Source organism: Clostridium pasteurianum BC1, assembly GCF_000389635.1.
Lineage (GTDB): Bacteria > Bacillota > Clostridia > Clostridiales > Clostridiaceae > Clostridium_I > Clostridium_I pasteurianum_A.
This window is the reverse complement of sequence record NC_021182.1, coordinates 3,689,280-3,746,950: the sequence shown is the minus strand read 5'-3', so window position 1 is coordinate 3,746,950 and position 57,671 is coordinate 3,689,280. Positions and strand designations below refer to the sequence as shown.

Annotated in this window: 52 protein-coding genes, 1 pseudogene and 1 riboswitch (1 of these 54 only partly in view); of the genes and pseudogenes, 43 read left to right on the top strand and 10 right to left on the bottom strand. The window is 31.7% G+C overall.

Going from position 1 to position 57,671, the window contains the following annotated elements; all coding sequences use genetic code 11:
- The 19 genes and pseudogenes from CLOPA_RS17625 to CLOPA_RS23905 form a co-directional block, all read left to right on the top strand.
- Positions 1–395, top strand: the 3' end of a protein-coding gene (locus tag CLOPA_RS17625; RefSeq protein WP_015616790.1) for a toxic anion resistance protein. The gene continues 694 nt to the left of window position 1, outside the view; only the last 395 of its 1,089 coding nucleotides appear in the window; the start codon falls outside the window, past its left edge; its stop codon occupies positions 393–395.
- A 48-nt stretch (positions 396–443) separates the two neighbouring features.
- Positions 444–575, top strand: coding sequence for a hypothetical protein (locus tag CLOPA_RS26530; protein WP_278246000.1), 132 nt, complete (start codon positions 444–446; stop codon positions 573–575).
- A gap of 129 nt (positions 576–704) precedes the next feature.
- Entirely contained in the window at positions 705–1,319 is a 615-nt protein-coding gene (locus CLOPA_RS17620; protein ID WP_242834220.1) for a TetR/AcrR family transcriptional regulator, read from the top strand.
- Positions 1,320–1,571: 252 nt separating this feature from the next.
- On the top strand, positions 1,572–2,453 hold the full coding sequence (locus tag CLOPA_RS17615; RefSeq protein WP_015616788.1) for an ABC transporter ATP-binding protein: 882 nt from the start codon (positions 1,572–1,574) through the stop codon (positions 2,451–2,453).
- Positions 2,454–2,458: 5 nt separating this feature from the next.
- Positions 2,459–3,259 (top strand): ABC transporter permease subunit, encoded by an 801-nt coding sequence (locus tag CLOPA_RS17610; RefSeq protein WP_015616787.1) that lies wholly within the window; start codon positions 2,459–2,461, stop codon positions 3,257–3,259.
- A gap of 38 nt (positions 3,260–3,297) precedes the next feature.
- Positions 3,298–4,088, top strand: a pseudogene (locus tag CLOPA_RS17605) (ABC transporter permease subunit).
- Between the two features lie 755 nt (positions 4,089–4,843).
- The gene (locus CLOPA_RS17600; RefSeq protein WP_015616786.1) at positions 4,844–6,205 is read left to right on the top strand and encodes a B12-binding domain-containing radical SAM protein; all 1,362 of its coding nucleotides are present in this window, start codon (positions 4,844–4,846) and stop codon (positions 6,203–6,205) included.
- Positions 6,206–6,292: 87 nt separating this feature from the next.
- On the top strand, positions 6,293–7,501 hold the full coding sequence (gene metK / locus CLOPA_RS17595; protein WP_015616785.1) for a methionine adenosyltransferase: 1,209 nt from the start codon (positions 6,293–6,295) through the stop codon (positions 7,499–7,501).
- A gap of 23 nt (positions 7,502–7,524) precedes the next feature.
- Positions 7,525–8,778, top strand: a complete 1,254-nt coding sequence (locus CLOPA_RS17590; protein ID WP_015616784.1) for a radical SAM protein — start codon at positions 7,525–7,527, stop codon at positions 8,776–8,778.
- A 14-nt stretch (positions 8,779–8,792) separates the two neighbouring features.
- Positions 8,793–9,260 (top strand): pyridoxamine 5'-phosphate oxidase family protein, encoded by a 468-nt coding sequence (locus CLOPA_RS17585; protein ID WP_015616783.1) that lies wholly within the window; start codon positions 8,793–8,795, stop codon positions 9,258–9,260.
- Positions 9,261–9,563: 303 nt separating this feature from the next.
- Positions 9,564–10,769, top strand: coding sequence for an ROK family transcriptional regulator (locus tag CLOPA_RS17580; protein WP_242834219.1), 1,206 nt, complete (start codon positions 9,564–9,566; stop codon positions 10,767–10,769).
- A 383-nt stretch (positions 10,770–11,152) separates the two neighbouring features.
- The gene (locus tag CLOPA_RS17575) at positions 11,153–12,175 is read left to right on the top strand and encodes an aliphatic sulfonate ABC transporter substrate-binding protein (RefSeq protein WP_015616781.1); all 1,023 of its coding nucleotides are present in this window, start codon (positions 11,153–11,155) and stop codon (positions 12,173–12,175) included.
- 21 nt (positions 12,176–12,196) lie between these two features.
- Positions 12,197–13,018 carry an ABC transporter permease gene (locus tag CLOPA_RS17570; protein ID WP_015616780.1) on the top strand — a complete coding sequence of 274 codons (822 nt, stop codon included), beginning with the start codon at positions 12,197–12,199 and terminating at the stop codon, positions 13,016–13,018.
- A gap of 72 nt (positions 13,019–13,090) precedes the next feature.
- Positions 13,091–13,858, top strand: coding sequence for an ABC transporter ATP-binding protein (locus CLOPA_RS17565; protein WP_015616779.1), 768 nt, complete (start codon positions 13,091–13,093; stop codon positions 13,856–13,858).
- Positions 13,859–13,981: 123 nt separating this feature from the next.
- A riboswitch (cobalamin riboswitch) is annotated at positions 13,982–14,158 on the top strand.
- 107 nt (positions 14,159–14,265) lie between these two features.
- Positions 14,266–15,135 (top strand): energy-coupling factor transporter transmembrane component T, encoded by an 870-nt coding sequence (locus CLOPA_RS17560; RefSeq protein WP_015616778.1) that lies wholly within the window; start codon positions 14,266–14,268, stop codon positions 15,133–15,135.
- A 50-nt stretch (positions 15,136–15,185) separates the two neighbouring features.
- Positions 15,186–16,811 (top strand): ABC transporter ATP-binding protein, encoded by a 1,626-nt coding sequence (locus CLOPA_RS17555; RefSeq protein WP_015616777.1) that lies wholly within the window; start codon positions 15,186–15,188, stop codon positions 16,809–16,811.
- On the top strand, positions 16,808–17,497 hold the full coding sequence (locus tag CLOPA_RS17550) for an ECF transporter S component (protein WP_015616776.1): 690 nt from the start codon (positions 16,808–16,810) through the stop codon (positions 17,495–17,497). Before CLOPA_RS17555 ends, CLOPA_RS17550 begins: the two co-directional genes overlap by 4 nt.
- 11 nt (positions 17,498–17,508) lie before the next feature.
- Complete coding sequence (locus CLOPA_RS17545) at positions 17,509–19,530, top strand: hypothetical protein (RefSeq protein WP_015616775.1); 2,022 nt, start codon at positions 17,509–17,511, stop codon at positions 19,528–19,530.
- Positions 19,514–20,242 carry a DUF4430 domain-containing protein gene (locus CLOPA_RS23905; RefSeq protein WP_015616774.1) on the top strand — a complete coding sequence of 243 codons (729 nt, stop codon included), beginning with the start codon at positions 19,514–19,516 and terminating at the stop codon, positions 20,240–20,242. Before CLOPA_RS17545 ends, CLOPA_RS23905 begins: the two co-directional genes overlap by 17 nt.
- A gap of 33 nt (positions 20,243–20,275) precedes the next feature.
- Here the strand turns inward: CLOPA_RS23905 and CLOPA_RS17535 are convergent, their stop codons facing one another.
- The 4 genes from CLOPA_RS17535 to CLOPA_RS17520 all read right to left on the bottom strand — a co-directional run bounded on the left by CLOPA_RS17535 (position 20,276) and on the right by CLOPA_RS17520 (position 22,024).
- A complete protein-coding gene (locus tag CLOPA_RS17535; protein WP_015616773.1) occupies positions 20,276–20,734 on the bottom strand; it encodes an L-2-amino-thiazoline-4-carboxylic acid hydrolase in 459 nt (152 codons plus the stop codon).
- Positions 20,735–20,753: 19 nt separating this feature from the next.
- On the bottom strand, positions 20,754–21,053 hold the full coding sequence (locus CLOPA_RS17530; protein ID WP_015616772.1) for a DUF362 domain-containing protein: 300 nt from the start codon (positions 21,051–21,053) through the stop codon (positions 20,754–20,756).
- 62 nt (positions 21,054–21,115) lie between these two features.
- Positions 21,116–21,529 carry a hypothetical protein gene (locus CLOPA_RS17525; protein WP_015616771.1) on the bottom strand — a complete coding sequence of 138 codons (414 nt, stop codon included), beginning with the start codon at positions 21,527–21,529 and terminating at the stop codon, positions 21,116–21,118.
- A gap of 12 nt (positions 21,530–21,541) precedes the next feature.
- Entirely contained in the window at positions 21,542–22,024 is a 483-nt protein-coding gene (locus tag CLOPA_RS17520; protein WP_015616770.1) for a pyridoxamine 5'-phosphate oxidase family protein, read from the bottom strand.
- Positions 22,025–22,469: 445 nt separating this feature from the next.
- Here CLOPA_RS17520 and CLOPA_RS17515 point away from each other — a divergent pair, with 445 nt between their 5' ends.
- From CLOPA_RS17515 to CLOPA_RS17485, 7 genes are all read left to right on the top strand, one after another.
- Positions 22,470–23,462 carry a LacI family DNA-binding transcriptional regulator gene (locus tag CLOPA_RS17515; RefSeq protein ID WP_015616769.1) on the top strand — a complete coding sequence of 331 codons (993 nt, stop codon included), beginning with the start codon at positions 22,470–22,472 and terminating at the stop codon, positions 23,460–23,462.
- A gap of 113 nt (positions 23,463–23,575) precedes the next feature.
- Positions 23,576–24,859 carry an ABC transporter substrate-binding protein gene (locus tag CLOPA_RS17510; RefSeq protein WP_015616768.1) on the top strand — a complete coding sequence of 428 codons (1,284 nt, stop codon included), beginning with the start codon at positions 23,576–23,578 and terminating at the stop codon, positions 24,857–24,859.
- A 53-nt stretch (positions 24,860–24,912) separates the two neighbouring features.
- Positions 24,913–25,764 (top strand): amidohydrolase family protein, encoded by an 852-nt coding sequence (locus CLOPA_RS17505; RefSeq protein ID WP_015616767.1) that lies wholly within the window; start codon positions 24,913–24,915, stop codon positions 25,762–25,764.
- Positions 25,765–25,831: 67 nt separating this feature from the next.
- The gene (locus CLOPA_RS17500) at positions 25,832–26,776 is read left to right on the top strand and encodes a carbohydrate ABC transporter permease (RefSeq protein WP_015616766.1); all 945 of its coding nucleotides are present in this window, start codon (positions 25,832–25,834) and stop codon (positions 26,774–26,776) included.
- Between the two features lie 30 nt (positions 26,777–26,806).
- On the top strand, positions 26,807–27,646 hold the full coding sequence (locus CLOPA_RS17495; protein ID WP_015616765.1) for a carbohydrate ABC transporter permease: 840 nt from the start codon (positions 26,807–26,809) through the stop codon (positions 27,644–27,646).
- An 11-nt stretch (positions 27,647–27,657) separates the two neighbouring features.
- Positions 27,658–29,025 carry a family 4 glycosyl hydrolase alpha-galactosidase/6-phospho-beta-glucosidase gene (locus CLOPA_RS17490; RefSeq protein WP_015616764.1) on the top strand — a complete coding sequence of 456 codons (1,368 nt, stop codon included), beginning with the start codon at positions 27,658–27,660 and terminating at the stop codon, positions 29,023–29,025.
- Positions 29,026–29,050: 25 nt separating this feature from the next.
- On the top strand, positions 29,051–30,001 hold the full coding sequence (locus CLOPA_RS17485; protein ID WP_015616763.1) for a carbohydrate kinase family protein: 951 nt from the start codon (positions 29,051–29,053) through the stop codon (positions 29,999–30,001).
- A 1,017-nt stretch (positions 30,002–31,018) separates the two neighbouring features.
- Here the strand turns inward: CLOPA_RS17485 and CLOPA_RS17480 are convergent.
- Together CLOPA_RS17480 and CLOPA_RS17475 are read right to left on the bottom strand one after the other, a co-directional pair.
- A complete protein-coding gene (locus tag CLOPA_RS17480) occupies positions 31,019–31,462 on the bottom strand; it encodes a DUF3021 domain-containing protein (RefSeq protein ID WP_015616760.1) in 444 nt (147 codons plus the stop codon).
- 9 nt (positions 31,463–31,471) lie between these two features.
- Positions 31,472–31,912, bottom strand: coding sequence for a LytTR family DNA-binding domain-containing protein (locus CLOPA_RS17475; RefSeq protein WP_015616759.1), 441 nt, complete (start codon positions 31,910–31,912; stop codon positions 31,472–31,474).
- 323 nt (positions 31,913–32,235) lie between these two features.
- Here CLOPA_RS17475 and CLOPA_RS17470 point away from each other — a divergent pair, with 323 nt between their 5' ends.
- From CLOPA_RS17470 to CLOPA_RS17430, 9 genes are all read left to right on the top strand, one after another.
- The gene (locus CLOPA_RS17470; protein WP_015616758.1) at positions 32,236–33,195 is read left to right on the top strand and encodes a serine hydrolase; all 960 of its coding nucleotides are present in this window, start codon (positions 32,236–32,238) and stop codon (positions 33,193–33,195) included.
- Between the two features lie 420 nt (positions 33,196–33,615).
- Positions 33,616–34,392 carry an ABC transporter ATP-binding protein gene (locus CLOPA_RS17465; RefSeq protein WP_015616757.1) on the top strand — a complete coding sequence of 259 codons (777 nt, stop codon included), beginning with the start codon at positions 33,616–33,618 and terminating at the stop codon, positions 34,390–34,392.
- Positions 34,393–34,410: 18 nt separating this feature from the next.
- Positions 34,411–35,970, top strand: coding sequence for an acyl--CoA ligase (locus CLOPA_RS17460; protein ID WP_015616756.1), 1,560 nt, complete (start codon positions 34,411–34,413; stop codon positions 35,968–35,970).
- A complete protein-coding gene (locus CLOPA_RS17455; RefSeq protein ID WP_015616755.1) occupies positions 35,967–36,980 on the top strand; it encodes an ABC transporter substrate-binding protein in 1,014 nt (337 codons plus the stop codon). Before CLOPA_RS17460 ends, CLOPA_RS17455 begins: the two co-directional genes overlap by 4 nt.
- Before the next feature lie 26 nt (positions 36,981–37,006).
- Entirely contained in the window at positions 37,007–37,795 is a 789-nt protein-coding gene (locus tag CLOPA_RS17450; RefSeq protein ID WP_015616754.1) for an ABC transporter permease, read from the top strand.
- 217 nt (positions 37,796–38,012) lie between these two features.
- Complete coding sequence (locus CLOPA_RS17445; protein ID WP_015616753.1) at positions 38,013–38,270, top strand: 4Fe-4S dicluster domain-containing protein; 258 nt, start codon at positions 38,013–38,015, stop codon at positions 38,268–38,270.
- Entirely contained in the window at positions 38,267–39,439 is a 1,173-nt protein-coding gene (locus CLOPA_RS17440) for a 2-oxoacid:ferredoxin oxidoreductase subunit alpha (RefSeq protein WP_015616752.1), read from the top strand. The genes CLOPA_RS17445 and CLOPA_RS17440 overlap by 4 nt, the downstream gene beginning before the upstream one ends.
- A 1-nt stretch (position 39,440) precedes the next feature.
- Positions 39,441–40,286 (top strand): thiamine pyrophosphate-dependent enzyme, encoded by an 846-nt coding sequence (locus CLOPA_RS17435; protein WP_015616751.1) that lies wholly within the window; start codon positions 39,441–39,443, stop codon positions 40,284–40,286.
- Positions 40,279–40,806, top strand: a complete 528-nt coding sequence (locus tag CLOPA_RS17430) for a 2-oxoacid:acceptor oxidoreductase family protein (protein WP_015616750.1) — start codon at positions 40,279–40,281, stop codon at positions 40,804–40,806. Before CLOPA_RS17435 ends, CLOPA_RS17430 begins: the two co-directional genes overlap by 8 nt.
- A 92-nt stretch (positions 40,807–40,898) precedes the next feature.
- Here the strand turns inward: CLOPA_RS17430 and CLOPA_RS17425 are convergent, their stop codons facing one another.
- A complete protein-coding gene (locus tag CLOPA_RS17425; RefSeq protein ID WP_015616749.1) occupies positions 40,899–41,795 on the bottom strand; it encodes a hypothetical protein in 897 nt (298 codons plus the stop codon).
- A 460-nt stretch (positions 41,796–42,255) separates the two neighbouring features.
- On the opposite strand from CLOPA_RS17425, the gene CLOPA_RS17420 reads away from it, so the two are divergent.
- From CLOPA_RS17420 to CLOPA_RS17410, 3 genes are all read left to right on the top strand, one after another.
- Positions 42,256–43,011, top strand: coding sequence for a MurR/RpiR family transcriptional regulator (locus CLOPA_RS17420; protein WP_015616748.1), 756 nt, complete (start codon positions 42,256–42,258; stop codon positions 43,009–43,011).
- A gap of 260 nt (positions 43,012–43,271) precedes the next feature.
- Complete coding sequence (locus tag CLOPA_RS17415; RefSeq protein WP_015616747.1) at positions 43,272–44,597, top strand: 6-phospho-alpha-glucosidase; 1,326 nt, start codon at positions 43,272–43,274, stop codon at positions 44,595–44,597.
- A gap of 384 nt (positions 44,598–44,981) precedes the next feature.
- A complete protein-coding gene (locus tag CLOPA_RS17410; protein ID WP_015616746.1) occupies positions 44,982–46,850 on the top strand; it encodes a beta-glucoside-specific PTS transporter subunit IIABC in 1,869 nt (622 codons plus the stop codon).
- A gap of 151 nt (positions 46,851–47,001) precedes the next feature.
- On the opposite strand, the gene CLOPA_RS17405 is transcribed toward CLOPA_RS17410, so the two are convergent.
- Positions 47,002–47,712, bottom strand: a complete 711-nt coding sequence (locus CLOPA_RS17405) for a YjgB family protein (RefSeq protein ID WP_015616745.1) — start codon at positions 47,710–47,712, stop codon at positions 47,002–47,004.
- A gap of 179 nt (positions 47,713–47,891) precedes the next feature.
- On the opposite strand from CLOPA_RS17405, the gene CLOPA_RS17400 reads away from it, so the two are divergent.
- From CLOPA_RS17400 to CLOPA_RS17380, 5 genes are all read left to right on the top strand, one after another.
- On the top strand, positions 47,892–49,400 hold the full coding sequence (locus tag CLOPA_RS17400; RefSeq protein ID WP_015616744.1) for an FGGY-family carbohydrate kinase: 1,509 nt from the start codon (positions 47,892–47,894) through the stop codon (positions 49,398–49,400).
- Positions 49,401–49,689: 289 nt separating this feature from the next.
- Positions 49,690–50,286 (top strand): 50S ribosomal protein L25, encoded by a 597-nt coding sequence (locus CLOPA_RS17395; RefSeq protein ID WP_015616743.1) that lies wholly within the window; start codon positions 49,690–49,692, stop codon positions 50,284–50,286.
- Positions 50,287–50,669: 383 nt separating this feature from the next.
- Entirely contained in the window at positions 50,670–51,893 is a 1,224-nt protein-coding gene (locus CLOPA_RS17390) for an exonuclease SbcCD subunit D (RefSeq protein WP_015616742.1), read from the top strand.
- Positions 51,880–55,374 (top strand): SbcC/MukB-like Walker B domain-containing protein, encoded by a 3,495-nt coding sequence (locus CLOPA_RS17385; protein ID WP_015616741.1) that lies wholly within the window; start codon positions 51,880–51,882, stop codon positions 55,372–55,374. Before CLOPA_RS17390 ends, CLOPA_RS17385 begins: the two co-directional genes overlap by 14 nt.
- A 194-nt stretch (positions 55,375–55,568) precedes the next feature.
- Entirely contained in the window at positions 55,569–55,805 is a 237-nt protein-coding gene (locus CLOPA_RS17380; protein ID WP_242834218.1) for a Uma2 family endonuclease, read from the top strand.
- Between the two features lie 134 nt (positions 55,806–55,939).
- Here the strand turns inward: CLOPA_RS17380 and CLOPA_RS17375 are convergent, their stop codons facing one another.
- Together CLOPA_RS17375 and CLOPA_RS17370 are read right to left on the bottom strand one after the other, a co-directional pair.
- Positions 55,940–56,710 (bottom strand): alpha/beta hydrolase, encoded by a 771-nt coding sequence (locus CLOPA_RS17375; protein ID WP_015616740.1) that lies wholly within the window; start codon positions 56,708–56,710, stop codon positions 55,940–55,942.
- Between the two features lie 379 nt (positions 56,711–57,089).
- The gene (locus tag CLOPA_RS17370) at positions 57,090–57,668 is read right to left on the bottom strand and encodes a TIGR00730 family Rossman fold protein (RefSeq protein WP_015616739.1); all 579 of its coding nucleotides are present in this window, start codon (positions 57,666–57,668) and stop codon (positions 57,090–57,092) included.
- Positions 57,669–57,671: the final 3 nt, after the last annotated feature.

The window sequence follows — 57,671 nt, the reverse complement described above, 5'->3', positions numbered from 1 at the left end:
GACTTATTCAGGGATCAGATGAAGCATTAACTGAAAAAATTCAAAGCTCAATTGTAAATACAATTCCACTATGGAAGAATCAGATAGTAATTGCCATGGGGCTATTACGTCAAAAGAAAGCACTTGAAATTCAAAAAAATGTTACTGATACAACGAATAAAATATTAACTAAAAATTCTGAAATGCTGAAACAAGGTACCATTGAAATTCAGAAGGAAAATGAACGTGGTATTGTTGAAATAGAAACTTTAAAGAAGGTTAATGCTGATTTGATTTCTACTATTGAAGAGACGATTAAGATACAGGAGGATGGTAGAAATAAGAGAGTGCAGGCTGAAAAGGATATGGCAGCTATGGAACAGGAGTTAAAAGCAAAATTACTTTCAGTTAAATAGGAAAATAATATTAAATAGATTGAGGGTTTTTACATTACAAATGTAAACATGGGTACAAAGTACTGTAGTGAAAATAATGGTAAGTTAGGGCAAGCCCACACTACAGTGACAGTGCTTATAGGAGATGGCTTTAAGCCATCTCCTTGCTTATTTAGTGACATTTATCTGGCTTCTTTATAGCCTTTAATTCTAATGCTAAAATTATTTACATTGAATATTGACTCATGTGGTCAATGGAGGTATAATTACATTGACCAATATGGTCAAAAAGTCTAGCATAAGGAGGGAGATAGCTTGATTTCCAAGTTTATGAACCTTGAGTCAGAGAAACGGGAAATCATTATTAATGCTGCATTAGAGGAGTTCGCACAAAAGGGATATAAAAATGCTTCTACAAATGAGATTGTGAAAAAGGCTAATATTTCTAAAGGGCTGCTTTTCCACTATTTTAGTAACAAAAAAAAATTATTCCTATTTCTCTACGATTATTCTAAAGATGTATTTTTAAATGAATTCTATAACAAGATGAATTATGATGAGACTGATATCATAAAAAGGTGGAGGCAGATCGTCACTCTAAAGATCCAACTTGTTCAAAAGCACCCCGTTCTATATGACTTTCTTATAGCCTCAGCTTTAGATGACAGCATGGAAATAAAGCAGGAGGTTGAGAATCAAGCGAAGGGGGTTTTAGAAGATAGCTATAAAAGGTTGTTTAATAATATCGACACATCTAGATTTAAAGCCGGCATGGATATAAAACGCGTTTTGGAAATAATATTCTGGGTTGCACAGGGCTTCAGTAACCGGGAGTTGGATCATATAAAAAGTGATCCAACTTATAGATCACATATTGATGTCAATGCGTTGGTAGAAGAATTTGAGCTATATTTAGATCTTCTGAAAGATACTTTTTATCAATGAATCTTACTTAGTGGGAGTTTGTATTCCCACTAAGTTTAGATGAATTATCCAGGAACGTGTGGCTGTTATCTCCACCTTTAGAAGGTGGAGTGTTACAGCTACTAGTTATCGGATAAATAAATCTTATTTAATGGCAGTCTTATTCACTGAGTTTAGAGCAATTATCCAGAACTGTTTCTGTGTTTTCTTAAACTTTAGTGGAGTACTTCAATAGCTAGTACTAGAAAAATAAAATTTAAGGGGGTAATGACAATGAGCGTTATCGAGATCAAAAATCTGACCAAGAATTACGGCAAGTCCAGAGGTATTGTGGATGTGAATCTAAATGTTGAGCAGGGAGAAATTTTTGGCTTCATCGGACCCAATGGAGCGGGAAAATCAACCACTATCCGAACACTACTGGGTCTCATCTATCCTGGAGAGGGCAGTGCAACTATTTTTGGAAAGAGCTGCATTGAGCATCCAGAGGTAAGAAAAGAGGTTGGTTACCTTCCATCGGAGGTATTTTACTACGACGGCATGAAGGTAATTGATTTGCTCAAATATTCTGCCAGCTTCTACAAAAAGGACTGCACGAAACGAATCAAGGAGCTTGCGGAAATTATGAATCTCGACCTTAAAAAGAAGATAGATGACCTTTCCTTCGGAAATAAGAAGAAGGTTGGTATAGTGCAGGGGCTGCTTCATGAACCAAAACTGATTATATTAGACGAGCCAACAGGCGGTCTTGATCCACTAATGCAGCAGAAGTTTTTCGATTTAATAAAGCAGGAAAGCAAAAAGAGAGCCACGGTTTTCTTTTCCTCACACATACTCAGTGAGGTTCAGCGCATGTGCGACCGCGTAGCGTTCATCAAGGAGGGCAGGATCATCAAGATTGAAAAGATGAGTACACTGCAGGAGAACAACTACAAGAAGATTAGTATAGAGGCAAAATCTAGTATACCTGAAGGATATTTTAATATCGGTGGGGTGAGTAGTCTTGAGATTAAGGACAATAGGGCTAAATTTATATTTAATGGCAATGTTAACCCAGTTATGAAAAAGATTTCTGAAATTGAACTTAACAATATATTAATTGAAGAACCTGATCTTGAAGAGATCTTCATGCATTACTATGAAAAGGAGGACTGAAGGGTATGAATATGTATCTACACGAGCTTAAGTCTTTAAGAAAATCTACGATCATATGGACATGTGCCATGATAACACTGGCTTTGATTTATTTTTCTATCTATCCCAGCCTTGCCAATGATGCGGCAGATTTTAAAAAGCTGCTGGGTGCTTATCCGCCATCCGTCCGGGCAATGCTTGGCATATCTATTGACAATATTACTTCTATCCTTGGCTTTTATTCGATGATATTTAGCTTTATCACGCTCTGTGGAGCTATCCAGGCAATGAATCTGGGTGTCTCCATTCTTTCAAAGGAGGCTAGGGAAAGGACGGCGGATTTTCTACTAGTGAAGCCTGTTTCACGTGCTGCCATCGTAAACTCTAAGCTTTTGGCTTCACTCACCATGCTTTTAGCTACCAATGTGCTTTATTATGCCGCGGCCTCCATCATTGCAAACATTGTTAAAACATCGGATTATAGCAATAGGTTGTTCTTTATGGTCACCCTTACCATGTTTTTCGTTCAACTTATGTTCCTGGCAATAGGGGTATTTGTTTCGGTGTTCTTTACAAAGCTGAAATCCGTATTGCCAATCTCTCTTGGTGTGGTCTTCGGGTTTTATATTATCGGGGCACTTATTGCCACCGGCAAAAATGACGCAGCACGTTTTATATCTCCTTTTAAATACTTTGATATAAGCTATATCATTAAAAATGCAAGCTATGAGGCTTCCTATCTCATCACTGGAGCGGTAATTGTCATCGCTGCTATTGCTGCAAGTTATATCATCTATATAAAAAAGGATATCCATTCCGTGAGCTAAGCTCTGCTAATGGATTTTGAATAAAAGGAGGTTTTATTATGAATATTTTCCTAAGAGAACTAAAGGCTAACAGAAAAGCCTTGATTATATGGAGTGTCTGTATGTTTTTGCTGGTCTTGAGTGGGATGGGCAAGTATACGGCTTATTCTTCTGGACAGAACAATGAAATTTTTAACAAAATGCCCTATTCCATTAAAGCACTGCTGGGAATAGGTTCCTTCGATGTGACTACTATGGCTGGTTATTTTGCCATGTTGTTTCTTTACATTGAGCTTACAGCTGCAATCCACGCCGTATTGCTCGGCGCAGGCATTATTGCAAAAGAGGAACGCGACAAGACCACCGAATTTTTGATGATTAAACCAGTATCACGAACCACCATAATCACTTCAAAGCTACTTGCTGCCCTTGTGAATATTATTATACTGAATATTGTCACTCTTGTTTCATCTCTCACCATGGTTGCTGCTTATAATAAAGGAAAAGATATTTCAGGTGAGATATCCATATTCATCTTGAGTATGTTCATCGTTCAACTCATCTTCCTGTCCATTGGCACGGCGCTGGCGGCATTTATCAGAAATCCTAAAGCTTCGGGTTCCCTTCTGTGGGGATACTGTTGGTCTCCTTTGTGATATCGAAAATAACAGATTTGACCGATAGGCTGAATGTCCTTAACCTGCTTTCACCTTTTAAATATTTCAACTATAAAAGTCTGGTAGATGGTAATGGTCTTAACCTTGGCATAGTCATACTTTCGCTTGTGCTTGTGGCTGCTTTCTCTTTTTTCACATATTTCTTTTACCAGAAGCGAGATCTTAACGTATGATTTGCCAGTTACAGATGTTATTTATTCTAATTTTGAAAATAGATAAACTTTAATAAAAAAAGGATTGACATTATATAAAAATTATGTTTATAATACTAGTAAACCTATATTAATACTTGATATTAGTTGTGATATAGGATTCCTTTGATAAAAGGTTATTAGTAGGTATTAAATAGATATTAGTGTTTTAGTTCACTAGAGAAACTAGAGACTAAATTTTATTCTTACATTTGTGAGAGTAAAGTTTAGTCTTTTTTAATTAGTACCTAATAATTAATGAATTAGTATTGTATTCAATAGAAAAACAGTAGTGTTGAAAATTCATAATGTTGTATTGTTTTTGAATTTTTCAAGATACTTTTATTAAATATTGAAATAAGTATTTGTAAAAGATTTTTTGATAAGAGATTATTAGTAGATGTTAAGTAGATATTAATATGTTTAATCCACTAGAAAAACTAGAGACTAAATATTATTATTGCATGCATGAAAGGGAAGTTAAGGCTTTTTTATTAGCATCTAATAATTAATGTACTAGCATTATATTTAATAGAAAAAGATATTAGTGCTAAAAATTTATAATACTGTTTACTAAATTTCACTAGATACTTTTATCAAATATTAAGATAAGTAATTATTTTTAATATTATGATATTTTAAGAAGGAATAACTATGGAAGATATTTTAAGCACATTAAAAGTATTAAAATTTCAATAAATAAGTAATATTAAATACTATGAATTGGAGTGAAGATAATGAAAGTTTTATTGATTAACCCGGCTTTTTATGATAAGTCGGAATTTAAAAACAGGTATAGTGATTATTTAGATTGGGTAAAAGGTGGTAATTTGTATATAGCACCATTTGAGCCACCACTAGGATTAGCATATCTTACAGCATATCTAAAAAAGCAGGGGGAAAGTGTAGAATTAATTGATATGCAAGGCTTAATGATGGACAGTGTTGAGTTAGTTAAAAGAATAGAAGATTCGAAAGCAGATCTCATAGGTATTACTTCTATGACAACAACTTTTCCAGCTGCTATTAAAGTTGCCGGCATAGTAAGGGAAAAGTCTCCGAAATCCAAGATTATATTGGGCGGTGTTCATCCAACTATTGACCCGGAGGGGGTATTAGCACACCATGAGGTGGATTTTGTTATCCGTGGTGAAGGTGAAGAAGCAATATATGGATTAGTTAAAGCACTTAAAGGTGAAGGAACTTTTGAGGAAGTAGATGGTTTGTGCTATAGAGATGGAGAAAATTATATTATCAAAGAAAAAGCCGTTATTGAGGATACAAATAGTATACCAATGCCTGATTATGATGCTTTCCCTGTAGAACAATATATAAAGCATAATCAATATCTTAGGGGGATGAGAGGAATTTCAGTGCTTATTTCAAGAGGGTGTCCTTTTGACTGTACGTTTTGCGCTGTTCACCAGACAATGGGGAGGAAATGGAGAGTTAAATCACCAGAATTGCTAGTGAATGATATTATAACGTTGAAAAATAAATATAATTTGGATGGAATATGGTTTAAAGATAGTATTTTCAATATGAATAAAAAATGGATAGCAGAATTTTGCAATTTAATGATAGAAAAGAAAGTAAATATTGCGTGGCAAATAAATACGAGAATAGATTTAGTTGATGAAGAACAAATAAAATTAATGAAAAAAGCAGGATTAACTCAGATAGATTTTGGAGTAGAGAGTGGATCGAATCGTACTTTAGAAAGATTGCATAAACATATAAATGTTGATGAAATTAAAGAAAAAATAGATATAGCACATAAATATGTTAAAGTTTTTGGATTTTTTATGATAGGTGTGCCAGGAGAAAAGGAGGAAGATGTGCTTAAAACTTTTGAACTTGCAAAAGAGTTGAATCTAGACACAAGTTCATGGAGTATTTACAGTCCACTTCCAGGATCAACTCTTTATGATGAATTAGTTAAAGAAGGGAAAGTCAAAAAGGTAAATTTCGAATTTGAAGAAATTCATTTTACGAAAGCATATGAAGGAATTTGTGAAATTCCACCTAAGAGGTTAAAGGAATTGTATAAAGAAATAAATGAATATTTCTATAAAAAATCAAAACAAGCTGTTAATTAAATATGTGCTTAAAAAATTAAAATATAATATATTGTTGTTTTAAATATTAAATGTAAAACAACATAATAAAAATCAGGAGGAATTTTTATGTCAAAAAATTTATTTACATCGGAATCAGTCACAGAAGGACATCCAGATAAAATATGCGACCAAATATCAGATGCCGTATTGGATGCTATATTTGAAAAGGATCCTAATGGTAGAGTTGCATGTGAAGTGTCAACAACAACAGGACTTGTATTAGTTTCAGGAGAAATATCAACAACAGCGAATATTGATATATCTAAAGTAGTAAGAAAAACAATTTTAGATATAGGATATGATAATTCGGATTATGGATTGAATGGTAAAAACTGTGCGGTAATCACAGCCATAGATGAGCAATCATCAGACATAGCATTAGGTGTTAATGAATCATTAGAATCAAAAAAAGGCGAATTAAATGAAGAACAAATTGAATCAATTGGAGCAGGAGATCAGGGATTAATGTTTGGATATGCTACAGATGAAACACCTGAATTGTTACCACTTCCAATTTCATTGGCCCATAAATTAGCAAGAAGACTATCAGAGGTTAGAAAAAAAGGAATAATACCTTATTTAAGACCAGATGGAAAGACACAAGTAACAGTGGAGTATGATGATGAAAAAGCAATAAGAATAGATACAATAGTAATATCAACACAGCATGATCCAGAAGCTACTATAGAGCAAATAGAGAAAGACCTAAAAGAATATGTAATAAAGGAAGTAGTACCAGCAGAATTATTGGATAATGAAACAAAGTACTTTATAAATCCAACTGGACGATTTGTTATAGGTGGACCAGAAGGAGATGCTGGACTTACAGGAAGAAAAATAATAGTAGATACTTATGGTGGATATGCACGTCACGGCGGTGGGGCATTTTCAGGAAAAGATCCAACAAAAGTTGATAGAAGTGCAGCTTATGCAGCAAGGTATATTGCAAAAAATTTAGTAGCAGCAGGAATAGCAAAAAGAGTAGAAGTACAATTAGCATATGCAATAGGAGTAGCAAGGCCGGTTTCTATTTCTGTAAATACTTTTGGAACAGGCATAATTGATAACGAAAAAATAGTTGAATTAATTAGAAATAATTTTGATTTGAGACCAGCAGGAATTATTAAGGAGTTAGACCTTAGAAGACCTATTTATAAGCAAACTGCAGCATATGGACATTTTGGAAGAAATGATATTGATATTCCTTGGGAAAAGACAGATAAGGCAGAAATTCTTAAAAAACAGGCTTTAGTAGTTTCAGTAACCTCAATATAAAATAAAAGAAAGGAGCTAAGACAATGCCAATAACAGATGTACGTAATAATGAACTGCAATTTAAAGATATTGTTGAAAAATATCCTCAGATTCCAAGATTTTTAATTTTAAAAATAGATGTTCAGCGTAGAGGCGTATATTATACGCAAAATGCATTAAATAAAATAGATCCGAATATATATCAATTAATAGGTTCTAATGTATTCTTTGCATCATTGGGAGCAAGAGATCCAAAAATAAAATCTGTTCCGGAATCATTAATCTTAAAAGACGGGACAACAATAATAACTGATCCAACTCCGTTAGAACAAAATCCTTATGTTGTAGATTATAGAGATGGGAAATTTGTATTAGTAGATAAGGATGAGATAGTAGAAGAAGTTGAATTTTGGGAAAAACCGGACTATTATGGTAAATTTACAAGCAGTGGAGTTCCAATGGATTCAATAGTGTTTGCAAGACCACAAAGATTAAATATTACTCCGACATCATACTGCCATTTTTGGAAAAATGACAATGGGTGCAAATATTGTGATTTAGTACCACATCTCAGAGAAGATGGAGTAATAAAGAAGAAATTAAGTGCGCAGGATGCATATGAAACTGTGAGAGAGGCAATAAAACAAAAGGGAAGATTTGCAAATATATGTATGACCATGGGCTCCGATGTGAATGGTAAAACTCCTTTTGATGCAGAAGTTGAATATTATATAGAGATTTTACAGGCGATAGGGAAAAATTTCCAAGGAAGAAGATTTCCAAGCCAGGTAATAACTACTGCACTAAACGAGGATCAGCTTGCAAGATTATATAATGAAACAGGCTTATCAAGCTATACTTCTGATATTGAAGTATTAAATGAAGATTTATTTAAGTGGATTTGTCCTGGAAAAGAAGAATGGGTTGGTTATAAAGAATGGAAGAGACGTCTCGTAGCAGCAGTTGATATATTTGGTAAAGGTAATGTTAATTCTGGTATTGTTGGTGGAGTAGAACTGGCAAAGCCAAGGGGATTTAAGACAGAAGAAGAAGGTCTAAAGCATACATTGGAAGAAGCAGAGGATTTAATAAGCAAGGGTGTTTCAATTGTTTATATTGTATGGGTTCCAAGACCTCTCTCCTTCTTTAAAGACCAGAAGAATGCCTCTTTAGAGTATTATGTTAAGCTAACAATAGGGCTCAATGCTTTAAGAGAAAAATATAGTTTAACAATAGATTTTGACGATTACCGTAGATGCGGAAATCATCCTAATTCTGATTTGTTAAGAGTATTATAAGGAGTGAGATTTAGATGGCAAGTATTTATGATATAAAGCATATTATTAATGATCCCAAAACGGTGAAAGTAGTTGGAACAGTGGGAATTGACGGAGTACCACACACGGTAGTAAAGCAAAGTATTCACGTTAATGACGAAGGTAATATTGAGTACGTAGAGTTATTTGAATCTTCAAAAAGTTATAGAAATATAACTGGAAGTCTTTGGTATAATAAAAAGGTTTCTATTTTGGTATACAATGGAAATAATGAAAGCTATGAAATAGTTGGTGAACCAACGAAAATACTTGTTGCAGGAAGAGAATATGAAAAGGTGTATACAAAAACCCTGGAAGAAAAAGGTTTTGATATAGCGGCTGTAATAACTATAGTTCCAAATTCTATAGAGGATCAATCTCCTAAAGAAAAATTTGCAGAGCAAGAGAAAACAAGAATATTTTTTACACATTTAGATAGATTGAGTAAAGATAATAATATATAATTTTGCTGCAATAGTAAATAGTTAATTGCTAAAAGATTAGAGGGCTAAAGTAAAACTTCACATATCTATGAATTATTAAAAAATCAGAGAAATATTGACTAGTTATTTAGTGTATGATATCGTAAAAATTAAATAAAAATATTTATATTTTATAGCGTATATGTAGTTTACATGCTTTTATTAAAAATTAAAAAAACTTATCGGTTTCTAATAAAATAATACTCTAATAATAAAGCTGAAAATTATATATGATTTATAAAATAACTATTTTTTATATACTTTTATTAAAAAATACAAGAAGGTATGACTGTGATAAATAATTCTGATGTGCTGAAAAACTTAAGTTTTGAAGAAAAAGGGATAATAAATCTTCTGCAAAAGAATGAATATATGACTAGAAATGATATTTCCATTAAAACAAATATTAAATTAAGCAGGCTAAATTATATAATGCAGCCATTGGAAAAAAGCAGAGTAATTATCCAAGGAAAAATAGGGGAATCTTCAGGTGGAAGAAAACCGATTTTATATACTGTAAATTTAGATGATTTTTATATTATTGGTGTGGATATATCCATAATGTATACACAAATAGTTATTACCAATTTGAAAATGGAAATACTTTTTGAAGAATTATTTCATATGGATAATACTTGTACTCCGGAAAAAACTGTAAATAGAATAACAGAAATAATTGAGAAAGCATATGTAAATTTGAAATTGTATCGTTTTAAACTTTTAGGTATAGGTGTAGGATCAGTTGGTCCTTTGAATGTAGAAAATGGAATTATTAAAAATCCACCTAATTTTTATGCGCCTAATTGGCTAAATGTACCATTAAAATCCATGCTAGAAGAAAGATTAAAAACTACAGTTATTGTTGAAAATGGTGCAAATGCCGGAGTTGTTGCAGAATCTTTGTTCGGTATTGGAAAAGGACTTAAAAATGTTACCTATTTCAATTGTGGTGTTGGAATAAGAACAGGTACAATTTCATCAAGAAACCTCATCAGAGCAATCAATGATGAGGAAGAGGGCTTTGGACATATGGTTATTGATATTAATGGAGAGCAATGCAAATGTGGGAATTTTGGTTGTATTGAATGCTATTCATCTATTAACGCTATAATAAAGAAATTTTCCAATGAAATTAAAAAAGGTAGACATACTATAATAAATAAGAGTATAGATGATATTAATTATAAAGATATTTGTATGGCATCAGAACAAAATGATGAATTATCTAAAGAAATAATTAGAAATGCTGCATTAATTTTAGGAGCAGGTCTGGCAAATTATATCAAGTTATTGACAACAGATTTAGTTATATTAAGTGGGCCTTTAATGATTCAATCGAAATTATTTTATGATATATGTGTTGAAAGTGCACTTAGAAGGTTGCATCCAGACAAAAAGAAAAGAGTTATTTTTAATAGATGTGGTTATTTCAAAGATACTGCAATGTCAGTAGGTGCTGCAGCTATGGTTGTTGAAAAGTATTTATCTTAGATTTGGAAATTAAAGCTATAAAAAGACTTAAAGAAGTGTTTCTTATATTTAAATTAATATTGAAGAATTTTTCCACATACAGTTGACTAGATAAACTAGAGACTAAGTTTTACTTTAACATAAGTAAACTTAGTCTCTTTTTATTTCTAAACATATAATGTGAAATTCAGCAAGCAAATCTGTAATCATTAATATTCCTTTGAATTTTGCAATGACTGTTTTCAAAATAGTGTAAAGGAGGAATAAATATAGCGGTAAATTGAGTATAGAAAATTAACATTAATAAAGAAAAGTATCAAAATAGAAGAGCATCTTTCAGTACATAGACGGGCTAATTAGATATGATAGTGAAGAAAAAATAAAAATTAAGGAGTTGGAAAGTGATGAAAAAAAATAAAATAATATCTATAATGTTGGCTAGTTTAATATTAACTTTTGGATTAGTTGGATGCAATAGTTCCACTAGTGGTAGTAACGCTGGTGCAAACTCAAATTCTACTTCTGGAGTATCAACGCATGAATTAAGAATTGCAACTCAGCCATCACCTTTTGCTGCATCAGTTTTTGTTGCAAAAGAAAAAGGATTTCTTGCTGATGAATTAAAAAAATACAATGTTAAGGTGACATGGACATCTTTTGCAGCAGGGCCTCCAATGAATGAAGCATTTGCAGCAGGGCAGGAAGATATAGGCGTTATGGGTGATGTGCCAACTATTTTAGCTAAAGCATCAGGGCAAAAAACTATAATTATTGCAGGCGCATCATATGGTGAAAAGACTTTGGCATTGGTAGTAAAGCCAAATTCAAGTATAAAGGATGGCAAGGATCTTAAAGGTAAAAAGGTAGCATTTGTAAAAGGATCTTATGGACATCACTTACTTGGCTTAATTCTTTCAAAAGCTGGATTAAGTTTTAATGATATACAATCGGTGAATCTTCCAGTAGCGGATATTAGTAGTGCTGTGGCAGCAGGACAGGTAGATGCCGGAGTTGTTTGGGAACCAAGTCTAACTAAGGGCGTAGATAATAAGCAGACAAAAATTTTAATAGATGGTACTGGAATAAAAAGAAATAACGTATTTTATACAGCTTCCGAAGCTTTTGCAAAGAGTAATCCTAAGATAATTGAAGCTTACATTAAGGCATTAAATAAGGCCTCAGATTATATTAAATCAAATCCAAAGGAAGCTGCAGCAGCAATACAACCTGATATAAAGTTACCTGTAGACGAATTGACCAAGTTACTTCCTAAATACAATTTTACACCGGTAATTGAGGATGAAGATATAAAGGAATTAAAGGATGTAGAAAAGTTCTGCAGAGATCAAAATCTTAGTAAAGCAAGTGTAAATGTAGATCAATTTGTAGATACAGAATACTTAAAGAATAGTGGTTTGATTAAATAATTTAGCACTGGGGGTATTGATATGAGCAGAGGTCAAAATTCAATTAATGTTTCAAAGTATCAATTATTTTCGTGGAATAAAAAAAATGCTAGAATTGGTCAGAATTCAATTAATATTTTAAAGTATCTTAGTTTACCAGTTTTTATAGTAGTTTTCTGGGAAATTGCTTCATTAAAAGGATGGGTTACTCCATACACTATGCCATCACCTTATAAGATAGTTTCAACATTAGTGGCATCCGTAAAGGATTTTAGTTTGTTTACGAATATAGGTGCAAGTTTTGTGCGAGTTTTTGGTGGTTTTGCAATTGCTGCAATTGCTGCAATAATTATTGGAATATTTACTGCACTTTCTAAGAATTTTGAAATATTCACCAGATTGGTTATTCAAATTCTAAAACCTATACCACCTATTGCATGGATACCAATTTCCATACTTTGGTTTGGGATTGGAGAAACATCGAAACTATTTATTATTTTTATGGGGGCATTTTTCCCCATATTTATAAATGTGGTTTATGGAATAAAGCAAATTGATAATAGATATGTAGAGGTTTCAAAAGTGTTTGAAATTCCAAATGTGAAATTTATAAGGAAGATAGTAATCCCGGGAGCTCTACCATCAATAATGTCTGGTTTAAGAATAGGTTTAGGAAATGCATGGATATGCGTTGTTGCAGCTGAAATGATTGCGGCTACAAAAGGAATTGGATATATGCTTATGGATGGAAGGCAGCTTTCCCAACCTGATGAAGTAATACTAGCTATGTTGTTGGTTGGAGTTATTGGAAAAATAATGGATGATATTTTAGGAAAGATAGAACACAGAATGTTGTACTGGTAATTATTAAACTATTATTTTGATTTATGTACAGCATAAATCTGGTATTTAAAAATAGGTTAGAGGTGATTTGTTATGTCGGAAATATTGAAGATTAAGGGACTAAACAAAATTTTCCAAGAAAAAAATAAAAAATTAAAGGTGCTTAATGATATAAATTTAATAATTGAGGAGGGAGAATTTATATCAATACTGGGAAGTAGTGGATGTGGGAAAAGCACACTTTTAAGGATAATTGCAGGACTTGATACAAACTATAAAGGTAATGTACTTTTGGATGGTGAGCAGATAAAAAAACCATCTATAGATAAAGGTATAGTATTTCAAGATCACAGGTTATTTCCATGGCTTACCATAGAAGAAAATATTGGATTCGGGATTCCCGATAAACAGAAAAATAAAGATGAATTAGTACAAGAACACATTGAACTTGTGGGATTAAAAGGTTTTGCGAAATCTCTTCCAAGCCAACTTTCAGGAGGTATGGCACAACGTGCTTCAATTGCAAGAGCATTGGTAAATAAGCCTAAAATACTTTTACTTGATGAACCCTTTGGAGCATTGGATGCAATGACACGTATTAACATGCAGGAAGAAATTTTAAGAATATGGAAAAGGGAAAAAGTAACAATAATTCTTGTTACTCATGATATTGAAGAAGCTGCGTATTTAGGAGACAGGGTAGTTGTGCTGTCCAGCCGTCCGGGAAAGATAAAATCAATATATAAAATGGATATTGCCAGGCCAAGGGATAGAGTTAGTAACGATTTTTTAAGTGAAAAAAGAAAAATATATCTTGAATTTTTTAATCAAGTTGAAGCTCCATTTGCATATTCAATATAATGACCTAAGAATATAATTAAATAATTATATTAATATACGTAATTTATGCTAAAATAAAAGGCAAAGCTATGAATATGGAATACAAATTATTGTACAAAATTATCATGAATTAAAATAATGTATTTAAGTAATATAAAATTTAATATAAAAAGGCATTAAGGAATGCGGTTTAAATCCGCAACAGCCGCCGCTACTGTGAGTACTGATGAGGGGTATATTATCACTCGGATTTTTTTCTGGGGAAGAGTATCATTAAGATGAAGTACAAGTCAGGATATTTAGTGCTTTTTGTGAAGTTTCCACCTTCGGAGGGAAGGTAAAGGAATTATGAATTTGCTATACTTATATTGTATATAGAATTTTAAACTTTGCTGAACTCATGTTCAGTATTTTTTTTAGGAGGAAAGATGAATGTCAATTTAAAAAGTATACATGTATTTTCATCAATACTGACAAATATTGTTTTATTTATCTTAATCATAGGTTCTGATAATCCTTTAATTTTGTCAGGTACATTAGTGATTATGATGTATATATTTATAAGTAGTAAAAGCTTAAATACCCTTAAAAGGGGTATTATATATTTTATACCTTTTGCCATAATAACAATTATTATCAATCTTATTTTCATAAATCAGGGAAGCAAGGTGATTTTTATCATTTTCAATAGAATATTTACACTTGAAGCATTAGTATATTCTCTTACACTTTCCTTTAAACTTTTACTTGTAATTTTATTATTTATAATGCTTCAATTAATGATTGATTCTGATAAGGCAGTTTCATTTTTTTCTAGGCTTATACCTAAAACTACACTTACAATGATGATTTCGCTTAAGCTTTTTCCTCTCATGCAGAAGAGAATGAAAATTTTGAAGGATATATATAGTATAAGAGGAATTGATTTTGAAACCAAAGGATTAAAAAATATATTGAGAAACCTTAAGCCGCTTTTTTCTGTAATACTTGAAGATTCTTTAGAAAGTTCTTTTGATATTGGAGAAGCAGCTTATATTAGAGGATTTTTAAGTACCAGAAGGACAAATTATGACAGTGAATGCTTAAAAAAATCAGACTATCTGATTTCAATTTCAGTGTTCTCTATTTTGCTTATATTCATAGTCTTTAAAATCTTAGGTATGGACAATTTTAATGCATATTACGAAATTAATTTAATTAATATATTGAATATTTCAAGTTCTATGGTTTTTGTATTACTTGTGCTGCTAACTGTTGAATTCCATTTTATCTTAAAGAGATATGGTGAGGATAACTAAATAGTATTTTATGCAGTATATTCTACAGGAGAGTTAAAAGGAGAGTTAAGATGTGTTACATTAAGGTGCAAAATCTGACTTATTACTATCCCAGAGAAAAAAAGAAAACTTTAGATAATATAGACTTTACCATAAATAAGGGAGATTTTATATTAATTGCTGGAGAATCAGGATCTGGGAAGTCAACCCTTGCAAGATGTCTGTCAGGTGCAATACCTGATTTCTATGGAGGAACTATAGGCGGGGAAATATACATAAATAAGAAACATATAAAAGATATTAAACATATGGATAGAGCTAAGGAAATAACTATGGTATTTCAGGATCCAGAAAGACAGCTGATTATGAATATGGTGCATAGGGAAATTGCCTTTGGTCTTGAAAATGTTGGAATAGACAAGGATAAGATAAAGAGAAGAGTTTTTGAAGCAATGCAGTATTCGAATTTATTAGAGTTTGCCTATAGAGATATAACCACCCTTTCTGGTGGAGAAAAGCAAAAGGTTGCCATTACTTCGGCACTCAGTTATATGCCAAACTGTATTATTTTAGATGAACCAACCTCCCAACTTGATCCATCTACTGCTTATGAAGTGTATGGGCTTATTAAAAGAATAAATGAGGAGCTTGGAATAACAATTATAGTTATTGAGCAGAGAATTGATAAATGGTTTGATGCTGTGGATAAGATTATGGTTATGAAAAGTGGAAAGAAAGTGTTTCTTGGAACAAAAGAAGAATTCTACAATGAAAGATCCACAGAACTTGAAGAATTTTTACCAACTTATCTTAAATTGGCAAGGTTTTTAAACTTTGGTAGAAGACCTGACAGCATAAAGGAAATGAGAAAAAATATTGGGAATTTCCAATTTAATAAGCCAATACTAAAGGAAGCTGAAGCTAGAGAAACGATTATTAAAGTAAAGAATGTAACATGTAAATATGGTGAAGCTCAGGCAGTTAAAGATTTCAGCTTTTCTGTAAACTATAAAAATTTCCTGGCTATATTAGGGTCAAATGGAGCAGGAAAGAGTACTTTAATGAAAGCCATAATGGGACTCAATAAGTATAGTGGAAGTATAAAAATTTTTGAAAGGGAAGTGTCAAAAACCAAGCTTACTGAACTTTCAAAAACTGTAGGGTATGTATCTCAAAATCCAAGCGACTATTTGACTAAGGATACGGTTTATGAAGAAGTAAAATTTACTTTGGATAATCATAATATTAATAATTATGCTGCCATAGATCAGGTGCTTAAAACTCTTGAAATTTATGAGCTTAAAGATAAAAATCCTAGGGATCTAAGTGCGGGCCAGAGGCAGAGAGTGGCATTAGCCTCAATTTTAGTGCTAAGGCCTAAAATACTAATGCTGGATGAGCCCACAAGAGGTTTGGATACAAAGGTAAAGAAGATGCTGGGTGAAACTCTTAGACTTTTAAATGAAGCAGGTACTACCATACTTTTAATAACACATGATGTAGATTTTGTTGCAGAATACTGCAATAAATTCCTGCTGATGTTTAATGGGGAAAAGGTTTCAATTGGAAATAAAAGTGATGTTTTATCCAATGGTATATTTTATACAACTACTATAAATAAACTTATTAGAAACAATGAAAAGAATATATTCACTTTAAAGGAAGCAATGAAGATGTTTCAAGAGGAGAGGCCATGAAGAAAATAGTTGCAGCATTTACAGCATTCATATTTGTAATATTGGGTTTATTAACTTTTAAATATAAAGGTGATTTTTCATCGATTATAACCCTGGGAGTATTTTCTATTTTGATTTTAAGTTATTTTTATTTTGAGAAAAGTAAATTGGCAACTAAAGAAATTGCTCCCATTGCAACTCTCAGTACAATTGGAGCACTAGGAAGGGTCGCTTTTGCTCCATTCCCCAACATAAAGCCGACTACATTTATTGTTGCTATTTCAGGTTTGATTTTTGGACCCTATGAAGGATTTTTAATTGGAAGTACATCAGCATTTATTTCAAATATATTTTTAGGGCAAGGACCGTGGACAATTTGGCAGATGTTTTCCTGGGGATTGGTGGGGTTTATTTCAGGTGTAATTGGAAAGAAAAATAAGAATATTTCTGCAGAAGGTTTTTCAGTTATATGTTTTATCTTTGCATTTATGTTTGATTGGATCATGAATTTATGGTATGTAATAGGATTTATTAAACCACTTGCACTAAAAAGTATTTTTATTGCCTATCTATCTGGGTTGACCTTTGATCTTGCACATGCCGCCAGTAGTTTTGTATTTTGTATAATATTCTTTCAACAATTTTATAGAGTCTTAGATAGATTTAAAAAAAGACTTGAAATTACATATATTAAGAATGAATTATAGGGGGAATCACATTGAAAAAGTTCTTAAGTTTAGTACTTATTCTAATACTAGTGATAGGTAGTGGGTTAGCTAATATTGTAAATGCAGAGGTAACTGGAGCTAAATGTCTTGTGAGGATTGAAGGGCTTTCAGGAACCATTGCGGAAGGTTATGGAACGGGTACAACTGCTGCACAGGCAGCTATTGATGTTTTGAGTAGAAATAAAATTCAGTATACTGGAAATAAAGATTACCTTAGTGAGATAGACAATATAAAGTCTGGAAGTATACAAGGCGGTTATGATGGTTGGATGTCCTATGTAAAGCATTCAGATGGGAAAACTGTAGACCAACCTTATCCATATACACCTGCAGCAGGGGATGAAATTGTATTTTATTACAGTAATAAAGATATGAATACACCTTTTGTAAACTCAATAAAATTTAATCCTGAAATAGTAAAAGTGAATGAGCCATTTACTATAACATTTAGCTGGAATCATGATATTTATGATAGTAATTGGAATCCTACATTAACTAATACTCCAATTACTAAGGTAAATGTAAAGATTGACAATGAAAATTATGTTACTGACAATAATGGGCAAATTAATATAAAAGGTCTGCATAATGGAAAACATACATATGAAATAAGCAGATATAATAATGGACAACCTCCAAGTGCTGTAATGGATAAGGGAAGTTTTACTATGGATGGAAAGACAGCATCAGGTTTTAATTATACTGATTCAAGTTATGATAGTACAACTAGAGATAATAATCAAATTGTTGAAAACATAAATAATGAAATAAATTCAACTTCAAAAGTTTTAGCACCTGTTTCGGATAATTGGGTGGCATTAGATATGTCAAAATTAGGTATAAATAGTAATAGAGAATTCTTATTAAACCTGTCACAGGATATAAGTTCTAATGGTGAAGCTTCCTATAGTAATACGGATTTGGAAAAGTACATTATTGGTATTACAGCTGCAGGTTATAATCCTTACAATTTCGCAGGTGAAAATTTAGTAAGTGAGCTCTATAATAGACAATTAAATGATTTCCAAATCAATGATTTGATATTTGGATTAATTACTTATAATTACACGAACATACCTGATAATTATAATATTAAAAAGAGTGATATTGTAAATGCTATTCTAAATAAAAGTTTGAGCAATACTGGTGGATGGTCATTAAGTGGGAATTCATTGGATGCTGACATAACGGGTATGGCTATAAGCTCTTTAGCATCTTATTATAATAAAGATATTAAAGTAAAGTTAAAAATTGATCAAGCTGTACAAGCTCTTTCTAACATGGAAAATAATAGTGGCTACATTGGTTCAAGTAATGGTATAACAAGTGAAACACTTTCCATGGTAATAGTTGGACTTACTTCAATAGGAATAGATCCAGGCGCAAGCCCTTTTGCTAAATCTAATGGGAATTTGGTGACAGCATTATTATCCTTTAAAGGTAATAAAGGCATGTATAAACACAATTTAAAGGGAGATGATGATTACATAGCTACAGAGGAAGCTCTTAGAGCACTTATTGCTCTGCAAAAATTAAAAACTTCTGTCAGTTATAATTTTTATTCCAGCAATATTGATGTAAGTAGTCTTCCAGTTTATAGCTATAATTTAAAAAGTAGTAATACAAAAGCTATAAAAATAGACAATACAGTAGAACCAACAGCAGCAACTTCTAAGGACGTCCAGGTAGTAAAATCACCTATTAGCAATAAAGAATCAGAAGATACAAGTAAAAAAAATCAAGTTAACAAAGTTAATAGTGGAACTAAAAATAAAGCACAAAGCGAAAATGAAACACAAAATACGGTAGGAAATAGAGAAATGACTATAAATCCAAATTCTGGAGAAAAAATTGCGCAGGATAAGACAAAAGTGAACAAAGTTAATGGTAATTTACGAAAAGGTATTTTTGATTCAACGGTTTTAATTTGTGGGATTCTTATAATTGCAGCAGCAGCATTATTTATGGTAGTTTTAAGGAAGAAGGAAAAGAACTTTGAAAAGAAAAATTAGTTTAATAGCATTAATTATATTTATTTGTATAGTAAGTAGTGTACTTGTAAATCATGTGCAGAAGAAAATAAATTTACAGTCAGCACAGGCATCAATAAATAAAAATACGGTACAAAAACAGCAAAATAATCATAAAGACGATGGTAAAATCACATCAACAGAAATACCTTCAAGTTCTGCAACTAATACAGATGATAAAATTAATTCAGCCAATAGCAGCGGCGGCAGCAATAATAGCAGCAACATTAATGATAGTAAAAATATTGGTAAAGAATCAAATTTAAATCATGTACCAGACTCACAGAATAGCAGCAATTTAAATAATAAAAGCAGCGGAGAAATAAAATCAGATGTAAAGCAAGCTAAAAGTTCAACTGTTACAGAAAATCATGAACAGATAAATTTTTTTATAATTGATAATGTGGACGGGAGTAAAAATTATAGTTCTACAGAAAAAATTAATAGTAAATCTGTGGCAGATGTTACTCTGGAGGTACTAAACAGGCAAGGTATTTCCAAAAGATATACTTCTGGTATAACTGGAGTTTATTTTTCAAGCATAAATGGACAGAGTGAAAAAAGTGCTGGCGAAAAAAGTGGCTGGAATTATTACGTTAATGGTAAGAAGGCATCTGTGGGGTCTTCCAATTATATTTTAAAAGATGGAGATAAGATTCAATGGATATTCATGAAGGACGCATTAGATAATTAATTATAAATAGAACAGAGCAATTTGATATGCTCCTTAATGTATTTTATTTCTGACTATAAATCTACAACAGCTGTCTCCGATGGTTTTGCATAATGGTCTTTCAAGTTCTGCATTAAAGTTTTCATATAATATGTTATCAATGCTGCAATATAATGCGCCAATGTCTTCCCCACCTAACTGTTCCCACATATCGTGCATAGGGGAGTATATTATGTCATTAGGATTATTTGGGTCTTTTTCCCATGAAATTCCGGGCATGTCTCTTACTATAGCATAAGTTTCAGCATTAATTTTAAGACCTTTTTCTTTTGCTTCTTCTTTCATTAGCTTTACTCTTGCTTTGCCAAATTTTGTAACAGCATCTTTTACAGCATCTTTTCCTTTTTCTTCTCCTAATTTATCTATCATTTCTTTAGCCATAAAGTAATAAAGTTCAGCCATAAGCTTTGCCATTCTACCTACTGGCTCATCGGTACTTCTTATCTTGCTCATATTTTACCTCCAAGGAACTCTATGTTAAAATTATAGGTTTTTGCTTTAAAAATCGAAACATTGCGTCTTCTACATAACTTGTCATTGAAATAGCACCCATGACACAAGCTTCTGAACATCTGCCGCATCCGCTGCATTTTTCAGGTTCTATTAGCCAGGGAACATACACGCCGTCAATGTTAGTTTTTATCATTTTAAGACCACCTGTTTTGCAATTGTTTACGCAGCTTCCACAACCTTCACAGTTGACTGGTATTACCCAGGGCATCTTACTAGGAAGCTTTCCTCTAAGATTATTCTTAGCATTTCCTGAATACATTGCAATCACCCTTTATTTATTGTTTTACAATTAATATGATGAATTAATTTTTTTAACTTGTTTTAGGTATTTGATGGAGGATTATCGTTCCATCTAATTTCATCGTATTCTTTCATACCTTCATATCCCAAAGTATCAAGACGCATTCTTGCTTCGGCACCAGGTCTAGTACAATAAATTTCTTCTACCTTAATTTCAAGATTGGAATCTTTTAATTTTGCAAATCCTTTGAATTGATATGGCGCACGAACTGCTCCTAACTGACCTGGAGCAGCTGCAACATATGAATTTTCCAAAATATTATTTTCTATCTGTTTTATTTGATTAGGTTTTAAGGAAACAATAATAAGATCTCCTTCTACCTTACTTGAGTTAGCTACAATAACAGTTGGAAAACCATTTTTTGTTGCTGTTGCTATGTGTAATCCCAATTCACTGATCCAATTGCTCATTCGTGAAGTTAAATTTATTGACATATTATAGCCTCCCTATATAATTCTTTGCCCTGCATTGTCAGGGTCAAAAGAATAAACTTCTTCAACTTTTAATGCGATAATACCGCGTTGTGCAAGTTTAGGTGGTGCAATATCTGGGGGAACCTCATCTGGTGGTTCTTTAGCTGCCCAATCTCCCCATTCGTTTAAAACCTCTCCAGCTATAATATCATTCCATTTATAATTTGCAGGAGCCGCATGACTGATTACTGTGCAAGGTCCTCTAAAAGCCCAAGAATGTTCTTTAACAGGATGAGCAATAGTTATACTTCCAATTGGATTTTCATTTAGGTTAACCTTAGTTTTCTGGGCAAACATTTCAGCAATCAAAATATATTCATCCTTGTAACTTGTAACAAACCTTTCTGCTACTATGTTTGGTTTTCCGCCTTTACTGCATGTGGTAAGATGAACTACTGCTCCACCTTTTCCTACAACTTTTAATACATTTTTCATTTCCTCTGTTAGAATTGCCATAATCATTACTCCCCATGATATATTTTTTTAATAATTGACTTGTATATAAATTTAGTATTATATTATATATCAATACAGTAAACCTATATGTTTAATACAATAATAGATGATGTAAACTACACTGTCAAGAAATATTTAACTAAAATGTAATTTAATTGGGTTAAATAATGTCTTATAATATTAAAGATTGATGAAAATCAATTTATTATATAATTACGAAGTAATGTGTATTCTATAAATTAGCTTACTAGAGGAACTAGAGGCTGGATTTTATTCTTTATTTTAGGAATAGAATTCAGCTTTTTTTATATCAAGTCTTATTAATAATAGTTACGTTTTTAAATAATTTCTTGACAGGAAATTGTTTCCTGATAATATAATATTAAACCTATTGGTTTATTATTATATGGATAGATAACTATTAACTGATATTAGGAGGAATAGTATGATAGTAACAATTAAAGATGTAGCAAGAAAGGCTGGAGTGTCGGCTGCTACAGTATCCAGAGTAATAAATAATAGTAAACCTGTTAATGAAGAATTAAGAAGAAAAGTGGATAAAGTAATTAAGGATATGAATTATACTCCCAATGTAATAACAAGGAATTTTTTATTAAATCAGACAAAATTAATAGGTGTAGTTATTCCATATGTTAGTAATCAATTTCATTCTATTGCATTAGAAGGGATTGATGAAGTAGCAGCAAAATATGGATACAGCATTATAATATGCAATATATACCAAAGCATAGAAAAGGAATATAAATACTTTGAAATACTTAAAGAAAGACAAGTAGATGGAGTAATACTTATGCATGAAAATACAGAAGAGGAGATTAGAAATTTCCTTTCTGAAAGAAATATTCCCATAGTTTTAGCTAGTGTAACTGTAAAAGGTATGATACTTCCTACTGTTAGAATTGACGAAGTAAAAGCTGCCTATGATGCAACAAAATATTTTATAAAAAATGAACACAATATAGTAGCTATGATATGTGGTAATGGCGTAACTGCAGGGGAATATAGAAAACTTGGTTACATAAAGGCATTAAAGGATTATGGCAGGAAGATAGATGAAAGATACATAATGCAAGGTGATTTTGATGTAAAAAGTGGATATGAAAACATGAAGAAACTATTAGAGTTAGAAAAAATTCCAACTGCTGTTTTTGCAGCAAGTGATGAAATAGCTATTGGAGCTATCAATTGTATATATGATTTTGGTTATAAAGTTCCTGAGGATATTTCCTTAATAGGCTTTGATGATATAGAGTTAGCATCAGTATTTAGACCACATTTAACTACTATAAGACAACCAATAAAGAAAATTGGACAGGGCGCTACCGAAATGCTAATTAAAATACTGAATAATGAAAAGATAGAAAATTATGATGAGATTTTGGATCATGAATTAATAATAAGACAAACCACAAAATAAGCTATTAAGGCATCTTAAGATGTCTAAATACATAAAGGTAAAAATTATTGTACTAGTCAGTATTTTTTACCAAACTTAATATAATTTATTGTAAAAATGAAGGGGGAGAGAAAATGAAAAAAACTAAAAAAATATCTGTTATTATTTTATTGGTTATAGTCATAGCTTCTTTAATAGCTGGATGCTCTAATGAGTCTTCTAGTAATAATTCCAGCAGTGACAAACAAGTAACAATTGTATGGTCTTATTGGGGTGACCCTTGGGAGGTAGCTATAGATAAGAAAATCGCAGCTGATTTTGAGGCAACTCATAAAAATATCAAAATTGAACAGCAATATGCTCCTTGGAGCAGTTACTTTCAAAAGCTACAAACACAATGGTCTGGAGGTACATCACCAGACGTAATGTTTTTAAATAATACTGTGTCCTATGCTAAAACTGGTGTGCTGCAAGAGATTACTCCATTAGCAAAGAAATATGGTTATAATCTTGATGATTATTATCCTGAGCAGCTAAAGGAATTCCAATATGATGGAAAACTTTATGGCGTGCCTAGAGATAATGATACCAAAGTTCTCTTTTATAACAAAAAACTGTTTGATGATGCTAAGATACCATATCCTGATAAAAATTTAACCTGGGATCAGTTGGTTGATATATCTAAAAAATTAACTAAAAAAGATGGCAATGTTACCAGTCAATATGGAATTGCTTTTGATCCCAGCTTTTGGTTCTTAACAACATGGATGAATGGAGGACAGCTATTTGACGATGATAGTAATCCAACAAAAGTACTTTTAGATGATCCAAAGGCAATAGATGCACTTCAAAAGCTAGGAGATTTGATTAATAAGGATAAAAGTGCACCGCCATATGAATTGATAAAGGATTCATCACAAATTTCTCAATTGTTTACAACTAATAAATTAGGATTAATTGTTGGCAATCATGCATTAATTCCATCCTTTACTAAGGTTGCTGATTTAAAATGGGATGTAACCTATTTGCCAACTATTGGTAATAATCCAAAGGTAAACGTAGCAGGAGGTGCAGGCTATACCATATCATCTAAAACAAAGCATCCAAAGGAAGCTTGGGAGTTTTGGTCATATTTGACTGGTCCGGATGCTCAGAAATTGTTTACTGAATCGCAGCTGATTGTACCGGCTAATAAGAAAGTTCTTAATTCTGATACCTTTTTAAAACAATCTTATAATGCACAGGTTTTTATTGATGAGACTAAAGCCGGCCGTGCATACCCAACAACTCCAAAGGCTAATGACTTTTTCACAGCTACAAATCAGTATTTTCAAGCTATATGGACTGGACAAAAGAGCGCAAAAGATAGTGTAAACGAGGCATTACCACAATTGAAAAAAATAATAGAGTCAAAATAATGAATGAATCTAGGGGCTTTTGCCCCTTGATTTAATATAAAAAGAGGGATTTTATGAAAATATTTGATACGCATGTGCATTATCCAGTTAGTTTTTTTCAAAGTGAAAATATTAATATAAAAACTGCTGAAAAAAATCTTTATAATTTAATTGAAACTTTTAACAGAATTAATATTGTTAAAGCATGTCTCATAGGGGGACCTGGAATAATTAATGATCTTACAGCAGATGCAATAAAAAAATATTCTAATCTATTTATTGGATTGGCTTTTTTAGATCTGGATGAAAGCAAACCAGATCACATTAAAAAATTCAAACAGCTTGGCTTTAGAGGTCTGAAACTTATTTGTCCTAAGAAGAATTATGATGATGAAGCTTACTTTCCACTATATGATGAAGCAGAAAAGCAAGGCATGGTTTGTTTATTTCATACGGGGATACTGGGAGGCATTGAAGATTATCTTAAAGAAGAAAGTGGAACAAGTCCTGCCCTTATTAATGATGTAAAAAAATTTGAAAGTATATTAAAAAAAACAGGAACCTCATCTGCTAAAATGCAGCCTATCACTTTAGATACTATTGGAACTTTATTCCCTGAATTAAAGATTATAGGTGCACATGTAGGCTATGGTATGTATGATGTAGCAGCCGCGGTGGCAAGATGGAGAAGAAATGTAAGTTTTGATATATCAGGTGGAGATGTTGTTAGAAGACATATCATTGAGGGTAATTATATAAAAAAAGAAATTAACGTAAAAAGATTATTATTTGGTTCAGATTCCAAAACGGAAAGAGTAGAGAATGAAATATTAGACTGGATTCGTGAATTTGATAAAATTGGTCTTACAGAAGAGGAAAAAAATAATATTTTTTATAATAATGCCGCTAAAATTTTTGAGGAATAAGACATGTGAAAATAAATAGCATACTTACTTGTTATTTGTTTACGATGCGTAAAAGTGGGGAGAAAAAATGAGAAATGAGAAATTATTAGATAAAAAACTTCTGATTTTTGATAGTGAAGTAAAATATAAAAAAAAGTATAAAAAAGCTCAAACAAAGGATGCTATAGCTTTTATTTTACCGCATTTTATTGGATTTACTGTTTTTATATTATTAAGTATAATTTCTACTTTTGTAATCAGCTTTTACAAATGGGATTTATTGACACCTGCAAAATTTGTAGGATTACAAAATTACATTGATATTTTCACTAATGATATTTTAGCAACAAAAGTCTTTCAAAACACATTATATTATACCGTTGTGTCTGTTATTTTAATTGATGTTTTGTCATTACTAATTGCACTTGGGCTTAATCAAAAAATTAAAGGTATAAAAATTTTAAGAGCCATATATTTTTTGCCAACAGTGGCGTCTCTTGTAGGAGTATCTCTAGTTTGGATATATATTTATAATACAAATTATGGATTGTTGAATTTTTCATTGAGAAAAGTTGGTATTTCAAATGTTCCAGCCTGGCTTTCTGATAAGAATTGGTCAATGATAGCAGTTATCATTATGAGTGTATGGGGGCAGATAGGGACCTTTGTAATAATTTATCTAGGTGGACTAAAAAATATACCAGAGAATTTATATGAAGCTGCGGAAATAGATGGGGTTACAAAATGGGGAAAATTCAAAAATATAACAGTTCCTTTGCTTAGTCCTACTACATTTTTCGTTGTTGTGATGACGGTGATAAATTCCTTTCAGGTTTTTGAACAAGCATATATTTTAACTAATGGTGGCCCTAATTTTAGTACAACCACTATGGTACTATATTTGTATAATACTGGCTTTCAATCTCATAAAATGGGTTATGCCTGCGCTTTGGGATGGATATTATTTCTGTGTATTTTTATTATAACCTTGTTTCAAAATAAATTTCAAAAGAAATGGGTGAATTATGATTGAGTAAAAATAACATAAAAGTGGGTGCTAAAAATGGTAGAAAGTAAGAAATCAAAATTTATTTCAGATGGAACTACATATGTACTATTAATTATTGGTGGAATAATTATGCTAGTACCATTTATTTGGATGATATTAACCTCCTTTAAAACGCTTGAAGAGACCTTCTCTTTGAATGTAACCTTACTGCCAAAACATTTTATTTTAGATAATTATAAGCAGGTGTGGAGTCTCCTTCCCTTTGGAAGATTTTTTATCAATAGTTTCGTTGTATCCTTTTGTGTAACTATTGGACAGATAATATTATGTTCTTTATCTGCATATGCTTTTGCAAGACTGGAATTTCCAGGAAGGGATAAGCTCTTCTTGCTATATCTTGCAGCGTTAATGATTCCCTCTCAGGTTATGCTTGTGCCTAGCTTTATTATCGTTAAATATTTGCACTTAACAGATAATTTAGCAGGAGTTATTATACCTCAGCTTTTTAGTGTTTTTGGAACTTTTCTTTTAAGGCAGTTTTTCTTATCTATTCCAAAGGAAATAGAAGAAGCAGCGAGAATTGATGGCTGTGGTTTTTTTGGTACATATCTAAGAATAATATTACCTATGTCAAAATCAGCATTAACTATTCTTGGATTATTTGCATTCATGTCTTCCTGGAATAGCTTTTTATGGCCATTAATAGTATTAAACAAAGAAAGTAATTATACAGTACCAATTGGACTTGTAACATTTCAGGGTCAGTTTACTACAAATTGGCCTATAATGATGGCAGCTGCCTGCCAATCCATGATTCCAGTAATAATAGTATATATTTTTGCACAAAAATATCTAATTGAAGGCATTTCGCTAACTGGGTTTGGAGGAAGATAGGAGGTTTTTCAGTGGAAATAGCATTAATAGGCGGAGGCGGAGTTCGAACAGTATTCTTTACTAAATCCATTATAAAAAGATCAGAAAAAATTGGCATAGATAGTTTAGTACTGATGGATAATGATGAAAAAAGACTAAATATAATTACTAAATTATGTTCGGAAGCAGCAAAGGAAATGAATTCGAAGATAAATATAAGAAAGACTATCATAATAGAAGATGCTGTAAAGAATGCTGATTTTATTGTTACAACAATACGTGTAGGCAAGGAAAAGGCCAGAGCAAATGATGAGAGAATAGCTTTGAAATATGGGGTGCTAGGACAGGAAACAACTGGAGCAGGTGGCTTTTCAATGGCAATACGAACTATTCCGGTAGCACTAAATTACTATAAATTAATAAGTGAGATTAATCCCAAAGCATGGATTTTAAATTTTACTAATCCATCAGGACTTGTAACTCAAGCAGCAAGAGATAAGGGGCTCCATAAAGTCATTGGAATATGTGATGCACCTAGTGAATTAAAATCTCAAATTGCGGCTGCTGAAAAAGTAGAATATTCAAAGCTGGATTTTGAGCAATATGGGATTAATCACCTTTCATGGACAAGGAAAGTAGTAGATAGCTCAAATAATAAAGATGTTATTAAAAATTTATTACAGGATGATAGAAAATTAGAAAAAATAAATGCATTGGCAGTATTTGAAAAAGACTTGATTAATATGCTGGGAGTACTTCCAAATGAATATTTATATTACTATTATTATAGAGAAAAATCAATAAAAAACATATTGTCATCAAACTATACAAGAGGAGAATATATCGAAAAAATTAATAATGAAATGTTTTATTTATTGGAAAAAATTGATATAAACAATAAACCCAAAGAGGCGTTACAAATATATTATAAGTACTGTAATATGAGGGAAAATAGCTACATGTCAGTAGAAACTAATGAAGATAAGCTTAATAATAGAGAAAAAAAATTAGAACTAGATTTTGAGGGATATGCTGGTGTAGCTCTTGACTTTATTGAAGGAATTAATAATGAAAAGAGTAAAGAAATAATTTTATCGGTTCCAAATGAGGGGGCCATAGCTAATATGAAGGATGATGATGTGGTTGAAGTGACCTGTAATATTGGAAAGAGTACAGTTAAACCTATAAGCATAGGGGAAGTCTCTGAAGAAACATTATTGCTTATGAAACAAGTAAAATTATATGAAAAATTAACAATTGATGCAGTGTTTAATAAATCAAGAAAAAGGGCCTATGAAGCGTTAATGGCACATCCTCTAGTTGGTTCATATTCAATTTCAAGAAGTATTGTTGACGAATACTTAAATGTAAATAAAGAATATGTTGGAGTTTGGAAATAAATAAAAATTACGTAAGGTGGAAAATATGAATAAATATGATGTAATTACTATAGGTGACATTAATCCAGATTTGGTTTTTGCAGGTATTGAGAAGCTTCCAGGAGCTGGAGAAGAAAAACAAGTGGATAATATGTTCTTGAAATTAGGTGGGGGAGCGGCTTTATGTGCTGCTGGCTTGGCTAAACTAGGTATGAATATTTCCTTTAATAGCGTTGTTGGCAATGATTTATATGGTAAATTTCTCATTTCAGAAATGAACAAGCTTAATATTGATACAAGCCATATTAATGTTTTAAAAGAGAATAGTACTGGAATAACAGTGGCACTGACAAATTCAAAAAACCGAACTTTTATAACCTATAAAGGCTCAAATGGAAAATTAGATTTCAACAAGATAAATGGCAATTATCTAAAACAAGCTAAACATGTTCACTTAACAGGTTATTGCAAAGAAACACATGATAGCTTTATAAAAATTGTTAAAATGGCAAAAGAGAACAATTTAACTGCTTCATTAGATGTAGGATGGGATGATACTGGTGAATGGGATTCTCGTATATTTAATATTATATCATTAGTAGATATATTTTTACCTAATGAAACGGAAGCACTTCATTATTGTCGATGTAGTAAGGTGGAGGATGCTCTTGACAAACTTACCTATTATGGAAATTTAGTTGTAATAAAATTAGGCAGTAGTGGATCAATAGCAAAGGTTAATAACAAACTTTATAGAAAACAAGCCTATAAAGTTGATACAGTGGATACAACTGGAGCTGGTGATTCCTTTAACGCTGGTTTTATTTACAGTTATTTAAATAATTATGGTATAGAACAATGTTTAAGTATTGCAAATGCATGTGGGGCACTCTCCACCACAGGATTTGGTGGGAATACAAGTTTTCCTAATATTGAAAAAGTTATGGATTTTATTAAGAAAAATTCAGATAAATATACTTCAATATCAAGAAATTAAAGTTTTAGTATTTGCATAACTGCCATTAGTTTATACATGAATATATAACCGATTGACAGTTTTAATTTTTATAATACAAAAGCATCAAAAGTTATATTGAAGAGGTGCTAAAAAATGTCTAGAAAAACCGCTACAAACAATGATATTTTATACGGTGCAAAAGAAAAACATTACCTAAAATATAATGGGGATTTAATGTTATGGTTTTTAATATTGATGAAGATGATAAAATTGCATTACTAAAACTACAGATTGTTGAAAATAAAGGGGAAGTTGAGCAATATACAGATTTTAATGATGAATGGTAAAAATAAGAAGTATAAATCCATATTCTATGGGACTGGGATCATATTAGAATCTGGAAGTTTGTGCTTCATATAGCATATGTATGCAGGTATAACAAACTTAACAAGTGAAAAAGAAATTGAAGATGAATCTGATGCTGATGATGCAAAAGCTGAGGATAAAATATTTTAAACACGCAAAGTAAATACTCTGCGTGTTTTTGCTTATCTATAGATATATACAATTTTTATTATGTTTTATATTATAAGGGGGGGTGGGAACTGGAGCAACAAAAATTGTTCACTATGTTACCAATTTTTGAAAGTTCACTGTATCCTACTTTTTCAGCACAATTTTTGGAATACTGACCCTTTTCTTAGTGGGGCTTTGCATAGCATTTATTCTCAATGTACCAATGAAAACAATTGAAAGTAATATGTTTCCTGCTAATGCAAAAGATAAAACAGGCATATATAAAAAGTTTAAACGTCCTGTAAGTCTTTTGTTAACTATTTTTTTGTACTGGCCATCATCATGCTAGTTATGCTTATTGTCATTCCAGAGGTAATTCGCACTTTTGATGTCATGAGTACAGGTATCCCCAATTTTATTCTCCGTATAATTGTAGTTCTAAGTATAAAAAAAGATAATACGTAATTGTAGTACCTAGTAGGTGATTTCAATTAATGAAATCACCTACTAGATACTGACATTTGTTGGAATAGACTATCTTTATCTATTCTTGAGTTCTTTATTTAATTTTGTGATTTTATTTTTCCAAGCAAAATATTGACTAATCCAAATCACAATATATATGAAAATAAAAATTGCAAAATATATAGCTATAGATAAGAAATCAGAATCCACCCATCCTGCTAATACGGCACAGGGAAGGAATACTATTGAAGTAAGAAGAAAATGTATAGTAGTCTGCTTTGCAATACTCCACTTATCAACTTCAAATATAGTTGAGCCAAAGGCAAAGACAAATCCAATAACAATACTTACAACATATTGAATTGTATAAGCTGATAGAGGATTTACTGTTTCATTTGCTGCGGGAATAACAGCTAGTTTTCCATAAATTAATGAAATAATTAGTCCAATAGTTGTACTTATAAAAACTCCTACAGGAATTCCTAAAAGTCCTCTTAATATCGCTTTTTTTATAGTCATAAGATCACCTCATATTCCTAAATATTTTTTTATTTTTGATACATACCTTCTTGATACAAACTCTTTATCATTATTTTTGAAATTAATTTGTATTGTTCCAGAATAGGAGAGTTCTAGATTGTTAATTTTAGATATATTCACAATACAGGAGTTTGATACTCTAACAAAGGACGTACCTTTAAATTTCTCTTCAAGTTCATAAAGTTTTTGCTTAACACACAGTACATCTTTATCTGTTTTAGCAAATATCTTTTGATTTTCGCTATAAAAGCAATAAATTTCGTCAGGATTTAGTAAAAATATTTTCTGCTCTTTAAGTCCAACTAATTTATTTATTTGCTTATTTGAAAGGTTGTCTACAATTTGCTGTATTTCATTAGTTATTTCGTCTGTATAAACAACTATACGAGGTTCTTTGGAATCAGCATCTAAAATCACTTCCACTTTCATTGAATCCACTCCTTGTACTCTTTATACTTACATTATATTTCATATAGTAATTTAAACAATATAAAATACATGGATGGTAGTTTATGCTATATAAGTGGTTTATTTAAGGATAAAGGAAGTTATTAAGTTAAAAGTGCTAGGAACATATATTATTAGATATAAAAAAATAAAAATTAAAGTTTTAAATATTACTTTTAGTATAAAATCCAAAAATGAGTGAAATAGTGAAACTAATGAATACCATAAGGAGATAATGTGTAAATATATAATGTGATTAAAAATTTTAATTTATATTTTATTATAATATTAGGAGTGGAAGCTCAATGAAGAAAAAGAAATTAACATCAATTTTAAGTGGAGCAATTATGGTCCTATTAATGTCCACAGTAGTAGGATTTAATGTCCGTGAAAGAAATTTTGAACAGAAAGAATTAGTGCTTGCTCAAAAAACAATTTTATCTGATTCATCATTAAATAATGTTTCTAAACAAGTAGACAGGATTGAAAGTGCAAAACAAACTGCAAAAGGATATATAGGTTCAAAAGATGTTGGAGTATATTGTATTGATTTGAACAGTGGAAAGAGTTTTGGAATAAATGAAAATAAAATTTATTACTCTGCAAGCACGGGGAAATTGCCAGGGATTTTATACACGCAAAAGAAACTCAATGAAGGGACTATAAGTGCAGATACTCAATTCAAATATCATGATTATGTAAATGATATATCAGGAGCTATGATTAGAGGAGGCACAGGTAAGTTACAAAATAATATATATGATGGTAAATCAGTCAGTGTTGTCACATTATTAAAATATACCTGCAGTTACTCTGATAATTTAGCTTCAAATATGTTAGGATATTATGTTTGTGACAAAAATAATGGCACTTTTAAAAGTTACATAAGTAATATAATATCAAGAAATATAGTTAAATTCTCTAAAGAATTTTCAGCAAAAGAAACAGCATTATTAATGAAATCAGTATATAATCAAGGTGGGCAGTCTATAAAGAACTTGCAAAATACAAATTGGGATAAAGTGAAAATTCCTAAATATTTGCCGGTAAAAGTAGCCCATAAGATTGGTATAAATGGAGCTTATAATCATGATGTTGCAGTTGTTTACGCAAATAATCCCTATGTAATATCAATTATGACTAATGGTGGTAGTGATGAGTTTATTGCTCAGCTATCCAAAAAGATCTATGGCGAATTTATAACTTTTAACTCTGATAGTAGTGAAGATGAAATGGAATTAAAGACATCTCTAAATAGGAATTAGACTTCATATAATAAGTTTTAATAAGATGGTAAAATTGGAATAAAGGCTTACGATGAAATCAATGCTATAGTTGAGAATATAAATTATTATTTTGTACATAAGTACTAAAAATATAAAATAAGTAAATATTGGACAATAAATAACAAAAATAGTGATATTACGATGAAAAATACAAATTATTTATTAGATACATTATTTGTCATTGACATATTTACCTAGTGTAGTTATAATAATTGTATAATTAATCATAGATAACATATATAAATTGTAGGAATAAGCTGACTAGAAAAACTAGAGGCTCTTGAATGCATTAAGTGTATTTTATATTTATAGAATATACTTGTTTAGCATGCCAAGGGCCTCTTTGGTGTTTTTATGGGGTATTTCAATAATATTAGATAAGGAGGTGTATAGTCGTATATGAGTATAGTTTTTGATAATATCTGTAAGAAATTTCAACTAAATGAATTGGAAAAATATATGACCGTATTAGATCACGTATCATTTAATGTAGAAGAGAATGAATTCATTTGTCTTTTAGGACCTTCAGGTTGTGGTAAGTCTACACTTCTTAAGATGTTAGCAGGTCTTGAAAGTATTGATGAAGGAGTGATTAATGTAGATGGAAATGAGGTAAAAGGACCTAATCCAGAGCGTGGTATGGTTTTTCAGGATTATGCATTATTTCATTGGTTGACTGTAGAGAAGAATATTGCTTTTGGACTAGAGTTAAAGGGAGTTCCAAAGGAAGTACGTAAACAAAAAGTAGATGAATGTATTGAACTTGTTGGACTTAAGGGATTTGAAAATGCATATCCTCATCAATTATCGGGAGGTATGAAACAAAGGGTGGCTATTGCAAGAGTATTGGCTATGAAACCTAAAATGATGCTTATGGACGAGCCTTTTAGTGCGCTAGATGCCTTTACTAGAATGAATATGCAGGATGAACTTATGAGTCTATGGCAAAAGCAGCGTTTTACCTGTATATTTGTTACTCATGATATAGAAGAAGCAGTATACATGGCAGATAAAATAGTAGTAATGAATTCTCGTCCAGGAAAAGTTAAAACAGTAGTTCCAGTACCTTTGGCTAGACCGCGCAAAAGAACTGATTATGATTTTATTAAAATTAGAAATCATGTATTTGAACAATATGGATATCAACAATCTGAAGATATAGATTATAGCATCTGATATAGGAGATGAGTATGAATGGAGTTTAGATCTATTAAAGAATTAATAGAATTTAGAGGTAAAAATAATAGTTCAGAACTATTTATTTTCTCCCCAGAAGATGAAACTAAACTAACCTTTGGTGAATATTACGAGGAGATAGTTAACTTAAGTAATAAATTAATGAATAGGGGACTGAAAAAGGGTGATAAAGTAGCTATTTTATTATTCAATGGCTTAAATTATGCTGTAAGTTTTATGTCGGTAGTTACCAGTGGTGGAGTAGTTGTTCCTATTAACCCTAACTTAAAATCAGCAGAAATAGAATATTTATTAAAAGATTCAGATGCAAAATTTATAATTACCGACATAGATGGTATGAAAGATCTAAATAGCAAAGAACTAAATTTCAAACTTGAAGGATTAAATACTGAATTTGGTTCAAGTGGAGAGCTAAAGATAATACAGTTATCTAAGCAGTTTGAAGATATTGATGATACTATTAATGAGGATTTGAAATTGGAGGATGAAGTTTTATTATTATATACTTCTGGGACCACGGGAAAGCCTAAAGGTGTGGTTTTAACTAATGGGAATTTATTATCTGAAGCTGAAAATGTACATAAAGGTCACAAATTAACCCAAAATGATATAGCACTTTGTGTTTTACCGTTATTCCATGTTAATGGATTAGTTGTAACTTTAATTAGTCCACTATTTTCTGCCGGAAAAGTTGTGATGCCTAAAAAGTTTAGAGCTAGCCAGTTTTGGAATTGGGTTGAATATTACAAAGTTACTTGGTTTAGTGTAGTACCAACTATTTTATCTATAATTCTTTCAAGACCAATAAGAGAAGAATTTGATTTATCATCCTTAAGATTTGCAAGATCTGCATCATCTTCTCTACCGGTAGCAATATTAAATGAATTTGAAAATAGATTTGGAGTTCCGGTAATTGAATCCTATGGAATTTCAGAAGCCAGTAGTCAAGTAACAACTAATCCTTTACCTCCTTTAGTAAGAAAAGCAGGTTCTGTAGGCTTGCCTGTGGGAAATGAAATTAAAGTTATAGATGAAAATGGTAGTGATTTAAAGTCAGATGTTGTAGGAGAAGTTGTAATAAGAGGGGATAACGTAACCAATGGTTATAGTAATAATTTAAATGCTAATTTAGAATCATTTAGGAATGGATGGTTTTATACTGGAGATTTAGGATATTTTGATGAAGATGGTTACCTATTTCTTACAGGACGCAGAAAGGAAATTATTAATAGAGCAGGAGAAAAAATATCTCCTAGAGAGGTAGACGAAGTATTGTATTCATTACCAGAAGTGGAAATGGCAGCTGCGGTTGGTGTACCAGATTCTTTTTATGGAGAAGAAGTAGTAGCTTTCATAAAACTAAGACCTGTACAAAAAATTGATGAAAAAGAAATATTGTCTTTTTGTAGTAATAAGTTAGCAGATTTTAAAGTGCCAAAGAAAATATTTTTTGTAGACGATTTACCTAAAGGTCCTAGTGGAAAAATACAAAGAAAGAAATTGGTAAAAGTATATGAAGATATACAAAAATGTGAAAGAGGGGAACAACTTATATGAAAAAAATATCAGGTATATTATTAGCAACAATACTAGTATTTGGTGCAACTTTTACGGGTTGCAGCAGTGGCAGTGGTAGTAAAGCACAAGCCACATCATCAAGCAAAATAGAGTCTGTAAGAATAGGAACAAATAGAGCATTAGGTACAGTTACACCTTATGTGGGTAAGGATAATGGAACATTTGAGAAGGCTGGTATCAAACCTGAAATTGTAGATTTTCAAGATGGAACTACTCTTATGCAGGCATTTGCAACAGGTAAGTTAGATATTGCATATGTAGGAATAGCTCCTGTAGCTACTTGGCAGGAAAAGGGAGTAGGATTAAAAGTAGTTGCATCTGCTAATGGTGGTGGACATGTACTTCTTACAAGAGAGGATACAGGTATTAATAGCATAAAAGATTTAAAGGGTAAAAAAATAGGAGATACCAATCCTGGTTCTGTGGTGGATACTTTGTTAAGAGCTAGAATTTTAAAAGAAAAGGCAGGATTAGATCCAAGCAAAGATACAAAAATAATTACTGGATTGGCTCCGGCAGACATGCCTACAGCGCTAATGGTAACAAAGGAAGTAGATGCAGTTATTACATGGGAACCATTTGCTACTCAAGCAGAAAGTAAATTTAAAGGAGTTAAAGTATTATATGATGCAGGTGCTGAATGGAAAAAAGAGAATAATGGAAAATCATTTTATCCAGTTAATGTAGTTATAGCTAGTCAATCTTTTATTGACAAGCATCCAGATGTATTGAAAAAGTTTTTAAGTGCCAACAAGGAAACTGTTGACTTTATTAATAACCAACCTGATAAGGCAAACGATGTTATTGCCAAGGAATTAAAATTAGATAAAAGCATTGTATCAAAAGCAAGACAGAGACTAGATTATACTTGGCAAGTAGATACTTCTTCTACACTTCAAACTTTAAAATGGACAAATGAGCTAGGATATCTAAAAAGTGTTCCATCAAAAGATAAATTATTTGACTTAAAGTATTTGCCTAAAAAATAAATTGATTATGAAAGGTGAATTGTGTTATGAAACATAAATATAAGAGAAGATGGCAGGGAGCTTTAGCAGTAATTATTTTTATAATTATTTGGCATGTAGCTTCAGTAACTGGACTTTTTGGGAAAATGCCAGCGGAGTACTCAGCATTGCTTCTTCCACCACCAGAAAAGGTACTAGCTACAATTTGGAATGAACTATCTACAGGCTATTTAATAGAACAGTTATCTATAAGTTTATTCAGAGTAATGATAGGCTTTGTCATATCAGTAATTATAGGTTTATCCTTGGGTTTAGCTATGGCATTAAAGCCTACCTTAAATAACATATTTGAACCTTTTGTACGTATCTTTTCACCTATTCCAGGTATAGCTTGGGTACCTCTTGCAATATTATGGTTTGGATTAGGAAATGAAGCTGCAATATTTATTATAGTTGTTGGATCTATTTTCCCTGTTTTAATTAATACTATGCAGGGTGTAAGAGCTGTTGATACAACTCTTGTAGATGCAGCTAGAACTATGGGGGCAACTCATGTTCAGGTACTTAAAAGAGTAATGCTTCCAAGCCTTATTCCCTATTTAGTAACAGGGTTTCGTTTAGGACTTGGATTTGCTTGGAGAGTGGTTATAGCTGCTGAAATGGTAGGAGTTCCAAATGGTCTTGGTTATATGCTGAGCGAAGGCAGAGCTACAGGAAGGACTGATATTACTATTGTAACTATGGTATGTCTAGGAGTAATAATGCTAATCTTTGAGGAAATATTATTTGACCCATTAGAGAAACGTACTCGTTTTTGGCGTAAAAGTATAAGCTAAAACTTTACTTATGTGAAGTTTTAGCCAATATGGATATAAGTTTAATCAATCTAAAGAGAGAAGCATTTGTGTGTAATATGAGAGTCCATAACAAGTTGAGTTAGTAATTTACGACTTGCAGAAGTGGTGAGCTTACGACTAATGGATAAGGATATAATTGTATTTGTAAGTTAATACTTAATTGATATATAAATTGGGAAGGGAGATGCGACAATACATGAGTAATGAGGTAGTAAAAGTAAATAGTAGATTTTGTGTAGAAGTTGATGAATCTGCATGTAAAGAATGTGGATATTGTACAGAGGTATGCCCTAAAGGAATTTTTATTATTAAAGAATCCTTTAATGAAAAAGGATATAGACCTGTAGAAGCAGTTAATACAGAAAAATGTATAGGGTGTTTAAAATGTTTTTATATATGTCCTGATTTTGCTATTGATGTAAAAGAAAAGAGAAAAGAGGGTGAAGAAAAATGAAGAGAATATTTGATACAGGAAATGCAGCTATAACTGAAGCAGCCATTATATCTGGATGTAGAGTATATGCAGGATATCCAATTACTCCAGCAACTGAACTAGCTGAAAATATGTCTAGAAGATTACCTCAAGTAGGTGGATATTACGTTCAAGGAGAAGATGAACTTGCTTCTTTACACATCTGTATTGGAGCATCTCTTGGCGGTCTTAAAGCAATGACATCTACTTCCGGACCAGGATATGTTCTTTTTGCAGATCCATATGGTTGGGCCATTTCTAGCGAAATTCCTCTAGTTATAGTAAATGCCCAGAGAGTTGGCCCTGTAAGCGGTATTACTGGTGCACCTGGTCAAGGAGAATTTTATTTAAGTAGGTATCCAACTCATGGTGGTAATTTTGAGACTATAGTACTAGCACCTAATAGTGTACAAGAAGCTTTTTCAATAACTGTTGAAGCTTTTTATCTAGCAGAACGTTTTAGAACTCCAGTAACTATACTGGCAGATCAATTGGTTACAGACGGATGGGAAACTTTAATTATTCCTGAAACGGAAGATGAAATTAAAGAGATGGGATTAAAAGTTATACCTAGAAAAGTTAACTACGGACCACAATTTTATCCTTCTACTGATGAAGTTGATATACCACCAGTAGTTTTAGGTCATAATACTGGTGCTGCATGTTCGGACTGGACACCAACTGCTGAAGGCTATGACACAGAAGAAGTTGAATGGCAACATAAGCATGCTCATAGGCTTATTTATAAGATTAGAAATAATAAGGATATAATTAATAAATATGAAACTTATCATTTAGAAGATAATCCTGATATCATACTAGTAGCTTATGGAAGTCCTTCAAGGGTAGTAAAAAGTGCAGTTGATGAAGCAAGAAAGCAAGGGTTAAAAGTTGGAGGTATAAGGCTGATTTCTATTTGGCCATTCCCTGATGAAATTTTTAATAAAAAAGCTATATATTTGTCCGTAGAATTAAATTTTGATGGACAACTTGTAAGAGAAGTTCAGAGGGTTGTACCAAAAGGTAGTGAAGTGCATTTTGTCGGAAAATGCGGCGAACTGCCAAAGGTATCAGAATTAATTGAAATAACGGAAACACTTTTAAAGGGTGATCCAATTGTTTCAAGACCATGGGAAAGGGAGGCCTGGTAATATGGATTATTTAGCAAAAAAATATCTTCGCTCAAGAAAAATACCAAGCACAGCTTGTAGTGGATGCGGTTTAGGTCAAGTACATAAAAAGGTTCTTTTAGCTATTGATGAATTGGGACTAGGAACAGAGGATGTTGTCTGGGGAACAGGAATAGGTTGTGCTGGACGTCAGACTTTTAATACTTGGAAAGGAGATAATTTCGCTGGAACTCATGGTAGAGTTTATGCTATAGCTACAGGACTAAGATTAGCTCTTCCACAAGAAAAAAAGATTGTACTTACTGTAGGTGATGGAGATGCTTTTGGTATTGGATTGCTTCATCTTCTTCATTGTATTAGACGAAATGTAGATATTACAGTTATAGTTGCCGATAACTTTGGTTATCAATCTACAGGAGGTCAATATGGTTGGACAACTCCACAAGGATATGTTACTGATAGTAGTCCATATGGAATGATGGAGCAAAATTGGACTCAAAATGGAAGAGATATACTAGATATACTTAGAGAGGCAGGAGCTACATTTCTTGCAAGGCACACAAGCATAGAGGGAAAAAATGCAGTGGAAAGTATAAAAAAGGCCATTCAAAATAAAGGTTTTTCTCTTGTGCAAATATCATATCCCTGTGTTACAAATTTTATGGGAAAGGCATTAGGAACTCGTAAACCGGTAGATGCATATAAATGGTTTAAAGAAAGAACTGTTAGTGGAGTACAAAAGCCATCCTCTGATGAAACTATGTTCTATACTGGGGTTTATTATGATCATAGTAATAGTCAGCCAGAATTTGCTGAACATTTGAAGAAATGGGTAGCAGATATAGAAAGGAGGCATACAAATGGCTAAAAGAAAAGAAATACTAATTAGTGGTTTTGGTGGACAAGGAGTAGTTAGAATAGGACAGATTTTAAGTTTAGCCTCTGTCTATCAAGGAGCATATACAACTATGCTAATTAGTCATGGTACAGAAACAAGAGGTGGATATGTACGTAGTCAGGTAGTTATTTCTGATGCACCGGTAGATAGTCCAATAGTTGAGAATCCAGATTATTTTTGTGCATTATCAAAAGCAGCTTATAATAAGTTTATCAGCTTAGTTAAAAATGGGACTATAATATATGATCCAGGATACGTTGAACTTAACAATGAATCAACAGTTAATCATTTGTCTATAAATGCAAGAGAGTTGGCTACGTATGAATTAGGTAAAGAACTTTTTGCTAATGTCATTGTTTTAGGAGTATTAAGCAAGTTGATGTCAGATATATTAGATAAAGAGAATGTTTTAAAAGCAATGCTAGAACGTATAATACGCTTTCAAGAAGAAAATAAGAAAGCATTTGAAATGGGATATAATTTGATTTAAAGAAATATGAGGCTTTTATAGAAAATTAAAAATTAATTTTAAAATGGACTGCATCAATTTTATGCAGTCCATTTTAGTATAAATTTTGATAATTATTTAATGTATTTAGTTGGATTCTTGTCCATACAAGGTACATCAAATTGGCATAGAGCACAACCTGCTCTTAAATTATCTTTTGAGCATAAATGTTTGATAGAGTCATCAATAATTCCACCTAGACGTGCTCTCATTTCATCCCTCACTCTATTACGCTGTTTAAAACAAATAATTTTATTATGTCCATATTCTGATACAGCATTTATAGGACAATGGACAACACATTTTCTACAGGTATTATTTTTGTAGAATAAACAATTTCCATAAGGCTCATCATCACTTCTAGGTGTTATTTCAAGAGGTGCATTTGTAATTATAGAGCCAAGTCTTACATTGCAGCCAGCTTCAGTTATGAGAGCTGCATGAAGACCAAATTTACCAAGTCCTGCTGCAAAAGCAGCATGGCGTTCAGACCAAGTAGCATATAGCTTGTCTGCGCTACTTACATTCTCCTTAAAGGATGGACTTTTAATACCTGCTACTGCATAAAATCCTTTGGATTTAATGTATTCAACTAATTTAGATAATACATCAGGTATAAAATAGCTAGCAATATGTCTGGATAGTGAGTAAATTTCTGGTGGTAAATCAGAGCCATTGGAATATTTATCTCTTATAAATGAAGTATATGGAAACACAATGGAAAGTACACGAATAGAATTATCTAAATTGTTAAGGTAAGGTAAATTATTATCTTTCCATATTTCTTTAGGAGTTAAATGATCAGCACTTACTACTTCTTTAAACTTTTCAAATATAGGGTCATTTCCATTAGCTACACCAATTAATGGATTACTACTAAAAATTTGTTTAACGCCATAATTTTTTAATATGGTATTATACCCATCTTCATCAAATAAATTTTTTATAAAGTAATATAATTCTTTATTCATAATTTCTACCTTTCTAGTTTTTGAAATTTATATATTTCATTATTTAAAATTGTTATGTATAATCTTCTTATAGTTTTATATTGAAAAATTAGTGATCTTTTAATAAAACTAAAAAGACAAAAAAAGGTCATTGAAAATGATGAATACTTTCTCACTTTCAATGGCCTCTAGTTTTTCTAGTCAGCCCGTAAAATGAATTAATATGCAAGTATATTAATTTATTCTACATATTAATTTTACATTACATAAAGATGTTATACAATATAAACTTTAATTTGTAATTTGGGCAAAGACCCTAACTATGCCATATAAAAGTAAAAATTGTATCAAGAAGTTTCTTTCCTTGTAGTAAGTTCGGGAAAGCCATCACCACAGTGGCAGTCCTGATAGGAGATGGACTCCAGTCATCTCCTGCTACAAATCTTCAAAATTAGAAAAAGAATGAATATGGTGATTTAATATGGAATTTGATAAATTAATACAAAATACAGAGTTGACAGAATTGGAAAAAAATGTATTGAAATATATTGTTTTAAATATTGATAATGTAATGAAAATGGGTGTGAGAGGAGTTGCTAAAGCAAATTATACTTCTACATCTACTATTATGAGGCTGTCTAAAAAGCTTGGGTATACAGGATTTGTAGACATGCATTATCATTTGCTGCCTTTGGTAAAAAGAAATGGAACACATTCTGAAGATTCTAATGATTTTTTGACTAAGGAACAATTAGATTTATTGTTAAAATATATATCTGAAAAGCAAATTAACGATTTTTTAGACTGCTTAGATGAAAAAAATGAAAAGTTTAAATTTATATATGCTACAGGGTTTTCTTCCATTGCAGCAGAATATATTAATAAAAAACTATTGGTACTTGGAAAACGTTGTATACTTGCAAGTGGAACGGATTCTGCCAGTATATTTGAAAATAATTTGGATTCTATTGGGACCATGTTTGTTATCTCTAAATCTGGAGAAACCGGACAAGTAGCATCAAAGGTAAAGACAGCAAAAGAAAATAAAATTAAGGTGATATCCTTTACAGGAGAAACAGACAATACAATTAGCAGGCTGGCAGATGTGAGTTTTAAAATACAGGATAGCAACAAATTGGATGACAGAAATGTTATGCCTAATATATTTTTCCCAAATGTACTTTTATTATTTGAATTTCTTATTTATAAAGCTTATAGAAGATTAGAAGGTAAATAAAGCATAATATTTAATTTATGTTTAAAAATATAAAAATTATGAAAAAAGAAACCTGTTATCTACTGAGGGTAACAGGTTTCTTTGGCTTGTAAACGTATATACAGTTCCAAAGTAGGGAGTTATAATTTAATCATGAAATCTCACGTGAGCTTTATTATAAGAAAATATTAATTGACAGACATAAACTATGGAATTGCAAGGCTGAAAATAACAAGTAGTTTTTGTAAGTAAAAAAGTAGAAATGGATGGGGGAAATGAATATGAAAAAGCATTCTGTTGTAATCGCAGGGGGAGGAAGTACATTTACACCTGGAATCGTTATGATGTTATTAGATAATATAGATAGATTTCCACTTCGCAAACTAAAATTGTATGATAATGATGGAGAACGTCAGGGGATCATTGGTGAGGCTCTTGAAATTGTGTTAAAGGAGAACGCTCCTGATATAGAGTTTTCTTATACCACTGATGCTGAAGAAGCTTTTACTGATGTGGACTTTTGTATGGCACACATTCGTGTAGGAAAATATGAAATGCGTGAAAAGGATGAAAAAATTCCTTTGAAATATAATGTAGTAGGACAGGAAACCTGTGGACCTGGAGGAATTGCCTATGGTATGAGAAGTATTGGAGGTATGATGGAGCTTATTAATCTTATGGAAAAATATTCTCCAAATTGCTGGATGTTAAACTACTCGAATCCCGCATCCATTGTAGCAGAAGCCTGCCGTGTTTTAAAGCCAAAATCTAAAGTACTAAATATTTGTGATATGCCTGTAGGTACACTAAGACGTATGTCAAGTATTGTGGGACTTGAGCCAAAAGATTTAGAAGTTCGTTATTTTGGGTTAAATCACTTTGGTTGGTGGAGCAGTGTAAAGGATACCAAGGGTAACGATTTGATGCCTCAGTTAAAAGAATTTGTATCTAAACATGGTTACATCACTAAAAAGGAAGTAGAAACCCAGCATACAGATGTCAGCTGGCAGGCAACACATTTAAAGGCAAGAGATATTCTAGCAGTTGATCCTAGATTTTTACCTAACACTTATTTAAAATATTATTTATTTCCAGACTACGTTGTAGAGCATTCTAATCCAGAATATTCAAGGGCTAATGAGGTTATGGATGGACGTGAAAAAGATGTATTTGGTGCAGCAAGGGCAATAGTAGAAGCTGGAACATCAAAAGGCGGAGAATTTCACATTGACAGTCATGCCACATTTATTGTGGATCTAGCCAGAGCCATTGCCTATAATACCCATGAAAGAATGCTCTGCATTGTGGAAAACATGGGAGCTATTTCAAACTTTGACCCTACAGCTATGGTAGAAGTACCTTGTATAGTTGGCAGCGATGGACCAGAACCATTAACCATAGGAGATATTCCAATATTTGAAAAGGGATTGATGGAGCAGCAGGTTGCCGTTGAAAAATTAGCAGTGGAAGCATGGATTGAAGGCAGCTATCAGAAATTATGGCAGGCACTTACTCTATCAAAAACAGTGCCTAGTGCAAGTGTTGCAAAAGAACTTTTGGATGACCTTATTGAAGCAAATAAAGGTTACTGGCCAGAGCTTAATTAATGATTGTACAAATCGCAAATTAATAGATGATATTTGGTAAGGGTTGGCAAGGTAGAATTTAAATAATAGTTTTACAAATCTAATTATTACAAATAAATGGTATGGAACCGTTTATATTAATGAGTTATTCAACTCCTATCTAATAGGGTATGAGAATTTTACAGAAAATTTGATAAGATAAAAAATTATGAATATGATTCTGTAATAGAAAATAAATTATATAGGCTGCAATTTTGCTGGTGCATCTATCTTATATTAGCTAGATAGGTGTATTAGCAGTATACTCTGATTTATTAAAGTTAAATGAAATAAAGAAAATTGGATTTATTAAAATTTATAGCATTAAAAGTTGTCACTACACTACTATATGAGGAGAGTGAAAACATGGATTTTAAGCAATTGGCAAAGGATGTTGTTGAACAAATTGGAGGAATCAGTAATATCAGCCAGGTAAGAAATTGTTCCACAAGGCTTAGATTTGATTTAAAGGATTATTCACTTGTTAATGAAGATAAATTAAAGAAAATAAAAGGGGTAGCCGGTGTTGTAAATAAGGGTGGCCAGTTTCAGGTTATTATTGGTACTGAAGTTGCCCATGTAAGAGAGGAAATTGAAAAACTGGGCAGTATTGTTCAAGGAGATAAAGGAGTAGGTCAAAAGGGGGATAAAGGTGGAGTTATAAATACTGTTCTAGATGTAATCTGTGGTTCAGTTACTCCAGTTATACCAGCTTTTATTGCTGGGGGACTTTTTAAAGCAGTTTTATCCCTTTTCGTACTATTTAATTTGGTATCTAAAACTGATCAAACTTACGTATTGATGAATACGATTGCAGATGCTACTTTCTATTTTATGCCTATACTGGTTGCCTATGCTGCATCAAAGAAATTTAACTGCAGCACCATTTTATCCATGACTGTGGCGGCTATACTATTGCATCCAAACTTAATTGCATTGAGAACGGCTGCAAAACCTGTACACTTTTTTAATATTCCAGTAGTAATGGCTAATTATTCATCTTCAATTATTCCATCTATTTTAGCTGTATGGTTTTTGTCTTATGTGGAAAGGTTTGCAGAAAGAGTAACACCAAAAATCGTAAAGGTATTCGTGAAGCCTCTTCTTATTTTAGCTATTGTTGCTCCAGTTACACTAATAGTACTTGGACCTATAGGATCAATTATAGGTAATGGTCTTACAAATGTATTTATTTTCTTAGATGGAATAGGCACTTGGATTGTACCTACATTAATTGGTTTTGTTTATCCGTTATTAGTCATGACAGGTATGCACTGGAGTTTGATGCCAATTTTCCTACAGCAGATAGCTAAGCAGGGCTATGAAACATTGTCCGGTCCAGGAGCATTGGCTTCCAATACTGCACAAGCTGCAGCTTCACTATGTGTTGCCATTAAAACTAAAAATATTGAGAAAAGACAATTGGCAAGTTCTGTAGGACTTACAGCATTAATGGGAATAACAGAACCTGCAATGTTTGGTGTAACCTTAACCAATAAAAAGATATTAGCCTGTGTTATGGCTGGTGGAGGCATAGGAGGATTCTTTGCTGGAATTACACATTTGGTAAGATACGCGCCAGGTGGTGCGAGTGTAGAAACTCTACCGCTTTATATAGGTGCTAATCCAATGAATTTTATATACGCAATTCTAACTGTTATTATTTCCTTTGTTTGTACCTTTGTATTTACTTGGATCTTTGGATATAGAGAAGATAAAGTGTCAGAAGTTGAAAAAGTAGATAATGTGTCGGAGATTCAAAATATAAAAGTTCCCTACGTTAATGGTGATGTTATAATACACTCTCCTGTAAAAGGAAAAATTGTTGATATTTCTGAAGTTCCTGACCCTGTATTTGCTGAAAAGATGATGGGTGAGGGGGTCGCCATACTGCCAGAATCTGATATTATATGTTCTCCTGTAAAGGGTCGTGTACTTCAAGTTTTTGAAACAAAACATGCGGTAGCTTTAAAAAGTGATGATGACTTAGAAATAATAATTCATATTGGTCTGGAAACAGTTAATTTAAAAGGGGAAGGCTTTCAGGTATTGGTTAAAGAAGGTGATGAAGTAAACATAGGAAAAGAACTTGTAAAAGTAGATTTGCAATTCCTTAAGAATAAGGGTATTAACCCAATAACTTCAGTTATTATAGTTAATCATGAAAACAGAATTATTACAAAGTCTCTAGGAGATAAGAATATTGAAGATTCTATAATGCAAATTGCAAATTAGGAAGTTACCATAGGTTTCAACTATAAATAAGTTAAAAGAAGGGGCCGTCTCAAAAGCAAAAATTTTATTACATTTAGAAGTAAAGATAAAAAAGACACGCAGAATACAATAGCTCTGCGTGTTTTTACTTATACCAAATCGCTATAATATATTACCATTCCCTTCCTGGATCACCGGCCATATTATTAACAGTGCCTGCTGGATATAGCACAGAATAGTGTGACATTATAGGATTTGCGTGTTGATTTGTAGGCTCAGGAAATACAAATAAAATTTTAAAGTCATTTCCCATTTTATAGCCTATAATTTCTTCTCCATTTACTTTTACATCATGCTGAGGAGTACCAAGCTTATCTTTAACCATAGAAAGATATATATTACCAAGCTGTTTATCAAGGGATCTAACTTCAAAGATTTGACCACCTTTATTTGAGCCAAAAACTATATTGTGTTTAGAGTAGGTAGAATACAGGCCTTTAGCTGATGCTACCCACTCTGAATTATCAGCTTTACCCCATTTTGATTCTACGCTATCTATATTTGTATCTTTAGCTGGGAAATCACTATTAAAAACTTTTCCTTGTTTAGATAATGCTATAATGTTGTCAAGGAGTGTATACCATTTTTGATTTTCTGGTAAAATATTTTCTGAACTTTTCCCAGTATTATTTGAAACTGAATTGTTAGTAGTGTTTGAGGTAGTATTAGTATTCGTAGCATTATTATTTGAAATATTATTAGAAGTTTTATTTTCAAGTGAGTTATTACTTAAATCTTTGTTGCTATTTGAACATCCAACCATAAGAATTAAGGCTAAAATTATAATCATACTGACAATTGATTTTTTATTGAACAAAAACATTATAAGATATCCTCCTACTATAGTAATTTTACTTCTGTAAAAAGTAATATGAGTATATATTACTTTTTTTATGTAAGTTTTTCAAATTATTCTATTAAAAATTTGGATTCTTTTGATAAAATCAATTTTTTCATATACTATAAATATAACAAATAAAAAATACAAAGTGGTGATAAAAAATGCAGCAATATTTTCTTGGATTTGATGCTGGAACCCAAAGTGTTAAAGTTGCAATATACGATGAAGATATGAATTGTGTAGCTAAGTCAGTGAACAAAACTACCTTAAAATATCCTCATATTGGTTGGGTAGAAATGGATGCTGAGGAATATTTATATCTTACTAAAAGGGGTATGAAGGAATGTGCCATTCAGCTAAAGGATAAAAAAATACCAGTAAGCTCAGTTAAATCTATTATGGGTGATGGCATCATATGTGGAATTGTGGGGATAGATGAGAGTGGAAAGGCTATTACACCATACATTAATTATTTAGATTCTAGAACTCAGCATGATGTTGAAGTTATTAACAATTTAAATTTATCAATATGGCAAAGAGAAACAGGTAATGCTGATTCCAGCTGTATGTTTCCAGCAATGCACGCAAGATGGATTTTAGCCAATGATGAAGATTTTAAAGTAAGAGGAAAAAAGTTTGTACATAATGCTCCCTATATTTTGTCTAGACTTGCAGGGTTAAGCAGTGAAGATGCTTTTATTGATTGGGGGACTATGTCTGGTTGGGGACTTGGATATCATGTTTATGACAAGAAGTGGTCAGATGAACAACTTGAGATTTTGGGAATAGATAAAAGTTACTTGCCTAAAATTGTAAAACCTTGGGATATTATTGGAAGCTTATCAAAAGAAGCTACTGAAGAAACAGGTTTTGAGGAAGGGATTCCCATTTGTGCTGGTGCTGGTGACACTATGCAATCTATGCTTGGAAACGGAATAATTGAAGCAAATAAGGCAGTGGATGTTGCAGGTACTTGTGCCATGTTTTGTGTTTCTACAAATGGAATTATACCTAAGTTAAGTAGAAGAGGAAGTGGTCTCATTTTCAATTCTGGAACTTTACAAGATACATATTTTTACTGGGGATTTGTAAGAACTGGAGGATTGTCTTTGCGCTGGTTTAAAGATAATATTTGTCAGAAGTCAGATGATGATGTATATTATGAAAAATTAAGTAAAGAAGCGAAAAAAGTTTCTCCAGGATGTAATGGTGTATTTTTCTTACCCTATTTAACTGATACATATGGAGAGTATTCAAATCTCAAAGGTAGCTTTATAAATATGACCTTAGACACGGATCAATACGTTTTGTGGAGATCTATTTTGGAGTCAATTGCCTATGAGTATTTGGATATTACTGATATTTATAGAAATGCAGGCATTGATATTAATGCCATTACAGTAACTGAAGGTGGAAGTAAAGATGATTTATGGAATCAAATTAAGGCAGATATAATAGGTAGTAAAGTTATGACACCTCAGGTGTCAGAGGGTGCAGTACTAACAAACTGTATTATAGGGTCTTATGCAGTAGGTAATATTGAAAATTTAAAAATAGCATTAAGTAGTAGTTTGAAAGTTACTAATAAGTATATACCTAATTTAGATAATACTAAATTCTATAAGAACCAATATAAGATTCAAAAGGATATTTTAAAAACAATTAGATAAGCTTATAATTATTTTACACTTTAGTTTAATTGTACAACTAAAAATAACTTACTACTACCAATATATGTAGAGCAATATCCAGATTTTAATGATGAATGGTAATAAATTGATTCTCAAATCAGTAAGCTATAAAACTATAATTGGACAACAGTGTTATAATAGAATTAGATATTTAAATCACTAACGTTACCGCACGAGTAAAGAAGTTGAATTTTTAATAAAACTCTTACGGATGCTAGCGATTCAAACATTAAAATTGGCTTATAAAAGCTAAGAGGAGTGATTTATTGTGGAACAAATAGTTTTAGATGTAGAACAGAGGACAAAAAAGACAAAAAAATTTAGAGAAGAGGGCTTTGTTCCTGGTGTAATTTATGGTGGCAAATCTGAAAAAGCTCAATCTATAAAAATCCAAGAGGTGTCACTAAAAAAAATTCTTTCAAAGCATGGGATGAACGCAAAACTAGGAATTCAATTTGGAGATGAAAAGAAATCAGGATTTATTAAGGAAATTCAGAGACAACCAGTTACAAATAAAATTGTACATGTAGACTTACAATTTGTGTCCAAGGATCAAAATGTAAAGTTGCAAATTCCTATTGTATTTAAAGGCGAGGAAGGATTAAGGGCAAATCAACTACAACTTAATGTTAATAAACAAGAAGCAGAGGTTTTAGGAAAAATAGATTTAATGCCAGAAGTAATACATGTGGACGTGTCTCAAAAAAATGCAGGGGATACAATTACTTTTAAAGACTTAAATTTAAATGAAGATATAAAAACACATGATAAAATTGATGAAGTATATGCATCTGTAACAAACTTAGTAATTGAAAAAGAAATTGAAGATGAAGCTGATACTGAAGAGGTAAAAGCTGCTGAATAATTAAAGTTATCTAAAATGATATCAATATAGATAAGATAATATGAAATATTTTAAACACGCAAAGTAAAAACACTTTGCGTGTTTTTTGTGAGATGAAATTATGTTAATAACCAAATAAATATTAATTTTAGAACGTATGTTTGTATTTCCATTTTATTGTTAATAATATAGTTATAAGCCAATAAAAAAGGATGGTATATAATATTCATGTCTTATATGATGAGCTAAAATCCATTATAGAAAAAACATTACATGCTATTGATAAGGACTATGAAGATGGTAAAATAGGATTAAAGGATTTAATCTAAGAAATACAGTGAAATAAAGAGAATAAAAACAAAATAGTAGCTGTGTAAATATTATTTTGTTTGGGGAGAAAACAAATGAGAATTTTACATACATCTGATTGGCATTTAGGTAAAAATTTAGAAGGTTATAGTCGTATGGATGAGCAGGAGGCTTTTCTTGATGACTTTGTAAAAATAGTTGAAAATAATAAGGTTGATTTAATAATTATTGCTGGTGATGTTTATGATAGTCCCAATCCACCAGCCAGAGCTGAAAGAATGTTTTATAATACATTAAAGAAGTTGTCCGCTAATGGAGAGCGAATAACTTTAGTTATAGCGGGTAACCACGATAATCCAGACAGATTAGTGGCAGCAGGGCCTTTAGCTAGAGATCATGGAATTATAATGGTGGGTACCCCAAAATCAGTAGTTGCCCCTGGTGAATATGGTAATAATAGTGTTATTAATTCCGGAGAAGGTTTTATTGAGGTTGAAATAAAGGGCGAAAAAGCTGTAATCCTTACAGTGCCATATCCAAGTGAAAAAAGGCTGAATGAAGTTTTATATGGTGCAATGGATGAGGAAGAAGAAAGATTAAAATCTTATAGTGATAGGATAAAAACTTTATTTGAAACTCTGAGTAAGAACTACAGAGAAGATACTGTAAATATAGCAGTGTCACATTTATTTGCCATGGGAAGTGAAGAGTCAGGATCGGAGAGAAGCATCCAGCTTGGAGGAAGTTTTATTGTAGATGGAAGCTGTTTTCCTAAGAAGGCCCAGTACATTGCGTTGGGGCATGTTCACAAACCACAGATAGTACCAGGTACAGACAAAAGGGCAAGATATGCAGGATCACCAATACATTACAATAAGAAGGAAATTAATTTTAAAAAGAAATGCTTTATTGTAGATGTAAAAGCAGGTGAAGACTGCAATATTGAAGAAGTGGAATTTAAAGTGTATAAGCCTATAGAAATTTGGAAATGTGAAGGCATTGAAGAGGCAATTGATAAATGTGAGGAAAATAGAGAAAAAGATTGTTGGGTTTACTTAGAAATAACAACGGATAGATACATAAGGGAAGATGAAATAAAGCTAATGAAAAATGCAAAAAAAGATATTCTGGAAATTGTACCTAAGATAGTAGGAGAAATTAGCGTGGATATAGATGTAAACAGTTTTTCAGAAAAATCCTTTGAAGATATTTTTAAAGAATTTTATTTAAAGGAAAGGAAAGTTGAGCCACAACCAGAGGTTATAGATTTATTGTTATCTATTATAAAGGAAGGAGGAGAAGAAGATGAGACCAATTAAACTTAAAATAAAAGGTTTAAATAGTTTTATAGATAGTCAGGATGTGAACTTTGAAAAATTAACTGATAAAGGACTATTTGGTATATTTGGTCCTACTGGAAGTGGTAAATCTACAATACTGGATGGTATTACTTTGGCATTATATGGAGAAGTGGCAAGAAAAAGTTCAAACTACATGAATACAAATTGTGATACTTTGAATGTAAGTTTTCAGTTTCAGATCTCATCAAAAGAAATAAAAAGATATAGAGTAGATAGGGAATTTAAGCGAGATCATAAAACAGGAAGTATAAGGAGTAAGTCAGCTAAAATAATAGATATAACTGAGGAAAATGAAATAATTTTGGAAGAAGGCGCTAAGACTGTAACCGGAAAATGCGAAGAGATAATTGGACTAAAACTAGAGGATTTTACAAGGACTGTAGTTTTGCCTCAGGGAAAGTTTAGTGAATTTCTAAAATTAGAGGGAAAAGATAGAAGAAACATGTTGGAAAGATTATTTAACCTTCAAAAATACGGAGATAATCTATCGATTAAGTTGAACAATAACACTAAGGAAGAAAAGGAGAAAGCAAGCATCCTTGAAGGTGAGCTAAAGGGATATGAAGATATTAGTGATAAAATTCTGGAAGAAAAGACAAAGGATTTATCAGTAAAAAAAGAACAATGTGATAAATGTGAAATAGAATTAAAAAGTTCTGAAGAGGCTCTTAATAAAGGCAAAGAATTATGGGATATTCAAAATGAATTAAAAGAGCAATTACATAGAGAAAATAAACTTAAAGAAAAGGCAGGGGAAATAGATGAAAGCCAAAGAAAGGTTGCCTTAGGAGAAAGTGCTTTAAAGGTTAAGCCTTATATTGATAATTATGAAAATGCTTTAGTTCAAATAAAGGCTGTAGACAGCGAACTGGTGAATTTAAAAAATAAAGTGGAAGCTATAAAGGAGAATAAAGCAAAGCTGGAGTCTTTATTAGAAACAGCTAAAAATAAAAAAGATAAGGAACTGCCTTTATTGAATGTAAAAGAGCAGAAAGTTGCAGATGCAATAGAGGAAAAGAACATATTAGATGCCATAAAACAGGAAAAAAATTTATTGGAAAAGAAAATTATCAATACAGAGGAAAATCTGCGAAATACAAATGACAGGATAGAAAAAAATGAAGTAGACATTAATGAGGGTAATACTAATATTACTATTAAAGAGGATAGGGTAGAAACTTTAAAAATTTCTGAAGAATATAAGGAAAAGGTTAATGAAGGCATAGTAATTTTAAATAGTTATAGGAATTTAGTAAAACAAAAAAATAATTTATCTGTGAATATAAAAACTACATTGGCAAATGCTGAGAAAGCTCAAAATAAAAGTGAAAAGTTATTAAAAGAACTTGAACATAGAGAAAAGATATTGATTAGTTATAATGAAGAATTAAAGCAGCTAGTAGAAGCTTGCCCCGGGGATCAGAATACGCTATTAATTCTTCAGGAAAAGCTATCCTCTTTAAGAGATAAGTGGAATAAGTTTAGGGAATATAGTGCTTATATAAGTAAAAGTAAAGAAACTATTGAAAAATTTAAAGAAGAGTTAAATAGTAAAAAGGAAGAAAAAGTATTTTTAGAAAAAGAAATTAACGAAATAAATAATAGTATAAAGAAGCTTGAAACTGAAAATTTGGCACATATATTAAGAGAATCATTACTAGAAGGTGAGCCATGTCCTGTATGCGGTTCAAAGGATCATCATAAAGCTGGAATTAAAATTTTGGATTCAAGTAATTTAGGACAGTTAAAAATAGATTTAAGTAGTGGAGAAGAGAAATATAAGCTGTTAACTGAAGGGACCATAAAGCTGGAAACTACTATTAAAGGTGAAGAGAGAAATATAAAGGAAAGGGAACTTAAAATTAGTGAATTAGGTGAGGATTTCAAGGCGGCTTCTGTGGATATACTTGAAAATGAATTTGATAGATTAAAAGATAACATAAATATATTTAATACTAAAAAGACTGATTTAGATAAGAAAATTAAAGCTTTAAGTGAGGAAAAAAGTACCCTAAGTATTGAATATGGTAAAGAAAATACAAGATTAATTGAAAATAGAGGGCAATCAGGAAAACTACAAGAGGATTTAAAGCTAATAGATGGAGAATTACAAAAGACAAATGAAAAATTATCAGCATTAAAACTTGAATTAGCCATTGAAGATTTTGAGAATAAGAGCCAGGAGATTTTTCGAAAAGAAAAGGAAAAGGCTGCTTTAGAAAAGGAGATAAAAGTTTTAAGGGACAGTTTAAAGGATAAATTATTGCAAAAAGAGGCCTTCAGTAAGGCTTTAGGAATTTTAAGAGAGGACTTAAGAGGTAAGAAAACTACTCTTATTGAAAAAGATAAAAATATAGAAGAAAAAGAAAAATCTATAAAAAATAAAGTTGGAGCTGTAGAAGATTTACATTCGCTTATGGAAGAAATAGCTCAGTATATAAAAGAGATAAAAGAAGGATATGAAAGAGCAGAAAAGGCTAAAAATGAAATAGAAATACAGTACAATCAATGTAATAGTGATATAATTTCTACTCAAAGTAAGTTATCAAGCTTAAAAGAAAGAAGTATAAATGACGGGGCAGAGCTTGAAAGTGCCTTGCTTGAAGAAGGTATTGAGAATATAGATGAAGCTAAAAATAACTTTATAATTAAAGAAGAAATTAATAAATTAAAGCTGGAAATAGAAAAGTATAAGGACTCCCTTGCTAAACTTACTGGTACCATAGAAAGTCTTAAAGAGAAAATGAATAATAGAAGTCTAACGGAAGAACAATGGATTGAAATACAAAATGTGAAGAACGAGAAAGCCCAAATATTAAAAGATTTAGAGGAAAATAAAATAAAATTAGAAACAGAAGTTAAAGCCATAGGTGAAAGATTAGAAGAGAAAAAGAAGCTTTTAAAAAATAAAGAGAAATTAGACTATAAATTAGGTCTTTTAGATGACCTGGATAAACTATTCAAGGGGAAAAAGTTTGTGGAATTTGTGGCGGCAAATCAGCTAAAATATGTATCTATTGAAGCTTGTAAGCGCCTAAAGGAGATTACAGGGGGAAACTACGGCTTAGAAGTTGATGAAAATGGTAAATTCCTCATTAGAGATTATAAAAATGGAGGTGCACAAAGGGATGTATCCACTTTATCAGGTGGAGAAACCTTTGTTACATCTTTAGCTTTAGCATTGGCATTATCTGCTCAAATACAATTAAAGGGCACAGCTCCTTTAGAATTATTTTTCTTAGATGAAGGCTTTGGAACTCTTGATGATAATTTGCTGGAAGTAGTAATGGATTCCCTAGAGAAAATTCATAATGATAAATTATCCATAGGCATAATAAGTCATGTTGAATCAATAAAGAATAGAGTACCGGTAAAACTTATAGTAACAGCTGCAGAAGCTGGAATGGGTGGTAGTAAGGTTAGGATAGAGAGAAGTTAGTGTTATATTATGAAAAGCAAAAATTTTTATTTATTTTTCACTAGGGTAATAAACGGTAAATATATTTTCAAGCATTACGTAAAATTCTTTAAAACAAAAAGGATAGTTTTGGGAATTATTATGATAAAATGGTAATAAGGTATGGGTTTTGTTAGATAAATAATTTGGAAATAGGGATAGGAGACTGGTGCGATATGGTTATTGAAGTGGTTTCTCCATCTACGGCCTCACTGGATTATGTAAAAAAATTAAATTTATACGAGAAGTATGGGATAAAGGAATATTGGATAGTAAATAACAAAAATAATAATATTTTTGTTTACAAATTAGATGAAATCAAACAATATTCAGAAGTACAGGTATATAATATTAATGATAAAATCAAAGTAGGGATTTTTGATAATCTAGTTATAGATTTAAAAGAAATATAATAATCACATAATTTTTTAATTATAATAAAACTATAGTATCAAGGCAATAGTGACCTTAGTGCTATAGTTTTATGAAATTTTTTATTTATTGTACTTAAATTATTACTTTACAGCTAAAAGATTAATGTATAAAATTACTTAAGTTCACCTTCCAAAAATCCTATTGTGTAATCAAGCACTTCATTTTCAAAGGGTTTGCTGGTAAAATTATGATTAGCTTCATTTATACTGTGGAGTACTCCACGGGTCTCATAAATTTCTAAATATTTTTCTGAAATTTTAAAAGGAACAGATTTATCTTCAGTACCATGTATTAATAATACATTTTTGTCATAAGGAATAGATTTACCAAATACATCTAAGCTAAGTACATCATCTACAAAATTTATGCCTACTAGATATCCATCCAAATCGTAGTAGCCTATTTTTCGCATTCCTTCAACTTCTGCTTCAGTTTTCTCACCTACAACTATTTGCGCCATATTTCCAGCAGGAGCCCATAGGCAGAGGGTATTAATATCATCTTTGCAATCTCCCGCAAGCATACTTGCTATTGCACCTCCCATACTAAAGCCTAAAATGCCTATTCTATTTGTATCAACGAAATCAAGGGATTTAGCGTAACCTAGAATTAATTTAGCATCATCCAGTTCATTAGAGAGTGTCATATCAACAAAATTTCCATCACTTTCACCGCTACCTATGAAGTCAAATCTAAGGGAAGCAATACCTTTATCTGCCAGAAGTCTTGATAATCTTACAAACATAAAATGAGGGCCAAGCTTATTACCGGTAAAACCGTGAAGCATACAAACTATAGGGATTTTACCTTCAACTTTTTCTGGAGTATGTAGCATTCCCCTTAGAGTTAACTCTTTATTTTTAATTTCTACTGACTTTTGCACTAAAAATACCTCCATATGTGTTTTATAGTATTATTATATTATACTATTTATTTATTATATTAACCTATTTTTATTGGTTAAGATTTGTAAAGTTATGTAAAATTAAATATAAAAATCCCTATGAATCAATATAGATTTAATTTCATAGGGATTTTTGATTGAGATATCAATGAATCTTACTTAGTGGGAGTTTGTATCCCCACTAAGTTTAGATGAATTATCCAGGAACGTGTCGCTGTTATCTCCACATCGTAGAAGGTGAAGTGTTACAGAGACTAGTTATCGGATAAATGTTATTTTATATTTCTCAGATTAGGCATATGAAAATAAATAGACTAGCATACTGACTGGTTATTTATTTGAATACGCCTTAATATAATTAGCCTAATTTACGCCATCTGGCTTCCATTATAGGGGGAATGTACATGTTCATTTTTTTAATTAACTCTGAGGGGTTCTCTGAAATGGAGAATAGACTCATATTTGATTCCTTCATAAAGCCTTCAGTGCAGGTATTTTGCAGCATATTTACAAGGGGATCAAAAAAATGACATATATTTAATAGACCGATAGGTTTTTGATGAATACCGATTCTGGCCCAGCTGAGCATTTCAAATAATTCTTCAAAAGTGCCAAGGCCACCTGGAAGAGCGATAAAGCCGTCAGAAAGATCAGCCATAGTCTGTTTTCTTTCATGCATAGTTTCAACCTGAATAAGCTTAGTTAAATTTTCGCTAGCTGTTTCTACTGTGAAAAGTCCTCTAGGCATAACACCGATAGCTTTGCCATTATTTTTTAAAACCTCATTTGATACTTCTCCCATAAGTCCTATTTTTGAACCACCATACACTAATTCAATTCTGTTTTTTGCTAAGATTTTCCCAAGTAATTTAGAACTTTCTTTATATTCTGGACGTGCACCAAGGCTTGAGCCGCAATAGACGCATATTCTTTTCATAAA

Bases quoted from the DNA above. Each gene is read 5' to 3' on its own strand.
- CLOPA_RS26530 (WP_278246000.1), top strand. From the start codon at position 444: ATGGGTACAAAGTACTGTAGTGAAAATAATGGTAAGTTAGGGCAAGCC.
- CLOPA_RS17620 (WP_242834220.1), top strand. From the start codon at position 705: ATGAACCTTGAGTCAGAGAAACGGGAAATCATTATTAATGCTGCATTA.
- CLOPA_RS17615 (WP_015616788.1), top strand. From the start codon at position 1,572: ATGAGCGTTATCGAGATCAAAAATCTGACCAAGAATTACGGCAAGTCC.
- CLOPA_RS17610 (WP_015616787.1), top strand. From the start codon at position 2,459: ATGAATATGTATCTACACGAGCTTAAGTCTTTAAGAAAATCTACGATC.
- CLOPA_RS17600 (WP_015616786.1), top strand. From the start codon at position 4,844: ATGAAAGTTTTATTGATTAACCCGGCTTTTTATGATAAGTCGGAATTT.
- metK (WP_015616785.1), top strand. From the start codon at position 6,293: ATGTCAAAAAATTTATTTACATCGGAATCAGTCACAGAAGGACATCCA.
- CLOPA_RS17590 (WP_015616784.1), top strand. From the start codon at position 7,525: ATGCCAATAACAGATGTACGTAATAATGAACTGCAATTTAAAGATATT.
- CLOPA_RS17585 (WP_015616783.1), top strand. From the start codon at position 8,793: ATGGCAAGTATTTATGATATAAAGCATATTATTAATGATCCCAAAACG.
- CLOPA_RS17580 (WP_242834219.1), top strand. From the start codon at position 9,564: ATGACTGTGATAAATAATTCTGATGTGCTGAAAAACTTAAGTTTTGAA.
- CLOPA_RS17575 (WP_015616781.1), top strand. From the start codon at position 11,153: ATGAAAAAAAATAAAATAATATCTATAATGTTGGCTAGTTTAATATTA.
- CLOPA_RS17570 (WP_015616780.1), top strand. From the start codon at position 12,197: ATGAGCAGAGGTCAAAATTCAATTAATGTTTCAAAGTATCAATTATTT.
- CLOPA_RS17565 (WP_015616779.1), top strand. From the start codon at position 13,091: ATGTCGGAAATATTGAAGATTAAGGGACTAAACAAAATTTTCCAAGAA.
- CLOPA_RS17560 (WP_015616778.1), top strand. From the start codon at position 14,266: ATGAATGTCAATTTAAAAAGTATACATGTATTTTCATCAATACTGACA.
- CLOPA_RS17555 (WP_015616777.1), top strand. From the start codon at position 15,186: ATGTGTTACATTAAGGTGCAAAATCTGACTTATTACTATCCCAGAGAA.
- CLOPA_RS17550 (WP_015616776.1), top strand. From the start codon at position 16,808: ATGAAGAAAATAGTTGCAGCATTTACAGCATTCATATTTGTAATATTG.
- CLOPA_RS17535 (WP_015616773.1), bottom strand. From the start codon at position 20,734: ATGAGCAAGATAAGAAGTACCGATGAGCCAGTAGGTAGAATGGCAAAG.
- CLOPA_RS17530 (WP_015616772.1), bottom strand. From the start codon at position 21,053: ATGTATTCAGGAAATGCTAAGAATAATCTTAGAGGAAAGCTTCCTAGT.
- CLOPA_RS17525 (WP_015616771.1), bottom strand. From the start codon at position 21,529: ATGTCAATAAATTTAACTTCACGAATGAGCAATTGGATCAGTGAATTG.
- CLOPA_RS17520 (WP_015616770.1), bottom strand. From the start codon at position 22,024: ATGGCAATTCTAACAGAGGAAATGAAAAATGTATTAAAAGTTGTAGGA.
- CLOPA_RS17515 (WP_015616769.1), top strand. From the start codon at position 22,470: ATGATAGTAACAATTAAAGATGTAGCAAGAAAGGCTGGAGTGTCGGCT.
- CLOPA_RS17510 (WP_015616768.1), top strand. From the start codon at position 23,576: ATGAAAAAAACTAAAAAAATATCTGTTATTATTTTATTGGTTATAGTC.
- CLOPA_RS17505 (WP_015616767.1), top strand. From the start codon at position 24,913: ATGAAAATATTTGATACGCATGTGCATTATCCAGTTAGTTTTTTTCAA.
- CLOPA_RS17500 (WP_015616766.1), top strand. From the start codon at position 25,832: ATGAGAAATGAGAAATTATTAGATAAAAAACTTCTGATTTTTGATAGT.
- CLOPA_RS17495 (WP_015616765.1), top strand. From the start codon at position 26,807: ATGGTAGAAAGTAAGAAATCAAAATTTATTTCAGATGGAACTACATAT.
- CLOPA_RS17485 (WP_015616763.1), top strand. From the start codon at position 29,051: ATGAATAAATATGATGTAATTACTATAGGTGACATTAATCCAGATTTG.
- CLOPA_RS17480 (WP_015616760.1), bottom strand. From the start codon at position 31,462: ATGACTATAAAAAAAGCGATATTAAGAGGACTTTTAGGAATTCCTGTA.
- CLOPA_RS17475 (WP_015616759.1), bottom strand. From the start codon at position 31,912: ATGAAAGTGGAAGTGATTTTAGATGCTGATTCCAAAGAACCTCGTATA.
- CLOPA_RS17470 (WP_015616758.1), top strand. From the start codon at position 32,236: ATGAAGAAAAAGAAATTAACATCAATTTTAAGTGGAGCAATTATGGTC.
- CLOPA_RS17465 (WP_015616757.1), top strand. From the start codon at position 33,616: ATGAGTATAGTTTTTGATAATATCTGTAAGAAATTTCAACTAAATGAA.
- CLOPA_RS17460 (WP_015616756.1), top strand. From the start codon at position 34,411: ATGGAGTTTAGATCTATTAAAGAATTAATAGAATTTAGAGGTAAAAAT.
- CLOPA_RS17455 (WP_015616755.1), top strand. From the start codon at position 35,967: ATGAAAAAAATATCAGGTATATTATTAGCAACAATACTAGTATTTGGT.
- CLOPA_RS17450 (WP_015616754.1), top strand. From the start codon at position 37,007: ATGAAACATAAATATAAGAGAAGATGGCAGGGAGCTTTAGCAGTAATT.
- CLOPA_RS17445 (WP_015616753.1), top strand. From the start codon at position 38,013: ATGAGTAATGAGGTAGTAAAAGTAAATAGTAGATTTTGTGTAGAAGTT.
- CLOPA_RS17440 (WP_015616752.1), top strand. From the start codon at position 38,267: ATGAAGAGAATATTTGATACAGGAAATGCAGCTATAACTGAAGCAGCC.
- CLOPA_RS17435 (WP_015616751.1), top strand. From the start codon at position 39,441: ATGGATTATTTAGCAAAAAAATATCTTCGCTCAAGAAAAATACCAAGC.
- CLOPA_RS17430 (WP_015616750.1), top strand. From the start codon at position 40,279: ATGGCTAAAAGAAAAGAAATACTAATTAGTGGTTTTGGTGGACAAGGA.
- CLOPA_RS17425 (WP_015616749.1), bottom strand. From the start codon at position 41,795: ATGAATAAAGAATTATATTACTTTATAAAAAATTTATTTGATGAAGAT.
- CLOPA_RS17420 (WP_015616748.1), top strand. From the start codon at position 42,256: ATGGAATTTGATAAATTAATACAAAATACAGAGTTGACAGAATTGGAA.
- CLOPA_RS17415 (WP_015616747.1), top strand. From the start codon at position 43,272: ATGAAAAAGCATTCTGTTGTAATCGCAGGGGGAGGAAGTACATTTACA.
- CLOPA_RS17410 (WP_015616746.1), top strand. From the start codon at position 44,982: ATGGATTTTAAGCAATTGGCAAAGGATGTTGTTGAACAAATTGGAGGA.
- CLOPA_RS17405 (WP_015616745.1), bottom strand. From the start codon at position 47,712: ATGTTTTTGTTCAATAAAAAATCAATTGTCAGTATGATTATAATTTTA.
- CLOPA_RS17400 (WP_015616744.1), top strand. From the start codon at position 47,892: ATGCAGCAATATTTTCTTGGATTTGATGCTGGAACCCAAAGTGTTAAA.
- CLOPA_RS17390 (WP_015616742.1), top strand. From the start codon at position 50,670: ATGAGAATTTTACATACATCTGATTGGCATTTAGGTAAAAATTTAGAA.
- CLOPA_RS17385 (WP_015616741.1), top strand. From the start codon at position 51,880: ATGAGACCAATTAAACTTAAAATAAAAGGTTTAAATAGTTTTATAGAT.
- CLOPA_RS17380 (WP_242834218.1), top strand. From the start codon at position 55,569: ATGGTTATTGAAGTGGTTTCTCCATCTACGGCCTCACTGGATTATGTA.
- CLOPA_RS17370 (WP_015616739.1), bottom strand. From the start codon at position 57,668: ATGAAAAGAATATGCGTCTATTGCGGCTCAAGCCTTGGTGCACGTCCA.